A 55,681-nucleotide genomic window follows, 5' to 3' on the forward strand; every position below is an offset into this window, starting at 1 on the left:
GTTTGCGCGCGGTCGATTCGTTGATGACGGCCACCATGCGGCCTTGCTCGACATCGTCGGCATTCAGCACGCGGCCCTGCAGCACGGTGAAATCGAGGATCTTCCAGTATTCCGCATCGGTCAGGCGCATGAACAGCTCGCTCACCTGGTTTTGCTGGTACACCGAGACTGTTTGCGGGAAGCTGGTGGCCGACACCAGTTCGGCATGCTTGAGCGGCTTCAGGTACTGCTCGATGAGCTTGTAGCCAAGCGTGCCGCTGCGCATGCCGGCGCGTTCGGTATGCACCGACCTCACCATGAGCATCTGCACAAAACGGTCGCTTTTGCCTTCCACGCCACTGGGCGCGAAGGTGTTTTGCAGCAGCGCCGTGACCACCATCAGCACCACCAGCGTCAGCACGATGCACAGCAGGTTGATGGCGGTGAACAGCTTGCGGCGCATGAAGACTTTCCATGCCGTCAGCAGATAATTTCTGAACATATGCGCTCCCTATGCGACCAACTGGCCGTCGAACACGCGCACGATGCGGGTCGCCTGCCTGGCCTCCTGCTCGTTGTGGGTGACCATGACGATGGTGGTGCCTTCGCTGTGCAGCTTGAGCAGGATGTCCATGACTTCCTGGCCCATCTTGCTGTCCAGGTTGCCGGTGGGTTCGTCGGCCAGCAGCACCTGCGGCTGGCCGACAATCGCGCGCGCAATGGCGACGCGCTGCTGCTGGCCGCCGGACAGCTGATTCGGGTAGTGGTCCATGCGTGCACCGAGGCCGACTTTTTCCAGCGCCTCGCGCGCCAGACGCTGGCGCTTCTTGCTGGAGAGATTGCGGTACAGCAGCGGCAGCTCGACGTTGTCGATCACGCGCAGGTCGTTAATCAGGTGGAAGCTCTGGAAGATGAAGCCAAAGGTGTTGTTGCGCAGCCGGGCCACATACTTGTCCTTGTACGACGCCACCGGCGTGCCGCCCACGTGGATCGCGCCGCTGCCGGGCTCGTCGAGCAGACCGATCAGGTTCAGCAGCGTGCTCTTGCCGCAGCCGCTGGGACCCATGATGCTGACGAATTCGGATTTCGCCACGTGCAGGTCGATGTCTTTCAAGGCCAGGGTTTCGACCTTGTCGGTCTGGTAGGTTTTGCTGACTTTGTTCAGGCGTATCATGCTGGGCTCCTTGGTTATTGCGCGACGCGGACGCTGTCGCGGTCCTTGTAGCGGCTGGTGTCTGAGATGATGAGTTGATCGCCGGCGCGCGCGCCGGACAGGATTTCGACGGCCTTGCCATCGCTGGCGCCGATGTTGAGCGTGGTCTTGTGCGCAATGCCGTCGCGCACCACGAAGAGGTCTTGCGGACCACGGCCGTTGAAGGCCGGGCCGCTGTCGGCCAGCAGCGTGTGCTGCTTCTGTTCGGTGATGATGTTGACCTCCACCCGCAGCTTGTTGCGCAGGATGGTGTGATGCGGCTCAGCCAGCGTGACCAGCAGCTTGACGGTGCCGTTCTGGATTTCCGGCAGCACGGTCTGCACTTCGCCTTGCAGCCGGGTGTTGCCCTGTTCGACCAGGACTTTCTGGCCGGCGTTGAGCACGCGCGCATGGAAGTCGGACAGCGAGGCCTCAACCTTGTAGTTGTTCAGCTCGGAGACTTTGGCGACCAGCTGGCCGGTATTCACGCTGGCGCCTTCATCGGCCAGCAGCCAGGTCAGCATGCCGGCGAACGGCGCGCGCACCTGGGTTTGCGCCAGCAGCTGCTGCTGTTCCTGCAACTGCTTTTGCAGGATGCTCTTTTGCAGCCGTGCGCCTTCGATATTGCTGTTGGTGACGCGCTTGTTGTCCTCCAGTTGCTCGTGATGCTGGCGCAGCTGGATCTCGTTGCGCTTGACGTTGAGTTCGGCGGTGAGCAGGTCTTCCGCCGACACGCCGCCCGCCTTGCGCAGCGTCTGGAAGCGCCCCAGCCGCACGCGCGTGGCTTCCAGGTCCAGCTGCAGCAGTTCGATGGCGCTGGTGAGCTGCTTGCGTTTCTGGTCCATTTCCAGCGTCAGCGCGAGGATGCGGTTTTCCTGCTGCGCCAGCTGCTCCTTGAGCGAATCGATGGCCAGCTGGATGGTGCGGTTGTCCAGGTCCAGCAGCAGCTCGCCGGCCTGCACTTGCTGGCCCAGCTTGGCGTGCACCTTGGCCACGCGGGTCTGGATCGGGCTGGAGACAAGTTCCTCATGCACCGGTATCACGATGCCGGAAGCATTGATGGTGTTGGCGATACTGCCGCTGCGCACGGTGGCGATGCTGACGTTGCTGGCATCCACGCTGGGGCTGACCGCGCGGTTAATGGCCCAGGCGGTCACACTCAGGGTCGCAAGCAGGGCGGCCATTGCCAGCAAACTCTTGCGCTTGCGGCGGGCGATGATGTCGGGGGCGATGATGGTGTCCATGCCCGTTCTAGTGCAAGCCCCGTGCCAGTGTCGAAAACTATATAAATCAATGGCTTGGCCGGGCATGCGGCTAGCGCCTTTGCCCGCCTCCGCTCACCGTTGCCCGGAAACGGACACCCTAGCGCAGGCGCTTGCTCATACTGGTGTAGTTGAAGTGCTGGCCGTCGATGTGGAACAGATTGGGGATTTCGCCGGTCTGACGGAAGCCTTGGCGTTGGTAGAGCGCAATTGCGGGAGCGTTCACGGACAGCACCTGCAGGTCGATCCATTGCAGGCCCGCGGTCAGCGCCCAGTCTTCCGCGTGCGCGATCAGCTGGCCGCCCAGTCCCCGTTGGCGATGGCCGCGATCAACGCCCATGCCGAGCAGGCATCGGTGGGCCGTATGGCGTTCCGCCAGCGCGCGCAGGTCGATGTGGCCGGCGATGCCGCCCTCTGCCGCACGCGCGATCCAGACCCGCCGCCATCCCGGCTCACCCACTGGAATTTGCATGCCGTTTTTGAACGCCTCCGCCTTCTCGGCCGGAAAGCGCGATTCGGCGCGCGGCAGCGGCTGGAAATAAGCCGTGCCGTTGCGGCCATTGTCCGACAAGTGATCGTTGAGGTAGTCCAGGAAATCCTCAAAGCCTGCCAGTTCGAGTTTTTCTATCTTCATCTTTCGTTGTGGGAATTTTCCAACGATGAATTTATACCAATGTGATAGGGTAATGTCCACAGTTCGTTGATTGTGGAGGTCACATGCGTGTGCTGAAGATGGCAGCTTTACTGCTGGTTCTGCCCACACTGGCCCAGGCGGCCGATGAAAAAGATCAGATCGTGACGGACCGGCCGGACTTTGTCGAATCCAGCAACGTCGTCGGCAAGGGCCGCTTTCAGCTCGAAACCAGCGTTGCGCTGGAACGCGACCAGACCAATGGCATCCGGCAGCGCACCTACTCGACGCCGACCTTGCTGCGCTTCGGCATCAGCGACACCATGGAAGCGCGCATCGAAACCGATGGCCGCATGCGCAGCGTGACCGATGACTTGCAGAGCGGCAGCCGGCAGACGCAGAACGGCTATGCCGATGTCTCGCTGGGCGTGAAATGGCATGTCGCGGATGCGCAAGGCGCGCGGCCGTCCATGGCGGTACTCGGGCATGTGGATCTGGATAGCGGCTCCGGTCCGTTCCGCGCCGCCGGCAAAGGCGGTTCGCTGCGCCTGGCGGCCGAGTGGGAACTCCCCGATGACTTCGGCCTGGGCGTAATGCCGGGCCTGGCCTGGCAGCACAACGACAATGGCGAACGCTACACCAGCGGCATCTTCGGCATCGTGCTGGGCAAGGAATGGAGCGAGCGCTGCCGCACTTTTGTGGAGTACTCGGCGCCACGCATCGCGCGCGGCCGCGATGGCGGCTCGCTCACCACAGTTGATATCGGCGGCTCCTACCTGCTGACCGACATGGTGCAGGTGGATACGGCGCTGTCGCGCGGCTTGAACCGCAACACGCCCGACTGGAGCTGGACCGTCGGGCTGTCGATCAAGTTTTAAGCGGCGCGGCGGCCACTGGCGTGCGAGGCGGCGAGGGCAAGCTGCGGCTTGCGCTGGCCCATGCCGATTGCGCTCACCCCGGTTTGACGGCGCTGGTCCGCCGACAGCTTGAACACACCGACCAGTTCCACCAGATGATGGGCCTGGTCCTGCTGCGCTTCCGCCGCAGCGGCAGCTTCTTCGACCAGCGCGGCGTTCTGCTGCGTTACCGTGTCCATCTCGGTGATGGCGTGGTTGATCTGTTCGATGCCCGCTTCCTGCTCGTGGCTGGCAATGCTGATCTCGCTCATGATGTCGGTCACGGATTTGACGGCGGCCACGATCTTTTCCATGGTGGCGCCAGCGGTGCCGACCAGCTCGGTGCCTACGCCGACCTTGCTGACTGAATCATCGATCAGCGACTTGATCTGCTTGGCTGCTTCGCTGGAACGCTGCGCCAGCGTCCGCACTTCCGACGCCACCACGGCAAAGCCGCGCCCCTGTTCGCCCGCGCGTGCGGCTTCCACCGCCGCATTCAGCGCCAGGATATTGGTCTGGAACGCGATGCCATCGATGACGCTGATGATGTCAACGATCTTTCTGGCCGACGCATTGATCCCATCCATGGTCTGCACCACGTTGGCCACTACCGCGCCGCCTTCCACCGCGATCTGCGATGCCGATTGCGCCAGCGTGTTGGCCTGGCGCGCGTTTTCGGTGTTTTGCTTGACGGTGGCGGTCAGCTCTTCCATCGACGAGGCGGTTTCTTCCAGCGAGCCGGCTTGCTGCTCGGTGCGCGACGACAGGTCCATATTGCCGGAAGCGATTTCTGTTGCAGCGGTGACAATGGAGTCGGCGCCGCTGCGCACCTGGCCGACGATGTCTGCCAGGCTGTCGCGCATGTTTTGAATCGCAAACAGCAGGCTGCGCTTATCGCCGTCGCGCAGTGCGATCGGTACGGACAGGTCGCCGCCGGCAATCTGCTGGGCGATATCCGCCACCTCGCCAGGTTCGCCGCCGAGCTGGCGCAGCAGCTGGCGCGAAATCAGCCAGGCCACGGCTGCGCCGGTGACCAGCGACATCAGGCCCAAGCCCAACGCCAGGCTGCGCGATTGCTTGTAAGTATCTTCAGCCTTGGCGCGCGCGAGTTCCATGGCGGCGCTTTGGTGGGCAATCAGCGTGTCGATCGCGGCCATATAGGCGGTTTGCTGCTCACGCATGGTGCCCAGCATTAACTCGACTGCACCGTCGATATCGTTATTGAGACGCAAACGCAGTACCTGGGCCAACGTCGCTTCGTAGGGTTTGCGCGCGGCCTGCATGGCGCTGAATAGCGCGCGGCCTTTGTCGGATTTAACCAAACTATCCAGTTTGGCCATGGATTCATCGGCATCCTTGAGCTTGGCGGTGATTACTGCAATTTCTTTTTCCGCCCGGGATTCGTCATGAATCAGCAGGGCATTGCGCACCGAGCGGGCAATTTGATTGCTGTGATTCATGACGGCTTGGGCGTGTAATACCTTGGGATAAGTCTCCGTGACGATATCGTCCGTGTTTTCATTGAGTTGATGTTGGCTGTAAATACTCAGGGCAAGCGTAATCGCCAGCATAAGCAATACAGCGCCAAAGCCCAGACCCAGCCGGGCGGCTACCTTCAGATTAGTGAATTTCATCGTGATATTCCGGTGATCGGGAAGATGACTCGCGTTCCGGCGGAACGTTGGCGGGAATAAGGCCAGTGAGGAAATAATGGCCAATCGCGGGTGTTGGGCGATTAGCGATAGTTGATTTAAGGCAATATACACCTATTGTTCTTATATGGCAATTAAAATAAGTTTTAGGACGCCAGGCATTTTGATTATTTAATTAGGGTAGTTATTGGTTCGCTGCGCCCTGCAAGCGCCTGAAACCCCGTGGCACGCTATGGAGTTTGCGGCGTGTAGCCCCTCATGCATGCTAAAAATTGGCATAAATACGCCAAAAATCAGCTTGTGAAGGGCGGCCGACGGGAATGTCGGCCAGGACGGTTTATTCGTCTTCGGGAGTTATCCAGCTGATGCGGCCATGGCCAGCTTCATTCAGGCGGATAATGAATGCATCGGCGATGGTATCTGGCAGGCTGAATTCAAACTGGACGTCGCTGGCATGCTGGACATTAATCAGCACAGCATCGGCGATTTCAATTTCACGGCGTACCAGGCCTTCCATGGCATAAGGTACGGTGCAAATCAAACAACGCTGTTTGATAATGGCGATTTTCTCGGCTTGTAATAATGCCTGGGCGACGCTGTCGGTATAAGCGCGCACCAGTCCGCCAGCGCCCAATTTAACACCGCCAAAATAACGCACGACGGTCGCTAATACCCCTTCCAGATCCTGGTGACGTAAAACATCGAGCATGGGACGGCCTGCAGTGCCGCTAGGCTCACCATCATCCACTGCGGCAGATTGGCCGCCGGCTAATAATGCCCAGCATACGTGAGCCGCACCCGGATGTTGTTGCCATAATTCGGCAACGATTTTCTGCGCGCTGGCGCGATCCGCCATGGGTTGAACGCAGGCGATAAAGCGGCTTTTTTTAATGAGCAGTTCATGGTGAACGGCCGTATATATGGTTTGAGGCATGGGGCGATATGGTGCCAGAAAATACCTGGGAAGACGAGGGCGCAGGCTGGCACGGTATAATCCGGGGCCAGTCTTTACCGAGTATACCGTCATGACCCACCCATCCTCCGCGCCGAAAATTACCGCCCTTGAGGGCGATCCAGCAGAGGATGATGAGCTGATCCGTCAGCTCGGACTGGCGGACAAAGGCATTTCGCTGTCCCGGATGGAGGGCCGCGTTTTCCTGCGCATCACTGGCGAAGTCAGCTACGGTGGCCGCCGCATCGCCTACGATCTGGTGCCGACGCAAGGCGTGCTGGCCAAGCCGTCCAAGTGGCGGAAAATGGATGCCGAGGCGCGCGGCGCATTGCTGCGCGAACGGGCCAGCGACGAGGTCATCGACGCCCTGCACGCGGACACCGCCACCTTCGTCCAGGAGCTGGTTGAGGCCTGCGATGACTGTGATATGGACGCCGAGCCTTTCCTGCAGGCGCTCAGCGATATGCAAATTTCCGAGCCGGCCGGCATGGTGTTCGACCGCATCCGCATGCGTCTGGAGCACGCGGTCGAGCGCGACATGGAGGAGCAGCACGCCGAGCGCACGCGCCAGAGCATCAATCTGGCGGAATATCCCGCCTCGTTTGACGTCGCGCGCCGCATGAAGCGCAAGCTGATTGCCGTGCTGGGGCCGACCAATTCCGGCAAGACCCACCAGGCCATGGAAGCCCTGGGCAAGGCGCCGAGCGGCGTTTACCTGGCGCCGCTGCGCTTGCTGGCGCTGGAGAACTATGAGCGCTTGCAGGAAATGCAACAGCATGGCAAGCCCTTGAAAGTCAGTCTGGTCACGGGCGAGGAGCGCCGGCTCATGCCCGGCGCCACCCACGTCGCCAGCACCGTGGAGATGCTGGATACCCAGACGCCGGTCGATGTGGCGGTGATCGACGAGATCCAGATGTTAGCTGACCGTGATCGCGGCGCCGCCTGGACGGCCGCCGTTTGCGGGGCGCCGGCCAGGGTGGTCTACCTGGTGGGTGCGCCGGAAGCGCGGCGCGCCATCGAGGTGCTGGCTGCGCGCCTGGAGTGCGAACTGGAAGTCCACCTGCTCAAGCGCAAGGGACCGTTGACCGTCGAACCGGCCGCTGTGCGCAAGCTCAGCAGTCTGCGCCGCGGCGACGCGGTGATCTGCTTCTCGCGCCGCGAAGTTCTGATGTGGCGTGATATGGTGACCGAGATGGGCCTGTCGGTGGCCACCGTGTATGGCAATCTGTCGCCCGAGGTGCGGCGCGCGCAGGCCCAGCGTTTCCGTGACGGCGCGGCCGACGTGGTGGTCGGCACGGACGCCATCGCCATGGGCCTGAACATGCCGATCGCGCGCGTGGTGATGACCACCACCGTCAAATACAACGGCTACGAAGAGGAAGAGATCCCAGCCGCGCTGGCGCGCCAGATTGCCGGCCGGGCAGGGCGCTTTGGCGTGCATGAGGAAGGCCTGGTGGCGGGCTACGACAACGAGACGCACAATGTGATGCGCTCGCTGTTGCGCGAAAAGCCGGTGCCGCTGAAAACCACCGGCTTTGCCGTGGCGCCGACGCTGGAGCATCTGCACCGTATTTCCTCGGTCACGCACGAGCATGCGCTGGCCAAGCTGCTCAAGCGCTTTGTGCACAATATCGATGTGCCGGATGGTTTCTTCTATCCGCGCATTACCGAAGACCAGTTCGAGCGCGCGGCCTGGCTGGATACGCTGGAACTGACGGTGGCGGAAAAGTTCGCGCTGTCGCTGGTGCCGATATCATCCAAGGTGCCGTCGCTGCAGCACGCGTGGGAGAACTGGGCCAGGTCGCTGGCGCAGAAGAAGATCACGCCCCTGAAGTCGGGCGAGACGCCGCTGCACTATATGAATTTGCAGGAAGTGGAAGATGCCTGCCGCCTGTACTCGGCATATGCATGGCTGGCCTACCGCCAGCCTGAACATTTCCCGGACACCGAACTGGCGCAGCGCCTGTCGCGCGAGGCGTCGGAGCGCGTGGATGCGATCTTGCAGGATCAGAATTCGGCAGCACGCAAACGCCAGCCGCGCAAATTCCGGCGCTGAAAACAAAAAAGCCATCCGAAGATGGTTTTTTTCTTGAATCTTGGTAGGCCGTGCGGGATTCGAACCTGCGACCAACGGATTAAAAGTCCGCTGCTCTACCAGCTGAGCTAACGACCCAAGGGGCAGAATTATACGATCCCGTTTTGGAAAGTACAAGGGGCCCGATGGGCGTGGGCATGAAAAAAATTCATCAGCGCGCCACTAAACAAGCAACCTCAGCTATCATATCGCCCTGCCATTAAAAGCAGCAATTTGCTGTACATAAGTTGCTTAGCAAGGAATATTAATGAAAGTAGTTGAGGGAATTGCCCAGGGCACGCGCAAGCCGCTGCCGGCGCAATTCGGACTGATTAATCTGTTGAAGGCGGGTGCGGCGCAGTTCATCGTCTGGCACCATCTGGCGTTCTACGGCCCGATGGCGGACCACGCACGCATCATCGCTCCTGCCGTGATCGACTGGCTGAGCAGCAGTGCGCGCATTGCCGTGCAAGTGTTCCTGGTGATCGGCGGCTTCCTCGCGGCCAAATCGCTGGCGCCCGGCGCGGAGGCGGGCTATGCCCAGCCGCTGCGCGCCATCTGGCGCCGCTACGTCAAGCTGGCGCCGCCATTTTTTGTGGCCACGCTGATTGCCGCCGCCGCCTCGCTGCAGGCCGGCGCATGGATGACGCATGACTCCATTTCGGCGCCTGCCACGCTGAGCCAGCTGAGTGCCCATGCCTTGCTGCTGCATGGCGTACTGGGCTATGCCTCGCTGTCGGCCGGCGCCTGGTATGTGGCGATTGACTTCCAGCTGTATGCCGTGCTGGTGATGCTGCTGTGGTTTGCCGGCATCGCCGAAGGCAAGCGCCCCATGAAATGGCTGATGCCGCTGACGGTGGCGGCCGGCATCACGCTGTCGCTGCTGCACTTTAATCTGGATGCGGAATGGGATAACTGGGCGCCGTATTTCTTCGGCAGCTATGGCCTGGGCATGATGGCCTGGTGGGCCAGCGATCCGCGCCGCAAGCCGGGCGCCGCCATGCTGTTGCTGGCCATGGCGCTGTTGCCGGCGCTGATCGGCCTGACGCTGGAATTCCGTAGCCGTATCGCGCTGGCGGCCGTGGTGGCCTGCGTGCTGTTCCTGTTTGGCCGCGTCAAGACCACTTCGGATGGCCGTGCCTGGTCGGCGGTGCATCATATGGGCAAGATTTCGTATTCGGTATTTTTGATTCACTTCCCCGTCTGCCTGCTGGTGAACGCCGCGTTCACGCACTTTGCGCCAGTGGAACCGGCCTGGCAGGGACTGGGCATGCTGACGGCCTGGGCCTCCAGCCTGCTGGCCGGGGAGGCGTTCCACCGCTGGGTCGAAGAGCCGCTGGGCCGCCTCATCCAGCACGTCACCGACCAGCTTGTCGTTCAGGATGTGCATATGCCGGCGCAGGTACGGACCAGCGGTGTGTCGCTGCGATAATTTATAATGCGCCTCTTATACGATTTGAGAGGACGGTCCCATGACCTACGAAGAATATCTGGACGAAGTCACGACGCTGATCTTCGAGAAATATGGCCTGCCCGAGGCCGCCGCCGTCAAGCTGGTGGTGGCCGCGCAGGACAAGGAATTCTTTGTCAAACACGACAAGGATAAACAGTTGCGCAATATCGATCAGGCGCACAAGGACGCCCAGGCCATCTATGCGGCGGCCCACGGCGACAAGCCGAAAGCTCCACGCTAAGTCAGCCCTGCGCGGGCGGTACCGGCACCGCCGCGCAGTCGTCGTTAACACTACACCAGGAAATCCCAGCCGGTCACCGCGATCTGATGCTGGACGATTTCCTGCGAGTGCATGAAGCCGTCTGCGATGGTTTCCAGTGACACACCGTTATTCCACACGCGCTGCCAGGCCGCCAGGCCGGCGGCGTCGCTGTGGCGGCCGAGAATGGCCTGGTAAAGCAGTTCAAGGTCGTGCGCGCTGTCGCCATTGAAGACCGTGCCGTTGCGCTGCTGCCCCTCCTGCGACGTCATGATGCCAAGCGCCACCTGTCCCAGCGTGGCGCCAGCCTGCATGGCGTTGGCCCAGGACTCGATCCCCAGATAATCCGCCTGACGCCCCAGGACGTCCTTGTACAGGCCGGCAACGGCCGTCAGCGCGTCGTCGTGTCCGACCGTCAGCGTGGTGTCGGAAAACTGCAGGCGTTCAACGTTGATGAGCACGGCCTGCTGCTGGGGCTGGCTTTTGGAACTCACGGTCAGATAGGCGTGATGCTGGACCAGCACATAGTCCGTGCTGGCGCCGCTGAACTGGGCGGTATCGGTGTCCAGGCCGCCATGCAGGATGCTGCTGGTGGCGGCCGTGCCCGCATGCAGGGCGCCGCCGCTTTGCGCTGCCGCTGCGGCCGTTGGCGTTGAAAACCGCAGCAGGTCGCTGCCGCCGCCGGCAAACACCGAACTGCTGTTGCTGGCGGCCACCGTGAACTGCTGACTGGCCTGGTCGCCGGTCAGAATCTGGCCGTTGGTGTTGCCGCTCACGTTGGCCGCGCCGATGATGGCGGCGAAATTCACCGTGTTGAGCTGCAGCGTGTTGCCGGTGCCAATGTGGGAGGCGTCGATCACCAGCGCCGTGTGCTGCTGGTCGCTGCTGGCGCCGGTCAGCGTCAGCATGGCGCCGGTCACGCCTGCGCCGCTGCTGGGGACGATGGTCTGCACCAGCAGTGGCGCGCTGCTGGCCAGCTGGTTGAGGAAGGTCACGCCATTGCCGGTCAGGTGGCCCTGATCGCTGGCGGGATGGTCGGGCGTGGCGGCCAGGATCGCCTGGATCAGGTGTTCGGTGGAGCTGCCGGCTGGCGCACTGGCGCCGCCGGTGGCAGTCAGCCCCAGGCCCGGCGCCACTTGCGCCATCAGCAGGTTGCTGGCGCCGCTGGTGACCAGCGGAATATCGGCGACATTGGCGCTGCCCGTGGTGTCGCTGCGCGTCGTGCTGACAATCGGGACGACGATCTGCATGCCGCTGCCGCCGCCCGGCAGGCTGACCGGCTGCTGCGTCACCGGCACGCCGTCGATGGTGGTGGCCGGCTGCGTGGGCGGCGCTTCGATGGTCAGGCTCAGGGTGCCTCCGGCGGGCGAGGCATTGCCGGCCACGTCGAACTGTTTGGCGCTCAGATTGTGCGCGCCGACCGACAGTGCGCTGCTGGTAATGCTCCAGTTGCCGGCGCCGTCGGCGGTAGCGGTGCCCAGCACGGTGGTGCCGTTGCTGTCGTAGAGTTTGACGGTGGCGTTGGCCGCCGCCGTCCCGGTCAGCACCGGCGTGGCGATATTGGTGAGGTTGTCGCCCTGCGTGCCGCTGTCGCTGGCTGGCGCCAGGGTAGGCGCGGATGGCGCCGATGGGGCAGCGGTATCGATGAGCAGCGACAGCCCTGCGCTGGCCGTGGAGACGTTGCCCGCGCGGTCAGTCTGCTGCACGGTCAGCGTGTGGGTGCCGTCGCTGAGCGTGCTGGAGACGATGCTCCAGTGACCAGAGCCATCCGCCGTCGCAGTCCCCAGCACGGTGACGCCGTCCGTATCGTACAGCGTGATGGCGGCATTGGCTTCGGCGGTGCCGGTGATGGTGGGCGTGGCGACATTGGTGATGCCGTCGCCGACGATGCCGCCATCGCTGGCGCTGGCCAGCACCGGTGTGGCCGGCGCGGCGGCGCTGGTGTCGATGACGACGGCCAGACCGGTGCCGGCGGTGGAGACATTGCCGGCGGCGTCGGTCTGCTTGACGGTCAGCGTGTGGTTGCCGGTGCTCAGCGTGCTGCTGGTGATGCTCCAGTTGCCGGCGCCATCGGCGGTGGCCGTGCCCAGCAAGGTGGCGCCATCGGTGTCGTACAGATGGACCACGGCATTGGCTTCACCCACGCCGGTGAAGGTTGGCGTGGTGTTGCTGGTGATGGCGTCGGCGTGCGAGATGCCGGTATCGGTGCCCGCCGTCATGGCCAAGGCAGTGGGTGCGGCTGGCGCGCTGTGGTCGAGCGCATAGGTCTGGCCGGAAATGTAGCCGCCGCTGATGGCGACACTGCCGCCGTTCTGAATGCCGGTGCCGCTGCCGTTCAGGTCCAGCCGCAGGTTGCCGTCGCCGCCCAGCGTGTTGACGGTGACCGTGTAAGTAGCGCCGCTGCCGGTGACCGAGGCGATGGTGCCGCTGGCGTTGCCGGTGGAGGTCAGCGTGAAGTCGCTGGCGTCGACGCCGGTCACGCTCTCGCTGAAGGTGACGGTGTAGCTGACCGTGGTGGCGCTGGCGGCCACGCCCGCGCTGGCGCCGCCTGCGCGCACGATGCTGAGCACGGCGGGCGCGTTTTGTACGAGTATGGTTTGCGCGAGGTAGCTGACGTTGCCGGCCGCGTCGGTGGCCGACAGGTAGATGTGGTAAGTCCCCGCCGACAGCGCCGCGCCGCCGACGTTCAGGCTGGTGCCGGAAATGGCAAAGCTGGCGTTGTCCGCATCGTTGGTGCCGTTGCCGGTCACCAGCGCGTAGCTGACCGTCGTGCTGTCGGTGGCGGACAAGGTGGCCAGCGCAGCGCCGGAGGTGGACGTGATCACTGCGGCCGTGGTGCTGCTCAGCGCGACGCTGGCTGGCGCGGCGGTATCGATGGTCACGGCCAGCGCCGAGGTTGCGGCCGACACATTGCCTGCCGCATCGGTGGCCTTGGTGGTCAGGTTGTGCACGCCCGAGGTCAGCGCCGAGCTGGTGATCGACCAGTTGCCGCCCGTCGCGGTGGCCGTGCCAAGCACCGTGGTGCCGTCGCTGTCGTACAGCGTGACCGTGCTGCCGCTTTCCGCTGTGCCGGTGATGGTGGGCGTGGTGTTGCTGGTGATGTTGTCGGTGCTGGAAATGCCGCTGTCGCTGCCGGCTGCGAGGTCGGGCGTGGATGGCGCTGCTGGCGCGGTATGGTCCAGCGTGTAGGTCTGGCCGGCCGTGTAGCCGCTGCCAATGGCCACGCTGGCGCCGCTCTGGATGCCGGTGCCACTGCTTTTCAGGTCCAGGCGCAGGCTGCCGTCGCCGCCCAGGCTGTTGACGGTGACCGTGTAGGTGCTGCCACTGCCGGTGACGGACGCAATCGTACCGGCTGCATTGCCGCTGGCCGTCAGCACGAAGTCGCTGGCGTCAACACCGGTGACGCTTTCGCTGAACGTGACGGTGTAGGTGGCCGAGCTCGCGCTGGCCGCCACGGTTGTGCTGGCGCCGCCGGCGCGCACAATGCTGCTGACGGTCGGCACGCTGAGCACCGTGACCGTCTGTGCCAGATGGCTGACATTGCCCGCGGCATCGGTGGCCGACAGATAAACGTGGTAGCTGCCCGCAGTCAGCGTCGCACCGCCGACGCTGAGCGTGCCGCCGGTCATGGTGAAACTGCCGTTGTCCGCGTCGTTGGTACCGTTGCCGGTCGCCAGTGCGTAGGTGATGGTATTGCTGTCGCTGGCGGATAGCGTGCCGATGCTGGCGCCACTGGTGGCGCTGGTGCTGACGATGCTGGCGCTGCTCAGCGCCAGTGCGCTGGGCGCGCTGGTATCGATGCTCACCGCCAGGGTTGACGACGCGGCCGACACATTGCCCGCCGCATCGGTGGCTTTGGCGCTCAGGTTGTGCGTGCCGGGCGTGAGCGTGCTGGCGGTGATCGACCAGTTGCCGCCGGTGGCCGTGGCGGTGCCCAGCACCGTGCTGCCGTCGCTGTCGTACAGCGTGACGGTGCTGCCGCTCTCCGCCGTGCCGGTGATGGTGGGCGTGGTGTTGTTGGTGAGGTTGTCGGTATTGGAGCTGCCGCTATCGCTGCCAGCTGCCAGGTCCGGCGTGGACGGCGCCGCCGGTGCGGTGGTGTCGATGGTGTAGGCCTGGCTGGCGACGGTGCCGTCATTGCCGGCCACATCGGTCACCTTGAATTTGAGCGTGCTGCTGCCCGTCAGCGACGTGCTCCAGCTGACAGCGGTGCCCGAGACGCTGCTGCTGATGTTGGTCCAGGTGGCGCCATTGTCCTTCGAGGCGTACAGTATGTCGCCGGCGCCCAGGCCGGTGCTGAGCGTGGCGCTGATGGTCTGGGCGGCGGTTTTGGTGATGAAGTCGCTGCTGCTGGCGCCGGTGTCGGCCGACAGGGACAGGCTGCCGATGGTGATGGTGGGTGCCACCGTGTCGATCTGGTAGGCCTGGCTGGCGATGGCGCCGTCGTTGCCCGCCAGGTCGGTCACCTTGAACTTGAGCGTGCTGCTGCCGGACAGCGAAGTGCTCCAGCTGACGGCCGTACCGGACACACTGCTGCTGATGTCGGTCCAGGTGGCGCCGTTGTCTTTGGAGGCATACAGCACGTCGCCGGCGCCCAGGCCGGCACTGAGCGTGGCGCTGATGTTCTGCGCGGCGGTCTGGGTGATGAAGTCGCTGCTGCTGGTGCCGGTATCGGCCGACAGGCTCAGGCCGCTGACGGTGGTGGTGGGCGCCACCGTGTCCAGTGTGTAGCTGTGGCTGTAGGCGCTGGTGCTGCCAAAACTGTTGGTGACGCGGGCCTGGAAGGTGCCGCTGCCGACCAGCGTGGTGGTGGTCGACCAGCTGCTGGAGCCGCTGGCGTAAGTGGTGGCGTTCTGCCAGCTGGCGCCGCCGTCGAACGACACTTCAACCCGTTCGGTGGCGCCCAGGCTCGCGCTCAGGCTGCCGCTGATGGTCTGGGCGGCGGTCTTGGTGACAAAGTCGCTGGTGCTGGAACCGGTATCGGCGGACAGCGCGGCGCTGCTCACCAGCGTCACTGGCGCCGTCGTGATGTTGGTGATGCGGATGGTGTCGAAGTAGGGCGCGTCCTGTTCCGGGCCGAACGTCACCTTGAAGCCGTAGATGCCGCGAAAATCGGTGTTGGCGGACAGGTCGATCCGGTTGTAGGAGTTGGCCAGCAAGCCGCTGAAGGTCACCGCGCTCCCTACCGTGGCGCCGCTGCTGTTGACCGCCTGCACCGTGATCGCGGGCGCGATGTTGTTACGCAGATAGAATTCGTTGAGGTCGAAGCAGTAGCTGCTGGCATTGGCCTTGAACGTGACGTAGTCGACGTCGTCGGCCTGCACGCGGATTGCGCTGCTGTCGCCTTCGCCGGCAGTGCCATAGCCGTTGGTGCCGAAGCCGATGCCACGGATCGCAAACAGGGCGATATTGCTGCTCGACTGCGCCACCACGTCCCAGCCGCTGCTGCCCACATTCGATGCGCTCAGTACATAGGGTGTGGCATAGCCCGCTGACACCTGGCTGTAGTTGTAATTCTGATTGCCTGCAATCTCGGGCGCGTTAAACGTGGTCTCGGTACTGGCCACCGTCAATGTATGTGCGTACTCGGGCCAGGCCAGCGCGGCGCGCATGCCTTGTCCCACGCCCTGTGCATGATCGAGCGTCCAGTTGCCCGCGCCCAGTACGCTGCTGGCCGCCGCCACGGGCACACCCAGCGCCTGCGACAGTGCCGCAACAAAAGCGGCGCCCTGTGCGCCTTCGGCAACCTGGCAGGCATACAGCATCAGGCTGGCGCCCTGGCGCAGCGCCATGCCGAGCGCAGCCAGCATGGCCTGGACTTCCACATCGTTCAGCGCGGCGCTGTCGAGCGTGCGCGCGCCCAGTTGCAGGCGCGCGGGCGCGCCGTGGCAGACCAAGTGCAGAGCATCGTAATCCTGCGCACCGGCAGCCCAGCGCACCAGCTGGGCCAGTCCGTCCTGTTGGCCGTCAAATTCCACGATGGCCATGCCGGGGCGTGCGCCGGCTGCCAGCACGTGGCGGTCTTCGAGTGCCGTGTCGATCAGCAGCGCCTCCTTGCGGCCGGCGTTGGCGGCCGGCGCCGCAGCGCGCACGCAAGCCGCGCCGTCTCCGCTTCCGCCCAGAAATGGCGTGCGTGAGATGAGGTGGAAGAGGGGAAGGTCGCGGTTGCTCATCTTGATTCCCTTAGTGTGACAATGGGACTGCGGGATTGCGGGCTTGCTGCTAATGCTCAGGGGCGGTTGGGGTACAGGCCGGTGACGGCGATGCACGTGCTCATGCCGATCGCTGGCGACTGGGTCGATACCACTGCCGCAGCTGGCGCAGTAGCCTGCGCCACGACCACGGCGCCACCGCTGATCGTGGGCACCTGGATATCGACCGCAGCGGTGGAGGCGTTGCCGGTGATCTGCACCTGCGCCGGCAGGCGTCCTGCATTGGCGGGTGGCGTGGCCGTCGTGTACGGCCCGTTGAAGCTGACCGGATCAGCCGAGGTCGCGCCATTCATGCCCGCCAGGTAGCCGGTCTGATTGGCGCCCAGCGTCACATTGTTGCCGCTGATATTGCCCGTGCCCTGCACTACCTGCAGCGCAGCCGTCACGGCCAGGTTGCCGCTGCTGCCAGGAATGGTCACTTTGGTGGTGGACGGCGTGGCGGAAAATGTCGCTGTGTGGGTGTGGGCGGGCAGCGGTGTTTGCGCGGTGCTCAGCGTGAGCTGCTGCTGCCCGACGCTTTGCCCCATCGTGATGTTGATAGGCAGCCCCGTGCCTTGGCCCTTGCCGATCGTGGTGCGGCCGCGCAGGTCGGGCAGGCCGAAGGTGTTTTGCTTGTCACCACCGTAGCTGAAACCGATCAGACCGAAGAGTGCCGTGTAGTCGCGGATGTTCAGCGTGCGGCCGTCGGCGGGCATATAGCCGGTCGGGCACCAGTCAAAAGAGAAGGTGCAGACGGTGCCGATATACGGCTCCGCATTGCACGCTTGCGCGGCAAACGGCAGCGCACTGAGCAGCAGGGCAGCGCCAGTGGTTTTGAGTCGAGTCATGCGTCGGGATGGTTTCATGCCAGTCTCCTATATGCATTCGTAAGCCGTCCGGAGCGCAGGGATAAGGCGGGCCGGAGGTAGATAGGCTTTTCATAAGCAAGCAACATTTGTTGCTATTGGTTATCAAAGCCATGTCAAATCCTAGCGCACCGCTATAGGGCAAAATCTCTCCGTTTGTCGCTGAACGCCTGGCTGGGCGCAGTTTGATGACCATAAGTTAGCTAGCGCACATAGACTCGTTGTTATGGCGCTACGGATACCGATAGGCTCCCATGATGGAATCGTGCGGCGTGCTGCATGACTTTTTGCTAACCTGAACCGCGTTTTGGGGAGGGATGACAATGAAGCACACGCGATATGGATGGGGGCCGGTACGTATGGTGCTGGCGCTGGTGAGCGCCGCAGCACTACCGGCGCAGGCCCAATGGCTGGGCGCGGACTACGCCACTTACGGAGCGCCGCTCAGCAGCTTCATGCATAGTTCGATTGTCAATAATTCGCTGATGATCCAGGCGGCGGACCCCGCAGCGCAGAAGAAGTCGGGCCAGCGCGAGCCGGCTCCGGCGACCTTGCGCGCCGATGCACCGCCGACCGTGTCGCGCAACGCGGCCGAGCTCGCGCAGCATTTCCCGCCGCAGCACCGTGCCGTGATGAGCAAGGCATTCAGCGACAGCATGGACGTCTGGTATCAGTTGGAGACCAAGCTGCACTTGCCGCGCAACGATGTCGGCGGCGCTCTGGCTGCTTTCCTGGTCGGGAACTACATGGTGATGACGGGGAAGGAAGTGTCTGATGAAGACTTTGCCGTGGTGGTTGAGCAGCTGCGGCGCCAGCCCTCATTGCGCGCGACGCTGGGCGCGCAAAGTCCGTCCGCGTTGCGCAATCTGTACGAACAAAGCGCAATGACCGGCACCTTCATGGCGCTGGCCTGGAAGTCGCAGCAAACCAAGCCGCAACCGCCGGCCCAGCAAGCCCACCTGCGCGATGCGGCGCGTGAAAATCTGCGGACGGTGGGCCTGGACCCTGACCGTTTGCGCATCGACGCGCGCGGCATCCGCATGAGTGAATAGTCCGCTACTCGCGGCGGCTCGCCACCTTCTTCAACACCTCTTGCTGCAAGACCTGGTCCTGCCGATCACAGCGCGCCCGGAGCAGGGCCAGCTCCAGCTGGTGCTGGTCTGAAAACGGATCGCGGATGGTCTGCTTGTGCCAGTCCTCATCAAGCTGAGCGACGCTGTTGGCCTGCGCTTTGGCAGTAATCTCTTGCTGCAAACTCTCCAGGCATTCGTAAGGATCTAATGCGACACCGAAGTTCTTTTCCATGGACAGGCGCAGTTGGCGCACTTCCTCACGCTGCGTTTTGCGGTCATAGAAATAAGAGCCAATGACGGCCGCCGTGGCCAAGGCGCATAGCAGATAGGCCGGCAGGGCTGCCGTACCTTCCTCGCTTCTCGCGTGCAGAAATGCGATGACAGCACAGACCGCACCCCAGACGCGAAGATAGCCGAACAGGACAGAGCGCCACCGCAAGCCGTTCAATTCAAAAGCTTTGCCGCTCTTGGCCTCGACGTAATAACTGGTCTTTGGAAATAACGGCAGATACCAGAAATGACCAAACATGGTTTTGACCGAGACATTCCCCACTTTGTCCGCCGCGCCGTACGTGCGCTTACCCCAGATGAACAGCATATTTCCCCGTTTCGTGTGTTTTCATTTTGGCGGCGGAGTGTAACAGAGCACATCAGGTCGAATTTGCACACATTGTCACAGGGAAACGTTTTTGGTGTTCGCATGAGCGAATGGTGTGGGCCTGGCGCCTACTGAAGGTATAAGCGGCTTTGGTTACGAGCTGATGCCTGTGTAGTCGTAATTTTCGCTTTGTGATGGCTCGGGAAGAGGGCGGCTTTGCAACTGGAACAGGCGGAAGAAAGTGAAAGGTCGGCTAACACCTAATGTGCCTGAGATGATGGGCAGTGCAAATTTTTTTTCAGGGAAGAGCTTGAGCGTCCAGAGCGTGCCACCGAAGAAGCGGAAGCGCACAGTATTCGATTCCGTCAAATCCAGAGCCGAAAATACGCCCGTTGAGTAGATGTAAAACATGCGCGCCGAGTCGACGACCTCAAGATTTTCGTCCAGAACATAAATGTTGAGTGTGTCTTCAAAAGGCACATCGTCGGTCAGGAATAACAGCACATAATCATTCCAGTTCAGCGCGGCTTCAAACACCGCGCCGCCGAGGATCCTTCCAGTCGGCTTCCCTTCGATGATGAGCTCACTGGTCGGCGCCAGCTCGGACGTCGGCGGAGTGATGACCCGAGTAGAGTAGCCGGGAGCATGTGTCAGCTTCATAAAAGCCCTACCAATAGTTAGCAGTAGCGAACGCCGCAAGCGCTCCACCGACAAACGCCCCCACTGTAACGCAAATTGGCGCGGCCGGCCCGCACGCCAATCCAGCGAGTGCACCGCCGGCAATCCCACCTGCCACGCTGACACCATTTACGGCAAGTTCCTTTTGAAAGGTCGCAGCTTTGTTCGATGAGGTCGCAATCTTATAGGTTGATAGTGCTATCGCCACAAACAGCAAACCCCGCCCCGCATAAGCGGCGCCCGCCATTGCTCGGCTCACGTAAGCATTCGATCTACCTGCTGATGTGACGATGCTGGCATAAACAGCGTTTTGTTTTGTGATCGATAGGCGTGAGAAAAGTGCTTGCTCGCCGTTCAATTGCACGGTTTTGAGAGCGATAAGTTGATTAAGCGAATAGCCTTCTTGCTTCATACTTTCGGCAAACGCTCGCCCCACCGGGGTGCTGCGCGCGCGAATTATTCCCATGATGAGATTTCGCGTTTCCTGAGCTTGACGTGCAGCCGCAGCCCAACTGATCCTGCGAGAGATTGCGTCGGCTCGCAGCTTGTCGGACATATTTTTTATCTCTTGGATATAGAGCAGGCGTGCCCTGGTGTCGATGCTCAGATGCGCGCCCACATTGGTAATCTGCGCCTCCAACGATTTCATCGTGCTGTTAAAAATCGCTTCATCTTTATCTGTTTTGTTCGGTTCCATAGGGCTGTCCTCTTCAAGTTAGGCATGTGATGCAGGGTAAGCCGCACTAAAATCCCGCAGCTTGCGCGACCGCAACTTAGCCGCCTGATTACGAGACACGGAGTTAGAATCCGTGGAACCTGCTTCGGAGACTCTGCTTCTGGGAAGTGCTTGAGGCACCGCCTAGGCGCATTTGCGGCAGGAGGGAATAGAGCTAGGGGAAGGACTGTGTGCCGGTCCATTTCTGGTCGCGGCGTCGGAAGTGTAGCCTCAGCGCGGGTACGGATTTTTCCGAGCGCCGCGACTAGATATTCTGATAAGATTTTTGCACACTCTGCACGGATACTTATTTCTAGATTGGTACTGCTTTCGCTGTATTCAAAGTGAAATGTAGTGATAGACATTTCTGTTCGCGGCCGAGGAGTACTTTTGAATTTCACATCGCTTTATATAACCAAGGGATGAACTTAATGCCATGTCGTCTTTGTGATATCTCGAATAACTTCGGCAAGTCACACGTAATTCCAGAAGCGTTCTTCCGTGGCAGGCACGCGAATGCGGGGCCAAAATACATGGTTGCTGATGGACAGTACCCGAAGAAAGCGCCGGTAGGAGTTTATGATTCCGGGATCTTGTGTCAGGGATGCGAGAAAAAATTTGGGTGGTTGGATGATTATGGTGCAGAGGTTCTTATCAATCGATTTGATGAACTATTCGTCCCTGTTCGAGAGCAGAACAGTATAGTTGCGAGAAGATCGGTGCCGGGCAAGGTTGACCAAGAACGACTTTTGCGTTTTTTTGTTTCTGTTTTATGGCGGGCGTCGATATCGACCAATTCCTATTATCGACGGGTGCGCCTAGGACCGTATGAATCGCTTGCGGCGAAAGCCGTTGATCCCGATGTGGCGCTAGACTCAGCTTTTGCGGTTGCGCTCTCTTGTTGGGGGAGAGAGAAGGATGATGATGCCCACATTCTGTCACGAACGAATATGGACCCATTTGCGGAAAAGTGGGATGGTGTGAATTCTTACAGATTTTACTTTGGTGATGTTGTTGCCTATATCAAAGTGGATAAACGTCCATTCCCCCGAAAGTTGGACGCCATAATCCTTGAGCGTAGTGATTCTGTATTGATGATTGAACGTGAATTTATGTCAAGTAATGACTTGGCAGCTATGCAGGCAACGATGAAGAAGGCGAAAATCCCGACTGGACGCAAGAGTCTATTCGAGAAAAAAACAGGATAAGCATAGTGTATATCTTATCTGATCGAAAGGGCTTTCATAATGCAACCCGATAAAGTATCCACGACTATCTCTTGCGATGAGCTAGGACCGGCTGGAATTCGAGGCGAATTGTTCGTGCTTGATGTGTTTGAAAATGAAGCGAGGCGGGACGAGGATCGGTTACACGATACTTCGATGAGAAAATTTAAGTTGGCCGGGCGGCTAGGTAAGTCTGAAACTGCCACTGAGGATATCAAGTTTGGCTTTGATGTGAATGATGGGGATTCATTTCTTCTGACACCTGAAACTACCCATCTTAGCCGAGTTCGCTGTCCCGATGGTGTATTCGAATTGCGCAAAAACTCACGTGGGGAGCATTCTCTGGTCGCATTTGAATGCGAAGCCGGGAGCATTGCTGACGCTCGTAAAAAATTCATGCTGGCGGTGGTGCCTTTTCTAGACCTCTTGACGTTTAATGTGAATAGCCCATTATTCTTGACGTCTATTAGTATTGAAGACAGTAAGAATAACATTAGAGCGCTTGATTATGTTTCGCCGTATAGGCCCGCGACGCTTAGTCCGCATTTTGGGAGCCTTTTCCCAGAGCTAATGCCTGTCTTCGCCTTATATCGTGAAGCTAAGAATTCTGGCAGCAGCTTTTATAAATTTTTGTGTTATCACAAGTTGCTTGATGGGATATATGGCATCATGCGAGCAAATCTATTTAAGCAAGCAAAGTCCAAGAACATCACACTGACGCAGCAACGAGATGTAGTGCCAGACTCGCCTTATATTGTAGAGTCTTTGAGGCAACATATAGGCCAATCGATTAAGGTATTTCTAGATAGTACTTTAACCCCTCGCTATCGGAATGCCGTTGCGCATTTTGTTACAGACGACGGCGGCATTCTAAACATGAGCCTGCCGGAGCACATTAATAGTTATGCAGAGATTTTGTATGTTACTGAGCTGGCTGTTCGAGTGGCTATCGAAAGCTATCAGTCTATGCTGGCGGAGCTGCACAGCAAAGGTTGAGGTGCCGTAAGGGCGGGCGCGCGATTTATTCGATTTTTCCTCTTTGTCCTAGCTTGTGGCCGTATCGGACGGGGCGCTATAGTCCGGGAGGGCGCAACTGAGAGAATCTCGCTACGACCAGAGAGCGACCAGAACAAAAAAGCCCACGAACCGAAATTCGTGGGCTTTTTTGATGAATCTTGGTAGGCCGTGCGGGATTCGAACCTGCGACCAACGGATTAAAAGTCCGCTGCTCTACCAGCTGAGCTAACGACCCTTAGGTATGAAAACCTAGGCACTTTCGGAATGGTAGGCCGTGCGGGATTCGAACCTGCGACCAACGGATTAAAAGTCCGCTGCTCTACCAGCTGAGCTAACGACCCCCGAAAGAAGCGAGATTATAGGGGGTAATCAGCTCTGCTGTCAAATGCCCGTCAGTAATTATTTGCCGCCCAGGCGTTCTTTGGCCGTGGCGGCCGCAGGCGAGTCCGGGTATTGCTTGATGAGGTCTTGCAGGGTCTTTTTGGCCGCCTTGTCTTTCAGCTCCGTCTGGCAGCTGGCGATGTTGAGCATGGCGTCGGGCGCTTTCGGGCTGTCGGCGTAGTTTTTCAGGACCACCAGCTGGGCGGCAATCGCGGCCTTGCAGTCGCGCTGGGCGTAGTAGGAGTTGCCGAGCCAGTATTGGGCGTTGGAGGCGTAGCTGGAACCTGGGTAGCGCGCGACGAAGTCGCTCAGCGCGCCGCCGGCTGCTTTGTAGTCGCCCGATTTGAACAGCTGCATGGCCGCTTCGTAGTTGCGTTGCTCGCTCGGGTCCACTTGCGAGGTCTTGCCGTCGATGGTGACTTCGCGCGGCTCCAGCTTGCGCAGGCGCGCGTCGAGGTCGACGTAGAAGTCTTTCTGGCGCTTCTGGGCATTGGCCAGTTCGTTGGCCAGCACTTCGATCTGGCCGCGCAGCTGGTTCACCTGCTGCAGCGTGGCTTCGTTCTGGTTGACCAGGTCCAGCGTGCTGGACTTGTCGGATTTGGTGTCGATGCGGGCTTGCAGGTCGGCGCGTATGGATTCGACCTTGGTGCGCAGGTCGAGCAGGGCTTTGCGGGCTTCGTCGTCGTCGAACAGGCCGGCATGGGCTTGCAGCGGCAGCCAGGTCATCGCGGCCAGCAGGGCGGCGCTCAGGCCGGATTTGGAGAATTTCATCATGTCGGGCGCTCTTTCACACAAATCTAAACAATAAAGAAACGGGGCAGGGCGCGGATTAGTCCGCGCGCCGCCCCGTATTATGCCTGTGACCCGGCAAAAAGGTAGTGCTTTTGATTACTTGTAGACGATGTCAGCACGACGGTTTTGTGCCCATGCCTCTTCGTTGTGGCCTTCGGCTTTTGGCTTTTCTTTGCCCAGCGATACGGCTTCGATCTGCGACTCTGGCACGCCCAGGGTGCTCATGGCTTTGCGCACGGCTTCAGCACGTTTCTGGCCCAGCGCCAGGTTGTACTCGGAACCGCCGCGTTCGTCGGTGTTGCCTTGGACCAGGATCGAGCGGGCTTTGTTTTTGACCAGGTAGGCCGAGTGGTTTTCCACTACTGGCTTGCCGTCGGCGCGCACTGCGTAGCTGTCGAAGTCAAAGTAGACGCTGCGGTTAGCCAGCACGCCTTTTGGATCGTCCAGCGGGTCCAGCGATTTGGTTTCCACGGGCGCGACGGTGCGGGTGTCCGCTTGTGGCTGTACGGCTTTTTCGACCGGACGCTCAACCACTTCCACTGGCTTTTTCTCTTCGATCGGGGTCGACGAGCAAGCGGCGAGGATGGCGGCGGTGGTGATGGCAAATGCCAGGCTGCTGAGTTTACGCATATTCATTCTCCTAGTAGTGAATCGAAATTACTGCATGAACGGACCCCAGGTGGGCTCCTTGATGTTGCCCGCCTGAGCGGTCAGGCGTTGTTTTACACGGCCATCCACCGAGACCACTGCCAGCGATTTGCGGCCGCCAGCGCGGGTGGCGTACATGATGTATTTGCCGTTGGGGGCGAAGCTTGGCGACTCGTCGTCGGTGGTGTCGGACAGGCGTTGCTCCTGGCCGCTGGCCAGGTCCAGCACGAACAGCTGGAAGTTGCCGTCGCGGCGCGAGATGTAGGCCAGCGTTTTGCCGTCCGCCGAGATGCGCGGGCTGATGTTGTAGCTGCCGCCGAAGGTGACGCGCTTGGCGTCGCTGCCGTCCGGATTCATGCGGTAGATCTGCGGGCCGCCGCTGCGGTCGCTCGTGAAGTAGATGCTGTCGCCATCGGCCGACCATTGCGGTTCGGTGTCGATGCCGGCGCTGTTGGAGGCGCGGCGCAGGTTGCTGCCGTCGGCGTTGACGGTGTAGACCTGGGTGTGGCCGTCCTTGGACAGCGCCACCGCCAGCTTGTTGCCGTTCGGCGCCCAGGCGGGCGCCGAGTTGCTGCCTTTTTCATTGGCCACCACGGTGCGGGCGCGGGTGATCAGGTTCTGCACGTAGACCACGGGCTTTTTCTGTTCGAACGAGACGTAGGCTACCTTGGTGCCGTCCGGCGACCATGATGGCGAGATGATCGGTTCGTTGGAGCGCAGCGCCAGCTGTTCGTTTTCGCCGTCGGCGTCGGCGACCAGCAGCTGGTAGTTGCGGCCTTCCTGCTTGACGTAGGCGATGCGGGTGGAGAAGGCGCCTTTGATGCCGGTCAGCTTGAAGAACACATCGTCGGCGATCAGGTGGGCCGACAGGCGGGTGAACTGGGCAGTGACGGCCTTGTCCAGATTGGAGATCTTGGCTTGCTGATTGGTGTCCATCAGCTTGTAGCGGACGTCGTAGCGGCCGTCGGCCAGCGCGTCGACCGTGCCGACCACGAGCGCAGCGGCGCCCTTGGATTTCCAGGCGCTGTAGTCGATGTTGTTGACGTCATTGATGACGCCAGCGTCGATGATCTTGAAGGCGCCGCTACGTTCGAGGTCGGCCTTGATGATCTCGGAAATTTTCTGCGGCGACACGCCTTCATTGGCAAAACCGGCTACCGCCACGGGGATCTGGTTGTTGCCGACGCCGGAAATTTCAATCCGCATCTGTGCCTGGGCGCTGCCCATGGTGGCGGCGATGACCAGGCCGGTGTAGAGCATGTTCAGTTTTTTCATGTCAGTGCATATCCTTCATTTTGAAATCAGCATTAATGTCGCGCTCTACCGTACCATCTTTTTTCTTTGGTAGTGGCGACGATGCGTTAATCGCGCTCTCGATCGCCCGGTCGTAGGCGTCCGAGCCGCTGCCTTTGATCTTGCGGATGCCGATGATCTCGCCGCTCGGCAATTGGGTAATGGCGTAGCTGGCGGTCAGGTTGTCGTCAAAGTTGCCGTTCAGGTTGCTCTTGATCTTGGCGACGATGGCGGCCTTGTAACCGCCGTCGGTACGGCCGCCGGTCGACTGGGCTGCGGTGCCGGTCGTGCCTTTGGCGGCGGCGCCGGTGATGCGGCTCATTTCGGCGGCGAAGGCTTTTTCCTTGGCGGCTTTGTCCGCTTTTTCCTTGGCGAGTTTTTCCGCGGCGGCTTTTTTCTTGTCTTTTTCAGCCTGCGCTTTTTCCTTGGCTTCCTGTTCGGCTTTCTCTTTTTCTTTCTCTTCCTTGGCTTGCTGCTCGGCCTTTTTCTTGGCGTCCAGCTTGGCCTGTTTTTCGTCAGCTTCTTTTTTCAGACGTGCCTGTTCCAGCTTCTCAGCTTTCTCTTCTTCCAGCTTTTTCTTCTTGATGCGCTGGAGGGCGATTTCAGGATCTTCTTTCGGCACCGGCGGCGCTTCGACCTTCGGGGCGGGGGGCGGCGGCTTGACGACTTCGGGTTCCGGTTCAGGCTGCGGCGCCGGTTCGGCGGGCGGCGCTGGCGGTGCGGCGTCCTGGACTTTCATGTCCCAGATTTCAGCCTGCACTTCGACCGGTTGATTGTTTTGCCAGCTCACGCCCACCCACAGGAACAGCAACAACACGGCGTGCATCGCCACCGCCAGCGTGATCGAACGCCAGCTGTCGTGTTGTCGCGGAACCTTGTACGGACCGCCTGCGGTTGCGGGTTTCATGTTTTGCATTTACTTGGTGGACAGGCCTACGCGGGTGATGCCCAGTTTCTTCGCTTCCGAGATCAGCTGAATCACGTCGTCGTACTTGCTTTCCTTGTCGCCGGCGATCAGCACCGGATAGTCAGGATGGTCGTTGTGGATGGTGCGCAGCTTGCGTACCAGTGCGTCGCGGTTGGGCGCGGTTTCCGGCGCGTCCTCATCCTTGCCTTTGACGCCGATCGACAGCGCACCGTTCGGCTTGAGCACGATCTGCACGTAGTCGCTTGGCGGCTTGGTGGATTTTTCCGCGCGCGGCAGGTCGACCACGCTCGGGTCGTTGGCCGACGGCATCACCATGAAAATAATCAGCAGCACCAGCATCACGTCGATGTAGGGCACGACATTGATTTCCGATTTGAGCTTGCGGCCACGGCCGCCACGCATGCTGCTGGAGAAAGAAGAAGCCATAGTGATTAACGCGATTGACGCTGCAGAATGTTGGAGAACTCTTCCACAAAGCTCTCAAAACGGATCGCCAGGCGGTCCACGTCGTACGAGAAACGGTTGTAGGCCACGAAGGCGGGAATCGCGGCGAACAGGCCGATGGCGGTGGCGATCAGCGCCTCGGCAATGCCTGGCGCCACGGCGGCCAGCGTGGCCTGCTGCACGTTGGCCAGGCCGCGGAACGCGTTCATGATGCCCCAGACCGTACCCAGCAGGCCGATGTACGGCGACACCGAACCGACCGAGGCCAGGAAGGCCAAGTGCGATTCCAGCGCATCCATTTCGCGCTGGAAGGCGGCGCGCATGGCGCGGCGGGCGCTGTCCAGCACGGCGCCGGCGTCCATGTTTTCACGGCTGGCGGTGAAGGCGGCTTTGGATTTGATGAACTCGCCCATGCCGGCTTCGAAGATGCGTGCCAGCGGGCCGCTGTTGGCGCGGTCCTTGCCGGCGTTCTGGTACAGCGCGTGCAGGTTGCCGCCGGCCCAGAAGGTCTTTTCAAACTCCACCGTCAGGCGGCGTGCCGATTTGATCGCAAACAGTTTGCTGAAGATGTAGGTCCAGCTGGTCAGCGAGATGACGAACAGCAGCGCCATAATCAGCTGCACGATCAGGTGTGCATTGGTGATGAGGGACAGGAAAGACAGGTCTTGAGTGACGTTCATTGTGTTCAGTCGGTTTGGGTGGTAACACGGGCAGGGCGCATTTTGTCGGCAACGACCGCCGGGACGGCGCGCGGACGCAAGGCAGAATCGACGCAGCCAACTTTGACGCGCGCCGTATTCAGCAATTGCTCGCCGCACCACGCTTCCTGATGGAAAACGATGGAGGCGCGGCCGATTTTTTCGATACTAACTGTTAATTTTAATTCATCATCCAGTTTGGCTGGCGCATGATAGTCGGCGCTCACGCTTTTGACGACGAACATGGCGTCATGTTCAGCCAGTAAATCGTGCTGGTTGACGTTGAGCGCGCGCAGCCATTCGGTGCGGGCGCGCTCAAAGAATTTGAGATAGTTTGCGTAATAGACGATACCGCCGGCGTCGGTGTCTTCGTAATAGACCCGTACGTTCCAGATGAAATCAGCTGGCATGTTGTTTTGACTACTAATGTGATTGAGCAACATTCTACGCGATATTGTTGTTTTGGTTGAACTTTATCAACTGGCGCGCAAGGGTGGCCTAACGACAGTAAAGCGATTTACTTGCAAGTTGCCAAGCATTGTAACAATGGCTTACGAAATTAGTTCATGCGTGAAGAGAAACTAAGTTTCGCTTAAGTCAAGCAGTGTTGGCGTTCACCCCGCACTTCGGTCCGTCGCGGGGTCTGACCCGTACGGGTCAGACCCCTCTGTCGGGGCGGGTTAGAGGGCGCGTTTGATGTTGAGCGCGCCGTAGCCCTGGCACGTCGGCATCATGTCGATGCGGTTGATGTTGACATGCGGAGGGAGGGTGGCAATCCAGTAGGCCGTGTTGGCGATGTCTTCGGCCGTCAGCGGGGTGGTGCCTTCGTAGACTTTGGCCGCTGCCGCGTCATCTTTCAGGCGCACATTGGAGAATTCGGTGCCGCCGCACAGGCCCGGCGCCAGGTTGGTGGTGCGTACGCCAGTGCCGGCCAGGTCAGCCCGCAGGTTCTGCGTGAACTGGTTGACGAAGGCTTTGGTGGCGCCGTACACATTGCCGCCCGGGTAGGCGGTGGAGCCGGCAATCGAACCGATGTTGATGATGGTGCCGCTGTTGCGCTCGACCATGCCCGGCAGGATGGCGCGCGTCATGGCCACCAGGCCGCTGACGTTGGTGGCGATCATGGTGTCCCAGTCTTCCAGCGACGAGGTGTGGGCCGGGGTCACGCCCAGCGCCAGGCCGGCATTGTTGACCAGCACGTCGATGGCGCGCCAGTCGGCGGGCAGGCTGTCCAGCGCGGCCTGGATCGAGGTCTTGTCGGTCACGTCCAGCACGATGGGGCGTACCGCATCGCCCAGTTCGGCCGACAATGCCTGCAGGCGGTCTTCACGACGGCCGCTGATCAATACCTTGTGACCGTTGCTGGCGAAAATGCGCGCCATGGCAGCGCCGAAGCCGGCCGTAGCGCCGGTGATGAAGACGATCATGATCTGTCCTTGGGTGAGTGGTCGGTTGGACAAAATTGTAGCCGCAAATCCGCGATCAGGTGGGATTGCTAATAATGCAATCTATATTCTTGCTCAAATCTGGCGCATCAAATACAATTTGGCTTCCATTACGTCTCACGTAACTGGCGAAAAGCTGGAGTGATTTTCAAAAATGCCCCACAATGGTGCGTTTTGGTCAGTCGGCGAAAGGTGGGCATCCACCGGGAAACGTGAGATTTCAATAGCCGTTCGCCTGGGCAGCCCTCGATGGAAAGCACGAAGAGGCTGCCGGTCCGCTATGGCTTCTCTCTTTCGATCCAACTGCCAGTAACGATTACTCACCCGATTGGAGTTTTTTCATGTTCGCAAAAGATCACACCCTCGCCAGCATTGACCCGGAACTGTTCGGCGCCATTCAAAACGAAAACACCCGTCAGCACGATCACATCGAGCTGATCGCTTCGGAAAACTACACCTCGCCAGCCGTAATGGAAGCGCAAGGTTCGCAGCTGACCAATAAATACGCCGAAGGCTACCCAGGCAAGCGCTACTACGGCGGTTGCGAGTACGTTGACGTCGTCGAGCAGCTGGCCATCGACCGCGTAAAAAAACTGTATGGCGCGGAAGCGGCCAACGTGCAGCCTAACTCGGGTTCGCAAGCGAACCAGGGCGTATTCTTCGCCATGCTGAAACCAGGCGACACCATCATGGGCATGTCGCTGGCAGAAGGCGGCCACCTGACCCACGGCATGCCACTGAACATGTCCGGCAAATGGTTCAACGTGATTTCCTACGGCCTGACCGCCGAAGAAGACATCGACTACGCTGCGATGGAAGCACTGGCCAAGGAACACAAGCCTAAGCTGATCATCGCTGGCGCGTCGGCGTTCTCGAAAAAGATCGACTTCGAGCGCTTTGCTGCCGTCGCCAAATCGATCGGCGCCTACTTCATGGTCGACATGGCCCACTACGCTGGCCTGATCGCTGCCGGTCTGTATCCTAACCCGGTGCCGCACGCTGACTTCGTCACCTCGACCACCCACAAATCGCTGCGCGGCCCACGCGGCGGCATCATCCTGATGAAGGCTGAGCACGAGAAAGCCATCAACTCGGCAATCTTCCCTGGCATCCAGGGCGGCCCGCTGATGCACGTGATCGCTGGCAAGGCCGTGGCCTTCCAGGAAGCGCTGCAGCCTGCGTTCAAAGAGTACCAGCAGCAAGTGGTGAAGAATGCCGACGTGCTGGCCAAGACCCTGATCAAGCGCGGCCTGCGCATTGTGTCGGGCGGCACCGAGTCGCACGTGATGCTGGTGGACCTGCGTCCGAAGAACCTGACCGGCAAGGAAGCGGAAGCGATCCTGGGTTCGGCCCACATGACCTGCAACAAGAACGGCATTCCGAACGATCCACAGAAGCCATTCGTGACCTCGGGCATCCGTCTGGGTTCGCCTGCGTTCACCACCCGTGGCTTCAAGGAAGCGGAAGCGGAACAAGTCGGCAACCTGATCGCAGACGTGCTGGATAACCCGCACGACGCGGCCACCATCGAGCGCGTGAAAGCGGCGGTGAAGGTGCTGGCTGACAAGTTCCCTGTCTACGCCAAGTAATTGCAGTACCGTGACGCCGGCAGTGGCCGGCGTCACTAAACCAAAGCGCCCATATGAAATGTCCGTTCTGCCAGCATGAAGATACCCAGGTCCTCGATACGCGTGTATCGGAGGAGGGGGATGCTATCCGCCGGCGCCGGCGCTGCGGCAAATGTGATAAACGATTTACCACGTATGAGCGCATTGAACTGGTGATGCCGTATGTGGTCAAGAAGAACGGCAGCCGTACCGAATTCTCCTCGGTCAAGCTGCGCGGCAGTCTGGAGCTGGCCTTGCGCAAGCGTCCCGTGGCGGCGCCTGCGGTTGATGCGGCCGTTGCCTCGATTGAAGAAAAGCTGCTGACCAGCGGCCAGCGTGAAGTCGATACCGGCTACATCGGCGAGCTGGTGATGCAGGAGCTGAAGCGTCTCGACAACGTCGCCTTCATCCGCTTTGCATCCGTCTACAAAAACTTCGAGGACCTGGCCGAGTTCCAGAACGCGATTGCCGAAGTAGGGCAGGAGCGTAAGCCGTCCCGCAAAAGCTAGCATCCTGCTGGCGCACTTTTGATACACCTCATATTCTCAGCATTAAGCGCTGCTACCTTCTAGCACAGTCTTCCTGACTTGCGGAGGTGTGCCATGCGCGCACGCGGCAATAGCGGCTATACGCTGCTGGAAATCCTGATTGCAGTCGTGGTGCTGGCCCTCGGCATCATCGGCGGCGTGGCCTTGCAGATGGCGTCGTTGCGGGCGCGGCACCAGGCGGTGCTACTGTCGCAGGCGGCACAACTGGCGGCCGCCTTGTCGGAGCGCATGCGGGCGAATCCATCCTCAACCGACGTTTATCTGACCCTCAATTACGATGCCTATGCCGAGCCCATGCCGGTTGTGCCCGCAGCCTTGTGCGATGGCAGCGCATGCAGTCCGTCGCAACTGGCGTTGGCCGATTTGTACGAGGCCAAGCAACTGGTACGGCAAACGCTGCCCGCCGGTCGCGTAGTGATTTGCCGCGATGGTGGCTTGTGGAGCGGTGGCAAGCTGCGCTGGTCTTGCGCGGGTGACGCCGCTGCGCCGATGGTGGTCAAGGTCGGCTGGCGCGGCAAGCATCCCGATGGCACGCCGTTCACCGATGCGGCTGGCGAATATGCGCCAGGCGTGGCGCTGACGGTGGGAGCCATGCCATGAGACGCGCGTGCGGCTGGGGCATGATCGAATTCCTGGTGGCGATCGCGCTAGGCCTGCTGATTACGCTCATGGGCAGCGGCCTGTTGCTGGCGTCCAGCAGCAACTACCGCAATCACAGCGACAATGTCTGGCTGGCGGATGGCGGCCGTTACGCCATGCGTATCATGGCGCAGGCAATACGCCAGGGCGCTTATGTCAACTGGGACAGCGAGCTTGCGCCGGCGGAGCTCGCGCCCGATGCGCCGGCTGCGATTACCGGCCTGGATGCCGCCAGCGTCACCCGCAGCAGCGATGGTATCAGCGCGCCACAGCCTGCGGTAGCCAATGGCAGCGACGTGCTGGCCGTACAGTTTTCCGGTTCAGGCACAGGCGCGAATGGCGATGGTTCCAGCATCAACTGCGCGGGCTTCGGCGTGGCTGGTGGCACGCGTGGCTGGAGCATATTCTACGTTGCGGCGGATGCCGGCGGCGAGCCGGAGTTGCGCTGTAAATACCGCAGCGCGGCTGGCTGGGGCGCAGACGCCATCGTGCGCGGCGTCGATTCCTTTCAAGTGCTGTATGGCGTGGACACCGATACGCCGATGGACGGCGTGCCCAATACCTATCTGAACGCCACCGGAGCGGCGGCGCTGGGCTGGAAGCGCGTTTGCAGCGTCAAGCTGGCGTTGCTGCTGCATGGCGAGCGCAACACGCGCGCGGATACGGCGCCTGCGCGTTTTGACTTGTTCGGTACGGCGTATGCGGATGCACATGGCGAGGACCTCGGGGTTCGCGTTGTGGAGGGCAGTCTGCCGGCGGCGCAGCGTCAGCGTGCGCGGCGGCTGTTCAGCATGACAGTGGCATTGCGCAACCGGGGCGGTTGAATCATGCGCAGGCAGCGAGGCATCGCGTTGTTGGTCAGCCTGGTGTTGCTGGTGATGGTCATGTTGCTTGGGGTGTCGGCAGCGGTGCTCAGCTTGCAGGGCGAGAAGGCTGCGCGCAGCGAGCGTGATCGGGATGTGGCATTTCTGACAGCGGAGGATGCCTTGGGCGATGCGGAGCGTGATATCCAGGACAGCAGCGACCCGGCACGGCGCGAGGCCTTTGCCAATGGCGAGGCATTTTCCAGCCAGTGCGGCAGCGGTGGTGTGGGCCTACGCTTGCGGCCAGCCGGCGCGCAGAAACCAGCCTGGCAGACGGTCGATCTATCCGGCGTGGAGGATGGCGGCGCCTGTAGCGCTACGCACGGCGCTTATACCGGGGCGGCAATGGCGACAGGCGAAGGCTTCCTGCCATTCAAGAAACCACGCTACGTGATTGAACGGATGGAGTGCCACCAGCCAGGCGACGATGCGTCCGCAGGCGCCAAGCCGCATTACTGTTATCGCGTCACGGCGATAGGCTTTGGCGCCAAGCCCGAGGCGGAGGTGGTGCTGCAAAGCGTTTTTATTAAGCCGGAATGAGGAGCGCATCATGAGCGTGATACGGCATTGGTATGCTGCGGCAGTCTTCTTCACTGCCGCAGCGACAACGCAGGCCAGTCCGCCGACGCTGGCGATCGATAGCTTGCCGCTCGCAGCAAGCTGTGGTGCGCCGACACCAGCGAACGGTGCCGCCTTAGTGCTGGCCGGCACGGGCGATCTTTATCAAGCCACGATGACGCGCGATGACTGGGGCGGCCATTTCGCGCGCTACCTGTTTTCGGGCGAAGGCGGAGCCTCGGCACTTGCCTGGGATGCCGGCGCCATACTCACCGGCGCACCGGGCAGGCCGCCTGTGCCTGCGCCTGAGCTGCGGCAGATCTACACCTCGTTTGTCCAGCCGGATGGCGCACTGGTCATGGTGCCGTTCACGTGGTCTACGCTGTCGCTGCAGCAGCAGGCGCTGCTTAATCTTGAAGATGGCCAGGGTGAACAACGCCTGGCCTATTTGCGTGGCGACCGGTCGCTGGAGAGCACGGCATTTCGCCAGCGTAGCAGCGTTCTCGGCGATGCCGTGCACAGCACGCCAGTGTATGCAGGGCCGGTTGAACAGCAGGCGGTTGTCTACCTCGGAGCCAATGACGGCATGCTCCACGCCTTCAAGGCCAGCACCGGCGTGGAGATTTTCGCCTATGTGCCGGATGCACTGTTCGCCCAGCTTTATCATCTGAGTGAGGCCGTCTATGCACATCGGGCTTATGTGGATGGCCCGGCCAGTATCGGCGATGCGCTGATTGGCGGCGAAAAGAAAAGCATCCTGCTTTCCGCCATGGGCGGCGGTGCAAAAGGCGTGTTTGCGCTGGATGTCACTGATCCCGATAACTTTGCGGGCGGCCTGGGCGCGCTATGGGAATTCACCAACCGCGACGATCCGATGATGGGCAACGTCATCGCCATCCCGCAGGTCGCCAGAGTGCGCGTGCGCCGCAATGTGTATCGCTACTTCGCTATCGTTCCCAGTGGCGTCAACAACTATGAGGACGGCGGTGATGGCAAAGGCGCGTTGTTCCTGCTGGCGCTCGACAAGCCACGCACAGAAGGCTGGAAAATCAACAGCAACTACTACCGCATTACGACGCCGATCGCCGACAAGTCGCTGGCCAATGCCTTGAACGCGCCGGTTTTGCTCAACGATAGCGACGGCGCGCTGCGCTATGCCTACGCTGGCGATTTACAGGGCAATGTGTGGCGCTTTGATTTCAGTGGCAACGCGCCGTGGTCCAAGGCGCCGGGCAAGCCGCTGTTCGTTGCGCGCGATGCTGCCGGACATCGGCAGCCGATTACGCAGCGGCCACTGCTGGCGTTCGCCAGTGTGCATGGCTATATGGTGTTGTTCGGCACTGGCCGGTTGATCGAAGCGGCCGACCGTAGCGCTGCCAACGCGGTAACACAGTCTTACTACGCCATTCTCGATAGCCTGCAAACGCCGCCAGACGTCATCACCAGCCGTCACCAGTTGGCGCAGCGTTTTCTCGACGGCAGTGGCGCGCTGCTCAGCATCAGCGGCGCGCGCATGGATGTGGGCAGCAAAGGCTGGTATCTCGATTTCATTGAGACCGCCGAGCGCAGCGTCAACGCCGGGCTGCTGGCGGACGGCGCCGTGCTGTTCAATACAGTGCTGCCGGGTGCCGATATATGCAGTCCAACGCGCAGCCGCAGTTACGCGCTCAGCGCGCTATCCGGACTGCCGGAGGGCGGATTTACCGCAGTCCTGCCCGGCAACGAAGCGCTGGTTGGCCTGCTGCTGCCGTTCTATGCACCGGCGCCGGTATTGCTGCCGCCGGCGGTCACGAGTTCGGCACGCGACGCGCTGGGCCGCATCGTGCAGGAAAATACCTATGCGATGGCGCAGCCTGGCGGAGCGGGGCCGTTGACCGTGGTGGGGCGCATGAAATCCATACGCCGTGCCGGCCGCTTGAGCTGGCGTGAAGTCAGCAACTGGCGCGAACTGCACGAGGCGGCAAAATGAAGCCAGCAGGATTCACGCTGATTGAATTGCTAGCCGCGCTCGTGATTATCGCGGTGCTGTCGGCGCAGGCGGTGCCTGCCTACCAGCAGCACCTCATCCGCACGCGCCGCCACGAAGCGCATGCCGCGTTGCTCAGGCTGATGATGCAGCAAGAGCGTTATCACACACAGCACAATAGCTACATCGCCTTTTCATCGGGCAATGCCGACGCCGAAGCACGCCAGTTCCAATGGTGGAGCGCGAATAGCGCCAGCAGCAGCGCCTACGAAATTGAAGGCAAGGCCTGTGATGGCGAACTGATCGACCATTGCGTCCAGCTGATTGCCACGCCGGGTACCGCGCTGGTTGACGAGCGCTTCCATGACACGGACTGCCGCGCACTGACACTGACCAGCAATGGCCTGCGTCTGGCGGCCGGCCCCGCAGCAGGGTGCTGGCCATGAAGGCCCTATCCCTTCGCCGGGGCGCCGGTGTGACGCTGATCGAGCTGCTGGTGCTGCTGGCTATCGGCATCGTCCTGTTGGGCACTGCCATACCGGCTTTCCATTCTGCCTTGCAGCGATTGCGCTTGCAGGCCGCCGCCAACGATCTGCTGGCCGCCATCGACCTGGCGCGTTCCCAGGCCATCGCCCATGGCGGCAAGGTGGTGATGGCGCCGCTTGGCGCCGGCTGGCAAAGCGGCTGGGCGGTGTTCGTCGATCACAACAACAATCGCCGCCACGATGCCGGCGAGCCGCTGTTTTACCGCCATGACCCGCTGCCCGACACCATCCGCATCGAGTCGAACTTTTCCTCAAGTGCAGCGTCACTGTATGTTGCTTATAATGGCGCTGGGCGTGCTTGCAGCGCCGATAACAGCCTGGCTGCGCGCTGGGGAACGTTGTCGCTGACGCAAGGCGGGCAGGCGCGCAACATCAAGATCAATATGCTGGGCCGGGTCCGTGTTTGCGATCCGGCGCGGGAACAGGGCAACTGCGGTGGCGCAGTGGATTAAGGATAATGTGGACATCAGCAACGATCTGGAGGGCATGACGCAGGCGCTGGCGTGGGCGGCCAAAGGGCTGTACACGACGTCGCCGAATCCGCACATCGGCTGCGTCATCGTGCGCGATGGGCAGATCATCGGCGCCGGCGTCACCCAGCAGGCGGGCAGCGACCACGCAGAAATCCAGGCCTTGAAGGACGCGCAGGCGCGCGGCAATGACGTGCGCGGCGCGACCGCCTATGTCACGCTGGAGCCGTGCAATCACCACGGCCGCACGCCGCCATGCTCGGATGCGCTGGTGCGTGCCGGCCTGGGCCGTGTTGTGGCGGCCATGGAAGACCCGAATCCGCTGGTCGCGGGGCAGGGCATGGCCAAGCTGCAGGCGAACGGCATCGAGACCAGCGTCGGCTTGCTGGCCCATGAGGCGTATGAATTGAACATCGGCTTTTTCTCGCGCATGACGCGCGGGCTGCCATGGGTACGCATGAAAACCGCCGCCAGCCTGGATGGCATGACGGCGCTGCATAACGGCGTCAGCCAGTGGATTACCGGGCCGGAGGCGCGCGCGGACGGCCATCACTGGCGCGCACGCGCGTGTGCAATTCTGACCGGCATCGGTACCGTCAAGGCCGATGATCCTCAGCTCAACGTGCGCGCGGTGGAAACGCCGCGCCAGCCGCGCCGCATCGTGGTGGACAGCAAGCTTGATATTGACCTGTCCGCCAAGATATTGGCAGGAGGCGGCACCTGGATTGCTGCAGCGGTCCGTCATCCCGAAAAGGAAGCGGCGCTGGCGGCAGCCGGTCACGAAGTCATCCTGCTGCCGAACGCGGCCGGCAAGGTGGCTTTGCCGGAGCTCATGCGCGAGCTGGGCCGTCGGCAGATCAACGAACTGCACGTGGAGGCGGGCGGCAAGCTCAACGGTTCGCTGATCCGCGAGGGCTGTGTGGACGAGTTGCTAGTGTATCTGGCGCCCGCGCTGATTGGCGATGCGCAGGGCATGTTTGCACTGCCTACGCTGACCGATCTGTCGCAGAAGAAGCGGTTGAAATTTCACGAGGTTAAGCAGATCGGCGAAGATTTGCGTATCCTTGCTCGATTCACTCATTAGGAAGAATTATGTTTACTGGTATCGTCGCCGCTGTCGGCAAAATTGAATCGGTGAAGCCGCTCGAAGGCGGCTCGTTCGCAGGCGTGCGCCTGGACATCCACGCGGGCGGCCTGCCGCTGGCGGACGTGGGCCTGGGCGACTCGATTGCCATCAACGGCGCCTGCATGACCGTGGTGGAAAAAGACGCCACCCATTTCCGCGTTGACGTCTCGCGTGAAAGCCTGAACAAGACTGTCGGCCTGGACCAGCAGGGCGAAGTCAACCTGGAAAAAGCGTTGACGCTGAATGAGCGCCTGGGTGGCCATCTGGTATCCGGCCACGTGGACGGCCTGGGCGTGGTGCGCAAGTTCGAGCCGGTTGGCGAGTCATGGGAGCTGGTGGTGGAAGCACCGCATGACCTCGCCAAGTTCCTGGCCTACAAGGGCTCGATCGTGGTGAATGGCGTGTCGCTGACCGTCAACCGCGTGAACGACATCGGCACCGGCGCTGAGCTGGTGTGCCAGTTCTCGATCAACCTGATCCCGCACACCATCGCCGTGACCACGCTCAAGCACCTGGCCGTCGGCCATCAGGTCAATCTGGAGATCGACCTGATTGCGCGTTACGTCGAGCGCATGGTGTCGGTGTCCAGCCTGATCGGCGCCAGCAAGGCGTGATGGCAAGGGTGGTGCGCCGACTGCTGCTCACCACCTGCCACCTCCATCAGATTGTCTGCGGCGACGCAGTATCAGCGCGACGATCGCCAGGCCAAGGAATAGCGGCAGCATGACGGTCACATAGATCTTGTAGATCATGAAGTGGTCGCCACTGGCCAGCCCGGCCCAATCCCAGATTCCGTGCAGCAGGATGGGGAACAAAAAGCCCAACAAGACAGTCAGATAGCGGGCGGCGCGGCTGCGCATGCCCGTCGCTGCCGCCACACCGATGCCTATGAAGGCGACGAAGAATGGGTGCATGAATGGCACCATTACGCCGCGCAGCAGGAAGCTCATCGCCAGTATCACACCGGCAGTGTGGGCAAGCCGGTCGCTGCCGAGGTAGGTGATGACGATTTGCCCGAAGTACATGATCTGCTCGCTGAACGCAAACCCGGCGCCAATCAGGCCCGCATAGACTATCCCATCCAACAGTCCGCTGATCTGCGAACGCCGGTAGTACAGCATCCACAACAGAAACGCACCTTTCGACAACTCTTCGGTGACTGGCGTGATCACCAGCGGGCGGAACCAATGGCCGAATGCGATGCCGGCGTGGGTGTCGACGAGTGCCTGCAACCATTCCTGCGACCAGATCGAGAACAATCCGGCCACGGAAGCGCCCCAGGCAAATGCGGACAGCCGCAGGCCAAGCCTGTTGCGTGTGGGCCGGCCCAACCATAGAAATGTGCCAGCCACCGCTAACGTGACCAAGCTGGACAGGGCGACGCCCCATGCCATCCCGACCAGTCCTATGCTGTTCCAGACCCAGTCCATGGCGGCAAGCCACGTCAGGATCACCAAGAGCGACCAGGCCAGCACGGCGGTGGTCACTGGGGAATGCGTCGATGACGAGGAGGATGGGTTGGACAATTAATCCTCCATCCAGGGCAGTTCGCCTGCTGGTCCAAAAATGTAGTTGTTCTGGATGTAGTAGAGGCCGCCTTTTTTGGGGCCGTAAATATAGTAGGGGCCGACGCCTTTGGGATCGTAGCCGACCTGGACATAGTAAATGCCATTGTTACGCGGGCCGTAAATGTACCGGTTCAGGATGAAGAATTCCCCGGACATCTGCGGGCCATAAATGTAGCCGCTTTGAATGTAGTACTGGCCGACATGGGGCTCATCCGACGTCGCGTAGCTGGATGCCGCCGCAGCACACAACGCCACTAATAACACTTTCAACAATCTCCTGCGCATGCAAATTTTCCTTTATTGAGTCTGACATAGGCAGCGGCGCACTCTCATGGTGCAACCGCTTCGGATTAGTATATACCAAAATGGTTGGTAATAGACCGTTTTGGTTTGATGTGGGCGCCTATGCTATCCTCGCGGTCCAGATCGTTGCTGTTCTTTTCTCTATTTATGCCCCGACTCACCAAATCTGAACTCAACGCCGAGATCATCGACCGCGCCGCAGGCCTGTTTGCCCGGCATGGTTTTGAGCACACCTCGCTGCAGCAAATTGCCGACGCCGTGCAATATTCCAAGGCTGGGCTGCTGCACTACTACCCCAACAAACAGGCGATTTACGACAAGGTCATCAGCACCGGGCTTGCGCAGGCACAGGCGCTGCTCGATGGCGTCAAGGACATTGCGATCGGGATCGAGCGTGACCGGGCCGTGGTCGAGGCGTCGGTCCAGCTGACGTTTGACTGGCCCGGGCTGTCGGCGTTCGTCAACCGCTTTGAGTTGGGCGAATCCGGCGCGGATGCGGAATTGGTCAAGATGGGGATGCTGGTCTACGCTGCGCTGGGCATTGATGTGCAAGCGCTGGACCTGGAACGCATGATCCGTGTCAGCAGTGCATTTGCCGGCATGGCGATGACGGCAGTGATAGCCGCGCGCCTCGACGTCAAGCGCGAATGGCGCGCCCACATTGTGGCCACCACCATGGATGCGCTCGGCCATGGCGGCGCCAGGTAATTACCGGGACAGGCTTTTCAGATAAGCCACCAGGGCTGCGCGCTCGGCCTTGCTGCGCACGCTGAAGTCCATATTCTGGCCGGGCAGGAATTTTTCAGGATCGGCCAGCCAGCGGTCCAGCGTGCGCTCATCCCATTGCAGGTTGGCGTCGCGCAGCGCGTGCGAATAGTCATAGCCCGCCACGCTGCCGGCATGGCGGCCAAACACGCCGCGATGGCGCGGGCCGGTTTCGTCGGTGTCGAGCGCATGGCATTCCGAACAACGTTTTTGCCACAGGCGCTGGCCTTTGGCGATCTGTTGGGCGCCTTGCGCCTGGGCGGATCCCGCCAGCAGCAACATCGCCAGGCAGAGTGGTAACGCGGTAGTGAACATGATGAATCCCCTTGTGTTTATTTCTTATACGCAAGTGCTGAGCGCCTGGATTCAAGGATTTTGAGGATGGCTGCGCACGGCAAGCGCGGGCAGTGGTGAAAGTGTTAATAGAAATACCATGCGACTTGTCGAAAAAAGCGGGCTTTTGCGGTAGGGATGGCGTAAATCCTTTAAAATAGCGGGTTAAGAAATACTCTTGCCCAGCCTTGAAGGATTAAAAATGTCAATTTCCAGCACCGAAGAAATCGTCGCCGAATTGCGCGCTGGCCGCATGGTGATCCTGGTCGATGAAGAAGACCGGGAAAACGAAGGCGATCTGGTGCTCGCGGCGGACTTCGTGACGCCGGAAGCGATTAATTTCATGGTCAAATACGCGCGCGGCCTGGTGTGCCTGACGCTGACCGAAGAACGCTGCAACCAGCTCGAGCTGTCGATGATGTCGTCCAAAAACGGCACCGCGTTCGGTACCAACTTCACCGTGTCGATTGAAGCGGCGGAAGGCGTTACTACCGGTATCTCGGCGGCTGACCGCGCCAAGACCATCCAGGTGGCCGTGGCCAAGGATGCGCAGCCGTCGGACATCGTCCAGCCCGGCCACATCTTCCCGCTCAAGGCCCAGAAGGGCGGCGTGCTGATGCGCGCTGGCCATACCGAAGCGGGCTGCGACCTGACCGCCATGGCCGGCCTGACGCCTGCCTCGGTGATCTGCGAAATCATGAAGGACGACGGCACCATGGCGCGCCTGCCGGACCTGCTGGAATTCGCCAAGGAACACAATCTGAAAATCGGCACCATTGCCGACCTGATCCATTACCGCAGCCGCAATGAATCGCTGGTGGAAAAAGTGGGCGAGCGCACGCTGAAGACCAGCCATGGCGACTTCCGCATGATCGCCTACCGCGACAAGCCGAGCGGCTCGGCCCACCTGGCGCTGGTGCATGGCCAGATCGAAAAGGGCAAGGAAACCCTGGTGCGCGTGCACCAGCCGGTGTCGATCCTGGACGTGCTGGAATCGGAAGCCACTACCCACTCATGGAATCTGTCGTCGTCGATGGCAGCGGTCAAGGCGGCGGACAGTGGCGTGATCGTGCTGCTCAATTGCGAAGAGACTGCCGAGCAGTTCTTTGCCCAGTTCGACGCGCTGTGCAAGCCGGAAGCCAAACCGAAAGGCCGCGCGGCCAGCATGGACCTGCGCAGCTATGGCATCGGCGCGCAGATCCTGCGTGAAGTCGGCGTCTGCAAGATGCAGCTGCTGGCCAGCCCGCGCAAGATGCCGTCGATGACCGGCTTTAATCTGGAAGTGACTGGCTACGTGGCCAAACCTAACTAATTCAACCAACATACAGAGGCACATCATGACCGTAGGAAGCTACGAAACCAACCTGAACGGCGAAGACTTGCGCATTGGCGTGGTACAAGCCCGTTTTAACGAAGACATCTGCCACGGCCTGCTGTCTGCTTGCCTGGCTGAGCTGAAGCACCTGGGGGTGGCGGATGAAGACATCCTGCACGTGACCGTACCGGGCGCGCTGGAAGTGCCGCTGGTGCTGCAGAAGATGGCCGAGTCGCAGCAGTTCGACGCGCTGATCGCGCTGGGCGCCGTGATCCGCGGTGAAACTTATCACTTCGAGCTGGTGTCGAACGAGTCGGGCGCGGGCATTACCCGTATCGGCCTGGACTTCGGCATTCCGATTGCCAACGCGATCCTGACCACCGAGAACGATGAGCAGGCGGAAGTGCGTATGGCCGTCAAAGGCGCCGACGCTGCGCGCGTGGCAGTGGAGATGGCCAATCTGACCATCGCCCTGGAAGAGCTGAACCAAGACCTCGGCGACGACGAATAAGAACGAAACACTAGAAGGTAATGATATGACTGAGAAGACTTTGCACGCTAACCCCAGCAAGAACCGCACGCCGCGCCACCGCGCCCGTGAGTTCGCGCTGCAAGGGTTGTACCAGTGGCTGCTGAATAACGAATCCGCCTCCACCGTGGTCAACCACATCCGCGGCGCGCACGGCTTCGACAAGGCCGACGCGGAACACTTCACGGTGCTGCTGAATGGCGCGATCGGTTCGTCGGTCGAGCTGCGCGCAACGTTTGCGCCGCTGGTGGACCGCGGCATTGCCGAGCTGTCGCCGATCGAGCACGCGGTGCTGCTGATCGGTGCCTACGAACTGAAGAACAACCTGGAAATTCCTTACCGTGTCGTCATCAACGAAGCGGTAGAGCTGACCAAGTCCTTCGGCGGCATCGACGGTCACAAATACGTCAACGGCGTGCTGGACAAGCTGGCTGCCCAGCTGCGTCCGGATGAAGTTGCTGCGGACAAGAAGCGCTAAGCTTTCCCGGTATCGTTAAAAGCCACCCACGGTAGCGTGCGGTGGCTTTTTTTATTGGCGGCTTGACGCGGGGTGGGGCAGGTGGACAGAATTGCTTTTCGGATAACTCTGGGGCGGTATCATCGAACTGCAAACACCAAGCTGGCGCCGGCGTGGCTGGCTGGCGCTGATCGCCGGCGCTCACGTGCTGGCTTTTCTGTGCTGGCAGCCGCCTGCGCGGCCGCTGGCGGCTTCTATTACGCCGCAGACGCGAATTACCTACATCCTCACGCCGATCAAGCGGCCACCACCGCCTCCGCCGCAGCGCACGGCGGCAGCGGCGCCAACGCCGCAGAAAACGCGTATCGCCTCGGCAGCGCCGTCACCGGCGCCAGCACCAGCGCCAGCGCCAGCGCCAGCGCCAGCGCCAGCGCAGCCCCAGGCCATCACGCCACCGGCGGAGCGGCAGCCGGAAGCCATCACGCAAACGGCGCCGCCACCGGATCCGTTCGCCTTGCCGGTCAAGCCGGAGCAAAACTTGAAAGAACGCGCGATTGCTGGCGCGCTTGCCGCTGACAAGCAGGCGCGCAAGGACGCGTGGACGCAGCGCGACAGGCGGTATGTCAACGATGAGAGCGCTTTGGCGGCGGCAATCGGCAAAGCCTATCGCGGTGGTACGTTAAAGACAGTGGAAATGGTGGCTGCCGACGGTAGCCGGATCACCAAATGGGTGATGCCCGGAGGGCAGGAGGTGTGCTACTACTCCGAATCCAACAATTTCAGCGGCGGGCGCGATCCCTTCCGCGACACCGGACGCCTCAGCGTCAGAAGCTGCAATTAGCCGGGACGAAAAAAAACCACCTGACCAAGGTGGTTTTTGCTTTGCGGAGCAGACTGGATTACAGACCAGCGATCTGCGTGCCGTTGACCGACTTGTCGGTAGCAGCAACTGCTGCTGGCTTGACGGGTGCGGCGGCCATCACCGGGGTGATGGTTGGCACTTTCTTACCGGCCGACACTTGTTTCAGGCGGCTGTATTCAGCCAGAACGCGCGAACCGTAGCCATCGTCATGCTCGAAAGCAGCGGCGCCCACGTAGCTTTTCAGGCCAGCTTCAACCGAACCGCCACGGGTCACGTAATCCTTCAGGATCAGCGAGCCGACGCGGATGTTGGCCACGGGATTCAGTGCAGCTTGCAGGCCGCCCATTTCCTGGAACTTCTCGTGGTGCACCTTGGACATGACTTGCATCAGGCCTTGCGCGCCCATCGGGCTTTCCGCAAACGGGTTGAAACCCGACTCAATCGCCATCACCGACAGGATCAGCAGCGGATCCAGTTTGATCTCGCGTGCCGTCAGGTAAGCGGTGGACACCAGCATGTTGGCCGCGTCGCCCGCAACGCGGTAGCGCTTGGACAGCCAGGTGGTGACCCATTGCTGCTGCTTCTGGGTGCCCAGCAGGGCTTTTTCTTCCGCCGACAGCGGTTCTGCGTTGGCAGCTGGCGCTGCAGCGGCAGGTGCTTCCATCAGCGCGGTCAGTGGTGGCGCCTGAACGGCGACCACTTCGGCTTCTGGCGTGCGATTCAGGCTGTCGCTGAGGGCCTTGGCCAGGTCTGGACGGACAAACAGGACTGCCATTACTACTAAAGCGGTCACACCCACAATGGTCAGGGTGTGCTGGGCGGTGGTCAACACGCCCTTTGCCGAAATGCGGGTCGAAGACAACCACGCTGGCTGGCTAGCCATGAAACGGGCAGACAGGACTGCACCGGTGTTGCGATTAATCATATAGTTCCCCTGAAATGTCCGTAAAAGCGATACCCCGCCAGCGTCAAACGCAGCTATACAGGTGCTCATGCCGTGCATCAGAAATATTCGTTCGTCGTCGCTGTAGGAAGCACACGAGAACGCCATCATTGCTTGCTTGTTGCTGATCTCTCCAGATGGAGTCAACCAGATGCAATACAACTACTACCGGGGAGGAAGGCAGACGCCTTGTGAAAACACTCCTTAAAATGTCATGTGGAGCCCCGACTCCGTGAATGAATGAGCGCTGACATTGTGTGGTCCGCGTAAGGTCCTGAGACCTGTTCTCTTCAAGTAGGGTGGATTGTATGAGGCGTTTTATATCAAGTCAATACTAACAAACTCGTGTGTTATAACTTTTAAATCTAGCTTTTTGCCATGTGTGCGGCGGAAAACCAATAAAATCAACCACTTGACCTGTATTTTTAAACAGTGCGCTTTAATGTAAGAAAATATTAAAAAACGATGAAATATTCCGATCTACGAGATTTTATTTCTCAACTGCAACGGATGGGCGAACTTAAACCCATTTTGACACCTGTTTCGCCACATTTAGAGATGACCGAGGTTTGCGACCGCACCTTGCGGGCTGGCGGACCTGCCTTGCTGTTCCAGAATCCGACCGGGCACAGCATGCCGGTACTGGGTAATTTGTTCGGTACGCCACGCCGCGTGGCGCTGGGCATGGGCGCGAACGATGTCACCGAATTGCGCAAGATCGGCCATGTGCTGTCGCGCCTCAAGGAGCCGGAGCCGCCCAAGGATTTCAAGGACCTGATGGGCCTGGGCTCGCTGGTCAAAGCCGTGTGGGACATGGCGCCCAAAGAGCTGCGCGGTGCGCCATGCCAGGAAATCGTGTGGGAAGGCGCCGATGTCGATTTGTCGAAATTGCCGATTCAGCACTGCTGGCCCGGCGATGTGGCGCCTTTAATTACCTGGGGTCTGGTGATTACCAAAGGTCCTAATAAGAAGCGCCAGAATCTGGGCATCTATCGCCAGCAGGTGCTGGGGCCGAACAAGGTCATCATGCGCTGGCTGGCGCATCGCGGCGGCGCGCTCGACTTCCGCGAGCACGCCATCCAAAGCAAAGGCAAGCCTTATCCTGTCTGCGTCGCTTTGGGAGCGGACCCCGCTACTATATTAGGTGCGGTGACGCCGGTGCCGGACAGCCTGTCGGAATACCAGTTTGCCGGCCTGCTGCGCGGCAGCCGTACCGAGCTGGTCAAGGCCATCGGCAGCGAGCTGCGTGTGCCGGCCTCGGCGGAGATTGTGCTGGAAGGCCATATCTATCCTGACGAAAATCATCCGTCGGGTTATGAGCATGCGCTGGAAGGGCCGTATGGCGACCACACCGGTTATTACAATGAGCAGGACTGGTTCCCGGTATTTACGATCGACCGCATCACGATGCGCCGCGATCCGATCTATCACTCGACCTACACCGGCAAGCCGCCGGATGAGCCAGCCGTGCTGGGCCTGGCGCTGAACGAGGTTTTCGTGCCGCTGCTGCAAAAGCAGTTCAGCGAGATCACCGACTTCCACCTGCCGGCCGAGGGCTGCAGCTATCGCATGGCGGTGGTCCAGATCAAGAAGCAGTACGCGGGCCACGCCAAGCGCGTGATGTTTGGTGTGTGGAGCTTCCTGCGCCAGTTCATGTACACCAAGTTTATTGTGGTGGTCGATGAGGACGTCAACATCCGCGACTGGAATGAAGTGATCTGGGCCATCACGACGCGCGTCGATCCGACCCGCGACACCACGCTGGTCGATAACACGCCGATTGATTACCTGGACTTCGCCTCGCCGGTCAGCGGTCTGGGCAGCAAGATGGGCATTGACGCCACCAACAAATGGCCGGGTGAAACCAGCCGTGAGTGGGGCACGGTGATCGCCATGTCACCCGAGGTGAAAACACGCGTCGACCAAATTTGGCAGGAATTGGGACTCTAAGATATAATGCGTGCTGGCGGGCCCCTGCGCATTGTGGCATGGTCAACCTGGTCAGGTCGGGAACGAAGCAGCCACAGCCGTTCACCATAAGTGCCGCAGATCAGGCTCGCCTCCTTATTCAAGAAAAAAGCCATGTGTTAGATCACATGGCTTTTTTTTATTCGCTGTCGAGTTCGGCTTCGTACGGCCGCTCGGAGGCGACCATCAGCGGATTTTCCTTCAACAGCGCCGAGTCAGCCTTCAGCTTGATCTGGTTGCGGGCATCGGTGTTGTAGACCGCGTTGCCAATCTTGAGCTGCGCCGGATGGCTGAACTTGAAGGTGACGGTCTTGGCGCTCGGCGCGAACAGGCTCAGCGCCCCTGCCATTTTCTTGATCGCCTGATTCATCTGGCCGATGCTGCCCATGACCTGGGCATAGTTCCACTGCATGCCCTCCGGTACCGGCGTGGTGGCGTCCCAGCCGACGGCGGACTTCTCTTCCTTGGGCAGGCTGGTCATGATCTTGGTGTCGTCGCTCATCCATTTGGGATTCGGCACCAGCGCCATGCGGAAGTCGGCGGACAGGGCCGGCAATTGCTGGCGCTCGCCGCCGTGCACCGCCGTCAAGATGACATCGCCCGGCTTGATGCTCTTGTTGTTCGGCTTGACGGTCACATACAGGCTGATCTTGTCGCGTTCCGCAGCGGGCAGCGCGTAGAACTTGTCGATGCGCAGGTCTTCCACCAGTTTTTTATAGGGCAGCCATTCGCGTTCATCGGCGTGGGCGGCGAAGGACAGCAGCAGCGCGGGAAGCAGGGCGAGTTTTTTCATTTTTTGCATGTTAAAAGAAAAACAAATTGTAGGCGGAAAAGGCAGACTTACCTAATCTAGTCGTGACTTGTTACAATTGCCGCTTTGGCACCCGCGATACGGTAAAATCCCAGCATGTCCTATCAAGTCCTCGCCCGCAAATACCGCCCCCGGAACTTCGAAACGCTCGTCGGTCAGGAGCACGTGGTTCGCGCGCTGACGCATGCTTTGCATAGCGGTCGGCTGCATCACGCCTATCTGTTCACCGGCACCCGTGGAGTCGGCAAGACCACCTTGTCGCGTATTCTGGCCAAGTCGCTCAACTGCGTTGGCCCGGATGGCAATGGCGGCATCACCGCGACGCCATGCGGCGTGTGCGAAGCATGCACCGCCATCGACGCCGGCCGTTTTGTCGATTACATCGAGATGGACGCGGCGTCCAACCGCGGCGTCGACGAGATGGCGCAGTTGCTGGAACAGGCGGTGTACGCGCCAAGCAATGCACGCTTCAAGGTCTATATGATCGACGAGGTGCACATGCTGACCAACCACGCCTTCAACTCGATGCTGAAGACGCTGGAAGAACCGCCGGAGCACGTCAAGTTCATTCTGGCGACCACCGACCCGCAAAAGATTCCGGTGACGGTGCTGTCGCGCTGCCTGCAATTCAACCTGAAGCAGATGCCGCCAGGGCATATCATCGGCCATCTGGAAAATATTCTGGGCCAGGAAGGCATCACCTTTGAGCATCCGGCGCTGCGCCTGCTGGCGACCGGCGCCCATGGCTCGATGCGCGATGCGCTGTCGCTGACCGACCAGGCGATTGCCTACGCCGCTGGCGAGGTAACGCTGGACGCGGTGCAAGGCATGCTGGGCGCGCTCGACCAGTCGTATCTGATCCGTTTGCTGGATGCCTTGGCCGCGCAGGATGGCGCTGACCTGTTGGCGGTGGCCGACGAGATGGCGACCCGCAGCCTGTCGTACAACGGCGCCTTGCAGGATCTGGGCACCTTGCTGCACCGGATCGCGCTGGCGCAGACCGTGCCTACCGCCGTGCCGGAAGATTTGCCGGAGTATGCGGACATCGTGCGCCTTGCCGCCGCGTTTGATGCGGAAGAAGTGCAACTGTATTACCAGATTGCTGTCCATGGCCGCAACGAACTGGGCCTGGCGCCGGATGAATATGCCGGTTTCTCGATGACCTTGTTACGGATGCTGGCCTTTCGCCCCGGCGTAGGCGGGGCTGAAGGACAAGCTGCAACGGCCACACCAGCCGTGTCGCGCCAGGCGGCGATGGCGTCGGCCCGCGCTGCGGCCGGTGCGCCGCCGGCCCGCGCGGCCGCGAATGTACAGGCAAACCATGCCAGCGTGGTGCCACCGTCGGTAGTTGCCGGCGCGGCAGCGATGGCTGCGGCCGCTGCCGCACCGGCGCCTGCAGCACCGGCACCAGCACCAGCCATCTCGCAGCCAGTCGCCGCACCCGCACCGATGTCTGCCGCACCAAGCGCGCCACCGCCTGCAGTATCGGCTGCTGCGATGCCAGCCGTCGCTGCGCCAGCGCCATCGGGCGCACCGATCAGCACCGCGCGCGCAGCCATCAACGCGGCGCTGGAAGCGGCCCGTGCCGCATCCCGTCCTGGTGGGCGCCCGGCGGCCAGCGCACCAGCTGCCACATCAGCCAATGCACCTGCGGGACCGTCCTCGCCTCCCAGCGTAAGCGCCGCTTCGACGGCGCCTGCACCTTCGGCTCCTGCGGCTGCTTATGCGCCACCGTCGCAGCCGACGCAAGCGCCGTCTGCCGCGTACACGCCGCCAGCCGCATCCTTGCAGGCCAAGGCGCCGCAACGCCCGGCGCCGTGGGAAGACATGCCGCCAGCCGCCGACATGGGCGGCACTGCCGTGCTGGAAGCGCCTGCGCGCCAGGCTGTACAGCCACAGCAAGCTGCGGCGGACGACGACCTGCCGCCATGGGTCACCGAATTCTCGGATGACTCCGCCATGCCGGCACAGGGCGCGCCGCATCCGTACGCGCCCGCAGCAGCGGCACCGCAAGCTGCACCGGCCGATGATCCGCACGCCATCGCCATGCCAGTACGCGCAGCGCCGGCGCCCGCGAAAGCGCCGTACGCATACGTCATCACGCCGGTCGCTGAACTGGACTGGGATGGCAACTGGCCCGCCGTCGCTGCTGCACTGCCATTGCGCGGCACGGCCCAGCAGCTGGCCATGCAGTCTGAGCTGGTGAAATGCGGCTTTGAAGGCAATGCCACCGTGTTCACCATCCGCGTGCCGATCGAAACCTGGCGTACGCCGGGCAACCTCGAAAAGCTCACGGCCGCACTGAGCGAACGCTTTGACCGGCCGGTGCGCGTGGACAGCGAACTGGGCGCCGTGTGGTACACCGCCAGCGCCGAAGCGCAGGCCTACCGCGAAGCCTGTCAGCGTGCGGCGGAAGAAACCGTCGCCAACGATCCTTTTGTGAACAGCATGATCCGCGAACTGGATGCCTGGGTGGTCCCAGGCTCCGTCGTGCCGCCGCAAACCAGCGCGGCTGCGGCTGCCTGATCACCTCTTTCAACTTACCGAAACCCGGAGAACTCCACCATGATGAAAAACCAACTGGCCGGCCTGATGAAGCAAGCCCAGGCAATGCAAGACAATATGAAAAAGGCCCAGGACTCGCTGGCCCTGATCGAAGTGGAAGGCCAGTCCGGCGCCGGCCTGGTCAAGGTCGTGATGACCTGCAAGAACGACGTCAAGCGCGTGTCGATCGACCCATCGCTGCTGGCCGACGACAAGGACATGCTGGAAGATCTGGTGGCCGCTGCCTTCAACGACGCCGTGCGCAAAGCCGAAGCCACCGCTGCAGAAAAAATGAGCGGCTTGACCTCCGGCATGAATCTGCCAGCCGGCTTCAAGATGCCTTTCTAAGGAACCATGTCCAAGTCGCTGGAATTTCTGACCGAAGCGCTGCGCCGGCTGCCCGGCGTGGGGCCGAAGTCGGCGCAGCGCATGGCCTTCCATCTCCTGCAGCATGACCGCGAAGGCGCGGACATGCTGTCGCGCGCACTGCATCAGGCGGTCAGCGCCGTGCATCACTGCGCACTCTGCAATACCTTTACCGAAGAAGATGTCTGCGATACCTGCAGCGATGAGGAACGCGACCGCCACCTGCTGTGCGTGGTCGAGACGCCCGCCGACCAGCTCATGATCGAGCAGACCCTCACGTACAAAGGCCTGTACTTTGTACTCATGGGCCGGCTGTCGCCGCTGGATGGGATAGGCCCGCGCGACATTCATCTGGAAAAGCTGGTGGCGCGCGCCACCGATGGCCTGGTCACCGAGGTGGTGCTGGCCACCAATTTCACCAACGAAGGCGAAGCCACCGCGCACTACATCAGCGAAATGCTGAAAGCGCGCGGCTTGCGTGTGAGCCGTCTGGCGCGCGGCGTGCCGGTTGGCGGGGAACTCGAATATGTAGACGCGGGCACCATCGCCCGCGCCATGCTGGATCGAAGGGCGACATGACGACCAAGAACACCGCCGGGCCGTTGGCCGGCATCAAGGTACTGGAACTGGGCACGCTGATCGCGGGCCCTTTTTGTGCGCGCATGCTGGCGGAGTTTGGCGCCGAGGTCATCAAGGTCGAGTCGCCGGACGGTGGCGATCCGATCCGCAAATGGCGGGTGTTGAAAGATGGTACGTCGCTGTGGTGGTCGGTACAGTCGCGCAACAAGAAATCGCTGACGCTGAACATGAAGCATGCGCAGGGCCGCGAGATCGCGCGCAAGCTGGCGCTGGAAGCGGACCTCATCATCGAGAACTACCGCCCTGGCGTGCTGGAAAAATGGGAGCTCGGCTACGAGCAGCTCAAGGCGGTTGATGCGTCAACCATCATGGTGCGCCTGTCAGGCTTTGGCCAGACCGGACCGATGAAGGATTTGCCGGGCTTTGGCGCCATCGGTGAATCGATGGGCGGCTTGCGCTATGTGTCCGGCCACGCGGACCGGCCGCCGGTGCGCGTGGGCGTGTCGATTGGCGATTCGGTCGCCGCGCTGCACGGCGTGATCGGCGCCATGATGGCCTTGCGCCACCGCGACGCAACCGGCGGCAAGCGCAAAGGCGAGGGCCAGATGGTGGACGTGGCCTTGTATGAATCGGTGTTCAACCTGATGGAATCGCTGGTGCCGGAGTTTGACCATGCGGGCGTGGTGCGCGAGCGCACGGGCGGTTCGCTGCCGGGCATCGTGCCGTCCAACACTTACACCACCAGGGATGGCGAAAACATCGTAATTGCCGGCAATGGCGACGCGATCTTCAAGCGGCTGATGCTGGCCATGGGCCGCATCGACATGGCCGGTAATCCTGAGCTGGAGCGCAACGACGGCCGCGTCAGGCACACGCAGATGATCGACGATGCGATTCAGGCCTGGTGCGAGACGCAGGATATCGACAGCGCGCTGACCGTGCTGAAAGCGGCCGATGTCCCGGCCGGCAAAATCTACTCCGTGCGCGACATGATGACGGACCCGCAATTCCTGGCGCGCGACATGTTCGAACAACACCAGTTCGCCGATGGCACGCCGGTCAAGCTGCCCGCGATCTCGCCCAAGCTGTCGGCCACGCCAGGCCACACCAAATGGATAGGCCCAAGCCTGGGCCAGCACAACGACGAAATTCTCCAGTCCCTGGGCTACACCGCGCAAGCCATTGCCGCGATGAAGCAGGATGGCGTGCTGTAGCTGTACCAGAGAGTGGCATCACGTCATCGCCATTGCGCGCTGGCTGGCGAGCAGGCTGGGGATGAGCTCGGGTGGGGAGGGATGGCCCAGGTAGTAGCCTTGGGCCATGTCGCAGCCGTATTGTTCCAGCAGGACCAGCTGGGCGTCGGTTTCCACGCCTTCGGCAACCACTGCCATCTTCAGGCCGTGTGCCATGGCGACAATGGCGCGCGTGATGGCGGCGTTTTCCGCATCCAGCGGTAGGCCGCTGATGAAGCTGCGGTCTATTTTCAGCGCGCGGACGTCAAAGCGCTTGAGGTAGTTCATCGATGAGTAGCCGGTGCCGAAATCGTCGATCGACAAAAATACGCCAATGCCGCGCAACTGTTCCAGCGTGACCATGGTGGCGCGCGCGTCGTCCATGAGCGTGCCTTCGGTGAGTTCGAGTTCCAGCAGCTCGGCCGGCAGGCCGGTGTCGTGCAGGGCGGACAGCACGCTTTGCGTGAGGTTTTCATCCTTGAACTGTTTGGCCGACAGGTTCACCGCCACGCGCACCGGCCGCCTGCCGGGCAGTTGCCAGGTCGTGGCCTGCTGGCAGGCGGTGCGCAATACCCATTCGCCGATCGGTACGATGAGGCCGGTCTCTTCGGCCAGCGGAATGAATTCGGTCGGTGAGATCACGCCGCGCTCGGGATGCTTCCAGCGCACCAGTGCTTCAAAGCCGACGATCTGCGTGCTGGCAACGTCGATCTGCGGCTGGTAGAGCAGGTACAGTTCATCATTCTGCAAGGCCTTGCGCAGGCCGACCTCCAGCTTGACATGGCTCATGATCTGCATGGTCAGCGAGGAGCTGTACAGCTTGGCGTTGTTCTTGCCGCAGTTCTTGGCGTGGTACATGGCTGTGTCTGCATACTTGAGCAGCGAGTTGCAGTCTTCGCCGTCTTCCGGATACAGCGAGATGCCGATGCTGGCGGTGACGAAGATTTCGTGCGCTTCCAGCAGGAAGGGCCGGCGCATGGCTTCTTTGACGCGCTGGGCGACGTTGAGCGCGTTCTCCACCTTGTCCAGGTCGGGGATCAGGATGGTGAATTCGTCGCCGCCCAGGCGGGCCAGGTTGGTGCACACCAGATCGCCGGGCCGCGTGGTGTCGCGCAGGCGATCGGACACGGCCTTGAGCAGATGGTCGCCGACATCATGCCCCAGCGTGTCGTTGATGCGCTTGAACGCATCGAGGTCCATGAACAGCACGGCGAATTTTTTGTTGGCCTTGCGCGAGCGCACCAGTTCAGCCTCCAGCGTTTCCAGAAACGCCTGCCGATTCGGGATGCCGGTCAGCGAGTCGCAATAGGCGAGGCGGCGGATTTGCTCTTCACTGCGCTTGCGCTCGCTAATGTCGCGTACCAGACCCAGTACCTCGTCCGGGCCGGTGGCCACCAGCCGCGCTTCGAAGTGGCGCGCCGGCAGGGGCGCGGGACCGGGCAATGGCAGTTGATAGTCCAGCGAACGGATGTGCTGGGTCTGCAGCACCGAGTGCACCTGCTCCAGCATGTGGCCGGCGATTTCCGGTGGCAGCACCTGGCTAAGATGCCGGCCCACGCACAGGTCGCTGGCGAAGACACTGCTGGCCTCGTGGCCTTGTTCGTAATCGAGATAGTAGCCATCTTTGTTCATGCGAAAGAAGGTGTCGGGAATCGCCGCCAGCACGGCGCGGTGCTGGGCATCGGCAATGCGCAGGCGGCTGATGGCGTCGCTGGCGCGCAGCACGTACAGCACGCGGTGGCCCAGTATTGGCCAGTTGATGGGCTTGGACACAAAGTCGGTGGCGCCCGCCTCGTAGGCGCGCGTCACCGATTCCAGCTCATCGCCGCCCGTGACCATGATGATGGGCACGGTACTGTGGGTTTCCAGCTGGCGGATCTCGCGGCACACGGCAAGGCCGTCCAGACCGGGCATGTCCACATCCAGCAGCACCAGGTCGGGTGACGCGCTTTGATAGCGGGCGATGGCCTGGAGGCCGTCTTCCGCCTCGATGGCGTCCAGGCCGACCTGCGCCAGCATTTCGAGCATCAGCAAACGCATGGTGGGATCATCGTCCGCGACCAGTACCAGGCCGCGCTTGGGGGAGGTTGCCATGATCAGATTTCCTTTTCCAGGAGGGCTCCCAACGCCTGCCGCGCGGCCTGGAAAGAGCGTTCCATATCGGCCAGCAGTGGCGCGGCGCCGGCGGTGGTGTCGTTACGTCCTAGTTGTTCCAGTTCCTTGCTGCGCTGCGCCAGCGCGTCGGCGCCGACATTGGCGGCGCTGGACTTGAGGCTGTGCGCGGCCTTGCGCATCCCTTCCGTATTCTCGGCCGTAATGGCCTGGCGGATAGTGTGCAGATGGGTGGGCGTGTCGTGGAGGAAGGCGTGCAGCACGCGCTCCAGCAGGGCGCCGCCATTGTTGGGGCTGAGCGCGCGGATATTGTCCAGCGCCTGCAGGTTGATGTGTTCGTCCGCCTGCGGTGGCGCTGGCTCGGCAGGCGCGGCCGCGATGCGGGGCAGGTTGATCCAGCGGGACAGCGTCTGCCCCAGCGCCTGCTGGGTGAAAGGCTTGCTCAGGTAGTCATCCATGCCGGCGGCAAGACAGGATTCGCGGTCGCCTTGCAGCGCGTTGGCGGTGATCGCAATGATGGGCAGGTTGCGCGCGCGGCCATGTTGCTGTTCGTGACGGCGGATTTCAGTGGTGGCGGCAAAACCGTCCATCACGGGCATCTGGCAGTCCATGAGGATGACGTCGAAGTCGTCTTCCTGGACGGAGTGCAGTGCCTCTTCGCCATTGCAGGCGCGGCGCACGTCGAGCCCCAGACCTTCCAGCATCGCGCTGGCGACTTCAACGTTGACGGGGTTGTCTTCGGCAAGCAGAACCTTGCGGCCCTTGCGCACGCGTGACGCGTTGCCGGCGCTGAGTGTCGTCAACGGCGGTGCGGCCGCTGCGCTGGCGGCGCGCGTCTCGCGCCCGCGTGCCGAGGTGGTGAGGGCTTCGTACAAATCGCAGTCACGCGCGGGCTTGATGAGCTGGAATGCAGCGCCTGCTGCGCGTAGCTGTACGTTATCGGCAGCGTTGTGTTCAGTGCTGAGCAGGAGTAGCCGCATGGCGCACAATGCCGGCTCGCCGTGGATGGCGGCCGCCAGCGCCAGGCCGCTGGTGCGGGGCAGCTGCATGTCGAGCAGTGCGGCATCATAAGCTTGTCCGCTGGCGGCCGCTTGCAGCAGCTGGGGCAGGGCGTCGGTAGCGCTGGCGTGGGCGCAGTGGATGCGCCACGACGTCAGCTGCCGCTCCAGCGCGCTGCGGCTGGCAGGGTTGTCATCGACTATCAAAGCGCGGATTCCCTGGGTGGCGGTGGACGGGTCGTCGCTGTCAACACGACGTTTGTCAAAATTTACGGCAAACCAAAACACCGAACCTTGAGTTAGCGCATGATCCACGCCAATTTCGCCGCCC

At 61.3% G+C, this 55,681-nt stretch carries 53 protein-coding genes, 3 tRNA genes, 1 other RNA gene and 1 riboswitch (2 of these 58 only partly in view); of the genes, 28 read left to right on the forward strand and 29 right to left on the reverse strand.

Annotated elements, in window-relative coordinates:
- The 4 genes from GTP58_RS24990 to GTP58_RS25005 form a co-directional block, all read right to left on the reverse strand.
- Positions 1 to 481, reverse strand: partial view of an ABC transporter permease gene (locus GTP58_RS24990; RefSeq protein WP_161079782.1) — the beginning only. 758 nt of this gene lie to the left of the window's left edge; 481 of the gene's 1,239 nt are visible here — the first part of the coding sequence; it begins with the start codon at positions 479 to 481; its stop codon lies off the left edge, out of view.
- A 9-nt stretch (positions 482 to 490) separates the two neighbouring features.
- On the reverse strand, positions 491 to 1,153 hold the full coding sequence (locus GTP58_RS24995; protein ID WP_161079783.1) for an ABC transporter ATP-binding protein: 663 nt from the start codon (positions 1,151 to 1,153) through the stop codon (positions 491 to 493).
- Positions 1,154 to 1,167: 14 nt separating this feature from the next.
- Positions 1,168 to 2,415, reverse strand: a complete 1,248-nt coding sequence (locus tag GTP58_RS25000) for an efflux RND transporter periplasmic adaptor subunit (RefSeq protein ID WP_161079784.1) — start codon at positions 2,413 to 2,415, stop codon at positions 1,168 to 1,170.
- 118 nt (positions 2,416 to 2,533) lie between these two features.
- Positions 2,534 to 3,067, reverse strand: coding sequence for a GNAT family N-acetyltransferase (locus GTP58_RS25005; RefSeq protein ID WP_161079785.1), 534 nt, complete (start codon positions 3,065 to 3,067; stop codon positions 2,534 to 2,536).
- 83 nt (positions 3,068 to 3,150) lie between these two features.
- Here GTP58_RS25005 and GTP58_RS25010 point away from each other — a divergent pair, with 83 nt between their 5' ends.
- A complete protein-coding gene (locus GTP58_RS25010) occupies positions 3,151 to 3,942 on the forward strand; it encodes a transporter (protein ID WP_161079786.1) in 792 nt (263 codons plus the stop codon).
- Here the strand turns inward: GTP58_RS25010 and GTP58_RS31750 are convergent.
- The gene (locus GTP58_RS31750; RefSeq protein ID WP_161079787.1) at positions 3,939 to 5,594 is read right to left on the reverse strand and encodes a methyl-accepting chemotaxis protein; all 1,656 of its coding nucleotides are present in this window, start codon (positions 5,592 to 5,594) and stop codon (positions 3,939 to 3,941) included. The two genes, GTP58_RS25010 and GTP58_RS31750, sit on opposite strands and share 4 nt — an antisense overlap.
- A 355-nt stretch (positions 5,595 to 5,949) precedes the next feature.
- Entirely contained in the window at positions 5,950 to 6,546 is a 597-nt protein-coding gene (locus GTP58_RS25020; RefSeq protein WP_161079788.1) for a YigZ family protein, read from the reverse strand.
- A gap of 91 nt (positions 6,547 to 6,637) precedes the next feature.
- Here GTP58_RS25020 and GTP58_RS25025 point away from each other — a divergent pair, with 91 nt between their 5' ends.
- Complete coding sequence (locus tag GTP58_RS25025) at positions 6,638 to 8,620, forward strand: helicase-related protein (protein WP_161079789.1); 1,983 nt, start codon at positions 6,638 to 6,640, stop codon at positions 8,618 to 8,620.
- A gap of 41 nt (positions 8,621 to 8,661) precedes the next feature.
- Here GTP58_RS25025 and GTP58_RS25030 read toward each other — a convergent pair.
- Positions 8,662 to 8,737: transfer RNA gene (locus GTP58_RS25030), tRNA-Lys, on the reverse strand.
- 169 nt (positions 8,738 to 8,906) lie between these two features.
- On the opposite strand from GTP58_RS25030, the gene GTP58_RS25035 reads away from it, so the two are divergent.
- Together GTP58_RS25035 and GTP58_RS25040 are read left to right on the forward strand one after the other, a co-directional pair.
- Positions 8,907 to 10,070 (forward strand): acyltransferase, encoded by a 1,164-nt coding sequence (locus GTP58_RS25035; RefSeq protein ID WP_161079790.1) that lies wholly within the window; start codon positions 8,907 to 8,909, stop codon positions 10,068 to 10,070.
- Between the two features lie 40 nt (positions 10,071 to 10,110).
- Entirely contained in the window at positions 10,111 to 10,332 is a 222-nt protein-coding gene (locus GTP58_RS25040) for a hypothetical protein (protein WP_072790402.1), read from the forward strand.
- A gap of 50 nt (positions 10,333 to 10,382) precedes the next feature.
- Here GTP58_RS25040 and GTP58_RS25045 read toward each other — a convergent pair whose 3' ends face one another.
- Both GTP58_RS25045 and GTP58_RS25050 read right to left on the reverse strand, forming a co-directional pair.
- Positions 10,383 to 16,523, reverse strand: a complete 6,141-nt coding sequence (locus tag GTP58_RS25045; RefSeq protein ID WP_161079791.1) for an Ig-like domain-containing protein — start codon at positions 16,521 to 16,523, stop codon at positions 10,383 to 10,385.
- Between the two features lie 56 nt (positions 16,524 to 16,579).
- Positions 16,580 to 17,407, reverse strand: a complete 828-nt coding sequence (locus tag GTP58_RS25050) for a phage tail protein (RefSeq protein WP_161079792.1) — start codon at positions 17,405 to 17,407, stop codon at positions 16,580 to 16,582.
- Between the two features lie 323 nt (positions 17,408 to 17,730).
- On the opposite strand from GTP58_RS25050, the gene GTP58_RS25055 reads away from it, so the two are divergent.
- The gene (locus tag GTP58_RS25055; protein ID WP_229215746.1) at positions 17,731 to 18,459 is read left to right on the forward strand and encodes a DUF6683 family protein; all 729 of its coding nucleotides are present in this window, start codon (positions 17,731 to 17,733) and stop codon (positions 18,457 to 18,459) included.
- Positions 18,460 to 18,463: 4 nt separating this feature from the next.
- Here GTP58_RS25055 and GTP58_RS25060 read toward each other — a convergent pair whose 3' ends face one another.
- The 3 genes from GTP58_RS25060 to GTP58_RS25070 form a co-directional block, all read right to left on the reverse strand.
- A complete protein-coding gene (locus GTP58_RS25060; protein ID WP_161079793.1) occupies positions 18,464 to 19,078 on the reverse strand; it encodes a hypothetical protein in 615 nt (204 codons plus the stop codon).
- Positions 19,079 to 19,231: 153 nt separating this feature from the next.
- Positions 19,232 to 19,738 carry a hypothetical protein gene (locus GTP58_RS25065; protein WP_161079794.1) on the reverse strand — a complete coding sequence of 169 codons (507 nt, stop codon included), beginning with the start codon at positions 19,736 to 19,738 and terminating at the stop codon, positions 19,232 to 19,234.
- Positions 19,739 to 19,745: 7 nt separating this feature from the next.
- On the reverse strand, positions 19,746 to 20,453 hold the full coding sequence (locus tag GTP58_RS25070; protein ID WP_161079795.1) for a hypothetical protein: 708 nt from the start codon (positions 20,451 to 20,453) through the stop codon (positions 19,746 to 19,748).
- Positions 20,454 to 20,893: 440 nt separating this feature from the next.
- Here GTP58_RS25070 and GTP58_RS25075 point away from each other — a divergent pair, with 440 nt between their 5' ends.
- Positions 20,894 to 21,679, forward strand: coding sequence for a hypothetical protein (locus GTP58_RS25075; protein ID WP_161079796.1), 786 nt, complete (start codon positions 20,894 to 20,896; stop codon positions 21,677 to 21,679).
- Positions 21,680 to 21,853: 174 nt separating this feature from the next.
- Positions 21,854 to 22,693 (forward strand): methylamine utilization protein MauJ, encoded by an 840-nt coding sequence (gene mauJ / locus GTP58_RS25080; RefSeq protein ID WP_161079797.1) that lies wholly within the window; start codon positions 21,854 to 21,856, stop codon positions 22,691 to 22,693.
- Between the two features lie 180 nt (positions 22,694 to 22,873).
- Here the strand turns inward: mauJ and GTP58_RS25085 are convergent.
- The 10 genes from GTP58_RS25085 to GTP58_RS25130 form a co-directional block, all read right to left on the reverse strand.
- Positions 22,874 to 22,949 (reverse strand) — tRNA-Lys (locus GTP58_RS25085).
- Positions 22,950 to 22,979: 30 nt separating this feature from the next.
- A tRNA-Lys gene (locus tag GTP58_RS25090) sits at positions 22,980 to 23,055 on the reverse strand.
- 58 nt (positions 23,056 to 23,113) lie between these two features.
- Positions 23,114 to 23,869, reverse strand: a complete 756-nt coding sequence (gene ybgF, locus GTP58_RS25095) for a tol-pal system protein YbgF (RefSeq protein ID WP_161079798.1) — start codon at positions 23,867 to 23,869, stop codon at positions 23,114 to 23,116.
- A 114-nt stretch (positions 23,870 to 23,983) separates the two neighbouring features.
- A complete protein-coding gene (gene pal / locus GTP58_RS25100) occupies positions 23,984 to 24,517 on the reverse strand; it encodes a peptidoglycan-associated lipoprotein Pal (RefSeq protein WP_072786215.1) in 534 nt (177 codons plus the stop codon).
- Positions 24,518 to 24,544: 27 nt separating this feature from the next.
- Positions 24,545 to 25,810, reverse strand: coding sequence for a Tol-Pal system beta propeller repeat protein TolB (gene tolB / locus GTP58_RS25105; RefSeq protein ID WP_161079799.1), 1,266 nt, complete (start codon positions 25,808 to 25,810; stop codon positions 24,545 to 24,547).
- Between the two features lies 1 nt (position 25,811).
- On the reverse strand, positions 25,812 to 26,735 hold the full coding sequence (tolA, locus tag GTP58_RS25110) for a cell envelope integrity protein TolA (protein WP_161079800.1): 924 nt from the start codon (positions 26,733 to 26,735) through the stop codon (positions 25,812 to 25,814).
- A gap of 9 nt (positions 26,736 to 26,744) precedes the next feature.
- Positions 26,745 to 27,182, reverse strand: a complete 438-nt coding sequence (locus GTP58_RS25115) for an ExbD/TolR family protein (RefSeq protein ID WP_072786218.1) — start codon at positions 27,180 to 27,182, stop codon at positions 26,745 to 26,747.
- Between the two features lie 5 nt (positions 27,183 to 27,187).
- Entirely contained in the window at positions 27,188 to 27,880 is a 693-nt protein-coding gene (gene tolQ, locus GTP58_RS25120; RefSeq protein WP_072786219.1) for a protein TolQ, read from the reverse strand.
- A 5-nt stretch (positions 27,881 to 27,885) separates the two neighbouring features.
- Complete coding sequence (gene ybgC, locus GTP58_RS25125; RefSeq protein WP_072786220.1) at positions 27,886 to 28,308, reverse strand: tol-pal system-associated acyl-CoA thioesterase; 423 nt, start codon at positions 28,306 to 28,308, stop codon at positions 27,886 to 27,888.
- A gap of 270 nt (positions 28,309 to 28,578) precedes the next feature.
- Positions 28,579 to 29,325 carry an SDR family NAD(P)-dependent oxidoreductase gene (locus GTP58_RS25130; protein WP_161079801.1) on the reverse strand — a complete coding sequence of 249 codons (747 nt, stop codon included), beginning with the start codon at positions 29,323 to 29,325 and terminating at the stop codon, positions 28,579 to 28,581.
- A gap of 129 nt (positions 29,326 to 29,454) precedes the next feature.
- Positions 29,455 to 29,591: riboswitch (ZMP/ZTP riboswitch) on the forward strand.
- 93 nt (positions 29,592 to 29,684) lie between these two features.
- Here GTP58_RS25130 and glyA point away from each other — a divergent pair.
- The 10 genes from glyA (at position 29,685) to GTP58_RS25180 (ending at position 38,279) form a co-directional block, all read left to right on the forward strand.
- Positions 29,685 to 30,932, forward strand: coding sequence for a serine hydroxymethyltransferase (gene glyA, locus GTP58_RS25135; protein WP_072786222.1), 1,248 nt, complete (start codon positions 29,685 to 29,687; stop codon positions 30,930 to 30,932).
- Between the two features lie 53 nt (positions 30,933 to 30,985).
- Complete coding sequence (nrdR, locus tag GTP58_RS25140; RefSeq protein ID WP_072786223.1) at positions 30,986 to 31,459, forward strand: transcriptional regulator NrdR; 474 nt, start codon at positions 30,986 to 30,988, stop codon at positions 31,457 to 31,459.
- A 93-nt stretch (positions 31,460 to 31,552) separates the two neighbouring features.
- Positions 31,553 to 32,098, forward strand: coding sequence for a type IV pilus modification protein PilV (pilV, locus tag GTP58_RS25145; protein ID WP_161079802.1), 546 nt, complete (start codon positions 31,553 to 31,555; stop codon positions 32,096 to 32,098).
- The gene (locus GTP58_RS25150; RefSeq protein ID WP_161079803.1) at positions 32,095 to 32,961 is read left to right on the forward strand and encodes a PilW family protein; all 867 of its coding nucleotides are present in this window, start codon (positions 32,095 to 32,097) and stop codon (positions 32,959 to 32,961) included. The genes pilV and GTP58_RS25150 overlap by 4 nt, the downstream gene beginning before the upstream one ends.
- A 3-nt stretch (positions 32,962 to 32,964) precedes the next feature.
- Complete coding sequence (locus tag GTP58_RS25155; protein ID WP_161079804.1) at positions 32,965 to 33,540, forward strand: PilX N-terminal domain-containing pilus assembly protein; 576 nt, start codon at positions 32,965 to 32,967, stop codon at positions 33,538 to 33,540.
- A 10-nt stretch (positions 33,541 to 33,550) separates the two neighbouring features.
- The gene (locus GTP58_RS25160) at positions 33,551 to 35,527 is read left to right on the forward strand and encodes a pilus assembly protein (protein WP_161079805.1); all 1,977 of its coding nucleotides are present in this window, start codon (positions 33,551 to 33,553) and stop codon (positions 35,525 to 35,527) included.
- Positions 35,524 to 35,970 carry a type IV pilin protein gene (locus GTP58_RS25165; protein WP_072786227.1) on the forward strand — a complete coding sequence of 149 codons (447 nt, stop codon included), beginning with the start codon at positions 35,524 to 35,526 and terminating at the stop codon, positions 35,968 to 35,970. Before GTP58_RS25160 ends, GTP58_RS25165 begins: the two co-directional genes overlap by 4 nt.
- A complete protein-coding gene (locus tag GTP58_RS25170) occupies positions 35,967 to 36,521 on the forward strand; it encodes a GspH/FimT family pseudopilin (RefSeq protein WP_161079806.1) in 555 nt (184 codons plus the stop codon). The genes GTP58_RS25165 and GTP58_RS25170 overlap by 4 nt, the downstream gene beginning before the upstream one ends.
- A gap of 7 nt (positions 36,522 to 36,528) precedes the next feature.
- Positions 36,529 to 37,623 (forward strand): bifunctional diaminohydroxyphosphoribosylaminopyrimidine deaminase/5-amino-6-(5-phosphoribosylamino)uracil reductase RibD, encoded by a 1,095-nt coding sequence (ribD, locus tag GTP58_RS25175; RefSeq protein WP_161079807.1) that lies wholly within the window; start codon positions 36,529 to 36,531, stop codon positions 37,621 to 37,623.
- Between the two features lie 8 nt (positions 37,624 to 37,631).
- Entirely contained in the window at positions 37,632 to 38,279 is a 648-nt protein-coding gene (locus GTP58_RS25180) for a riboflavin synthase (protein ID WP_161079808.1), read from the forward strand.
- A gap of 27 nt (positions 38,280 to 38,306) precedes the next feature.
- On the opposite strand, the gene GTP58_RS25185 is transcribed toward GTP58_RS25180, so the two are convergent.
- A complete protein-coding gene (locus GTP58_RS25185) occupies positions 38,307 to 39,191 on the reverse strand; it encodes a PrsW family intramembrane metalloprotease (RefSeq protein ID WP_161079809.1) in 885 nt (294 codons plus the stop codon).
- The gene (locus GTP58_RS25190; RefSeq protein WP_161079810.1) at positions 39,192 to 39,518 is read right to left on the reverse strand and encodes a hypothetical protein; all 327 of its coding nucleotides are present in this window, start codon (positions 39,516 to 39,518) and stop codon (positions 39,192 to 39,194) included.
- Positions 39,519 to 39,683: 165 nt separating this feature from the next.
- Here GTP58_RS25190 and GTP58_RS25195 point away from each other — a divergent pair, with 165 nt between their 5' ends.
- Complete coding sequence (locus GTP58_RS25195; RefSeq protein WP_161079811.1) at positions 39,684 to 40,244, forward strand: TetR/AcrR family transcriptional regulator; 561 nt, start codon at positions 39,684 to 39,686, stop codon at positions 40,242 to 40,244.
- Here GTP58_RS25195 and GTP58_RS25200 read toward each other — a convergent pair whose 3' ends face one another.
- Positions 40,245 to 40,616 carry a cytochrome c family protein gene (locus tag GTP58_RS25200; protein WP_229215747.1) on the reverse strand — a complete coding sequence of 124 codons (372 nt, stop codon included), beginning with the start codon at positions 40,614 to 40,616 and terminating at the stop codon, positions 40,245 to 40,247. It lies immediately after the preceding gene.
- Between the two features lie 220 nt (positions 40,617 to 40,836).
- On the opposite strand from GTP58_RS25200, the gene ribBA reads away from it, so the two are divergent.
- The 4 genes from ribBA to GTP58_RS25220 all read left to right on the forward strand — a co-directional run bounded on the left by ribBA (position 40,837) and on the right by GTP58_RS25220 (position 43,776).
- The gene (gene ribBA / locus GTP58_RS25205; protein WP_161079812.1) at positions 40,837 to 41,946 is read left to right on the forward strand and encodes a bifunctional 3,4-dihydroxy-2-butanone-4-phosphate synthase/GTP cyclohydrolase II; all 1,110 of its coding nucleotides are present in this window, start codon (positions 40,837 to 40,839) and stop codon (positions 41,944 to 41,946) included.
- A 25-nt stretch (positions 41,947 to 41,971) separates the two neighbouring features.
- Positions 41,972 to 42,460 carry a 6,7-dimethyl-8-ribityllumazine synthase gene (gene ribH / locus GTP58_RS25210; protein ID WP_072786231.1) on the forward strand — a complete coding sequence of 163 codons (489 nt, stop codon included), beginning with the start codon at positions 41,972 to 41,974 and terminating at the stop codon, positions 42,458 to 42,460.
- Between the two features lie 25 nt (positions 42,461 to 42,485).
- Complete coding sequence (nusB, locus tag GTP58_RS25215; protein ID WP_072786232.1) at positions 42,486 to 42,956, forward strand: transcription antitermination factor NusB; 471 nt, start codon at positions 42,486 to 42,488, stop codon at positions 42,954 to 42,956.
- A gap of 184 nt (positions 42,957 to 43,140) precedes the next feature.
- The gene (locus GTP58_RS25220; protein WP_161079813.1) at positions 43,141 to 43,776 is read left to right on the forward strand and encodes a hypothetical protein; all 636 of its coding nucleotides are present in this window, start codon (positions 43,141 to 43,143) and stop codon (positions 43,774 to 43,776) included.
- Positions 43,777 to 43,834: 58 nt separating this feature from the next.
- On the opposite strand, the gene GTP58_RS25225 is transcribed toward GTP58_RS25220, so the two are convergent.
- On the reverse strand, positions 43,835 to 44,722 hold the full coding sequence (locus GTP58_RS25225; RefSeq protein ID WP_161079814.1) for a lytic transglycosylase domain-containing protein: 888 nt from the start codon (positions 44,720 to 44,722) through the stop codon (positions 43,835 to 43,837).
- Positions 44,723 to 45,205: 483 nt separating this feature from the next.
- Here GTP58_RS25225 and ubiD point away from each other — a divergent pair, with 483 nt between their 5' ends.
- The gene (gene ubiD / locus GTP58_RS25230; RefSeq protein ID WP_072786234.1) at positions 45,206 to 46,690 is read left to right on the forward strand and encodes a 4-hydroxy-3-polyprenylbenzoate decarboxylase; all 1,485 of its coding nucleotides are present in this window, start codon (positions 45,206 to 45,208) and stop codon (positions 46,688 to 46,690) included.
- 15 nt (positions 46,691 to 46,705) lie between these two features.
- An RNA gene (gene ffs, locus GTP58_RS25235) (signal recognition particle sRNA small type) lies at positions 46,706 to 46,804 on the forward strand.
- Positions 46,805 to 46,847: 43 nt separating this feature from the next.
- On the opposite strand, the gene GTP58_RS25240 is transcribed toward ffs, so the two are convergent.
- The gene (locus GTP58_RS25240; RefSeq protein ID WP_161079815.1) at positions 46,848 to 47,501 is read right to left on the reverse strand and encodes a hypothetical protein; all 654 of its coding nucleotides are present in this window, start codon (positions 47,499 to 47,501) and stop codon (positions 46,848 to 46,850) included.
- Positions 47,502 to 47,615: 114 nt separating this feature from the next.
- Here GTP58_RS25240 and dnaX point away from each other — a divergent pair, with 114 nt between their 5' ends.
- Genes dnaX through GTP58_RS25260 form a run of 4 tightly spaced genes read left to right on the forward strand, consistent with a single transcriptional unit; the run spans position 47,616 to position 52,222 of the window.
- Entirely contained in the window at positions 47,616 to 50,045 is a 2,430-nt protein-coding gene (dnaX, locus tag GTP58_RS25245) for a DNA polymerase III subunit gamma/tau (RefSeq protein ID WP_161079816.1), read from the forward strand.
- A 39-nt stretch (positions 50,046 to 50,084) separates the two neighbouring features.
- Positions 50,085 to 50,411: a YbaB/EbfC family nucleoid-associated protein gene (locus GTP58_RS25250; protein ID WP_072786237.1), complete on the forward strand. Its 327-nt coding sequence runs from the start codon at positions 50,085 to 50,087 to the stop codon at positions 50,409 to 50,411.
- A gap of 6 nt (positions 50,412 to 50,417) precedes the next feature.
- Positions 50,418 to 51,008: a recombination mediator RecR gene (gene recR, locus GTP58_RS25255; RefSeq protein ID WP_072786238.1), complete on the forward strand. Its 591-nt coding sequence runs from the start codon at positions 50,418 to 50,420 to the stop codon at positions 51,006 to 51,008.
- On the forward strand, positions 51,005 to 52,222 hold the full coding sequence (locus tag GTP58_RS25260; RefSeq protein ID WP_161079817.1) for a CaiB/BaiF CoA-transferase family protein: 1,218 nt from the start codon (positions 51,005 to 51,007) through the stop codon (positions 52,220 to 52,222). The genes recR and GTP58_RS25260 overlap by 4 nt, the downstream gene beginning before the upstream one ends.
- Before the next feature lie 18 nt (positions 52,223 to 52,240).
- On the opposite strand, the gene GTP58_RS25265 is transcribed toward GTP58_RS25260, so the two are convergent.
- Entirely contained in the window at positions 52,241 to 54,334 is a 2,094-nt protein-coding gene (locus GTP58_RS25265; RefSeq protein WP_161079818.1) for a bifunctional diguanylate cyclase/phosphodiesterase, read from the reverse strand.
- Between the two features lie 2 nt (positions 54,335 to 54,336).
- Positions 54,337 to 55,681: the final stretch of a response regulator gene (locus GTP58_RS25270; RefSeq protein ID WP_161079819.1), read on the reverse strand. 1,397 nt of this gene lie beyond the right edge of the window; the window shows 1,345 of its 2,742 coding nt (coding positions 1,398-2,742); its start codon lies beyond the right edge, outside the window; the stop codon is at positions 54,337 to 54,339.

The organism is Duganella sp. CY15W (genome assembly GCF_009857555.1).
GTDB classification, from domain to species: Bacteria; Pseudomonadota; Gammaproteobacteria; order Burkholderiales; family Burkholderiaceae_D; genus Rugamonas; species Rugamonas sacchari.

Excerpts from the sequence above, each read along its gene's own strand:
- GTP58_RS24995 (WP_161079783.1), bottom strand. The coding sequence starts at position 1,153 with ATGATACGCCTGAACAAAGTCAGCAAAACCTACCAGACCGACAAGGTC.
- GTP58_RS25000 (WP_161079784.1), bottom strand. The coding sequence starts at position 2,415 with ATGGACACCATCATCGCCCCCGACATCATCGCCCGCCGCAAGCGCAAG.
- GTP58_RS25005 (WP_161079785.1), bottom strand. The coding sequence starts at position 3,067 with ATGAAGATAGAAAAACTCGAACTGGCAGGCTTTGAGGATTTCCTGGAC.
- GTP58_RS25010 (WP_161079786.1), top strand. The coding sequence starts at position 3,151 with ATGCGTGTGCTGAAGATGGCAGCTTTACTGCTGGTTCTGCCCACACTG.
- GTP58_RS31750 (WP_161079787.1), bottom strand. The coding sequence starts at position 5,594 with ATGAAATTCACTAATCTGAAGGTAGCCGCCCGGCTGGGTCTGGGCTTT.
- GTP58_RS25020 (WP_161079788.1), bottom strand. The coding sequence starts at position 6,546 with ATGCCTCAAACCATATATACGGCCGTTCACCATGAACTGCTCATTAAA.
- GTP58_RS25025 (WP_161079789.1), top strand. The coding sequence starts at position 6,638 with ATGACCCACCCATCCTCCGCGCCGAAAATTACCGCCCTTGAGGGCGAT.
- GTP58_RS25035 (WP_161079790.1), top strand. The coding sequence starts at position 8,907 with ATGAAAGTAGTTGAGGGAATTGCCCAGGGCACGCGCAAGCCGCTGCCG.
- GTP58_RS25040 (WP_072790402.1), top strand. The coding sequence starts at position 10,111 with ATGACCTACGAAGAATATCTGGACGAAGTCACGACGCTGATCTTCGAG.
- GTP58_RS25045 (WP_161079791.1), bottom strand. The coding sequence starts at position 16,523 with ATGAGCAACCGCGACCTTCCCCTCTTCCACCTCATCTCACGCACGCCA.
- GTP58_RS25050 (WP_161079792.1), bottom strand. The coding sequence starts at position 17,407 with ATGAAACCATCCCGACGCATGACTCGACTCAAAACCACTGGCGCTGCC.
- GTP58_RS25055 (WP_229215746.1), top strand. The coding sequence starts at position 17,731 with ATGAAGCACACGCGATATGGATGGGGGCCGGTACGTATGGTGCTGGCG.
- GTP58_RS25060 (WP_161079793.1), bottom strand. The coding sequence starts at position 19,078 with ATGCTGTTCATCTGGGGTAAGCGCACGTACGGCGCGGCGGACAAAGTG.
- GTP58_RS25065 (WP_161079794.1), bottom strand. The coding sequence starts at position 19,738 with ATGAAGCTGACACATGCTCCCGGCTACTCTACTCGGGTCATCACTCCG.
- GTP58_RS25070 (WP_161079795.1), bottom strand. The coding sequence starts at position 20,453 with ATGGAACCGAACAAAACAGATAAAGATGAAGCGATTTTTAACAGCACG.
- GTP58_RS25075 (WP_161079796.1), top strand. The coding sequence starts at position 20,894 with ATGAACTTAATGCCATGTCGTCTTTGTGATATCTCGAATAACTTCGGC.
- mauJ (WP_161079797.1), top strand. The coding sequence starts at position 21,854 with ATGAGAAAATTTAAGTTGGCCGGGCGGCTAGGTAAGTCTGAAACTGCC.
- ybgF (WP_161079798.1), bottom strand. The coding sequence starts at position 23,869 with ATGATGAAATTCTCCAAATCCGGCCTGAGCGCCGCCCTGCTGGCCGCG.
- pal (WP_072786215.1), bottom strand. The coding sequence starts at position 24,517 with ATGCGTAAACTCAGCAGCCTGGCATTTGCCATCACCACCGCCGCCATC.
- tolB (WP_161079799.1), bottom strand. The coding sequence starts at position 25,810 with ATGAAAAAACTGAACATGCTCTACACCGGCCTGGTCATCGCCGCCACC.
- tolA (WP_161079800.1), bottom strand. The coding sequence starts at position 26,735 with ATGAAACCCGCAACCGCAGGCGGTCCGTACAAGGTTCCGCGACAACAC.
- GTP58_RS25115 (WP_072786218.1), bottom strand. The coding sequence starts at position 27,182 with ATGGCTTCTTCTTTCTCCAGCAGCATGCGTGGCGGCCGTGGCCGCAAG.
- tolQ (WP_072786219.1), bottom strand. The coding sequence starts at position 27,880 with ATGAACGTCACTCAAGACCTGTCTTTCCTGTCCCTCATCACCAATGCA.
- ybgC (WP_072786220.1), bottom strand. The coding sequence starts at position 28,308 with ATGCCAGCTGATTTCATCTGGAACGTACGGGTCTATTACGAAGACACC.
- GTP58_RS25130 (WP_161079801.1), bottom strand. The coding sequence starts at position 29,325 with ATGATCGTCTTCATCACCGGCGCTACGGCCGGCTTCGGCGCTGCCATG.
- glyA (WP_072786222.1), top strand. The coding sequence starts at position 29,685 with ATGTTCGCAAAAGATCACACCCTCGCCAGCATTGACCCGGAACTGTTC.
- nrdR (WP_072786223.1), top strand. The coding sequence starts at position 30,986 with ATGAAATGTCCGTTCTGCCAGCATGAAGATACCCAGGTCCTCGATACG.
- pilV (WP_161079802.1), top strand. The coding sequence starts at position 31,553 with ATGCGCGCACGCGGCAATAGCGGCTATACGCTGCTGGAAATCCTGATT.
- GTP58_RS25150 (WP_161079803.1), top strand. The coding sequence starts at position 32,095 with ATGAGACGCGCGTGCGGCTGGGGCATGATCGAATTCCTGGTGGCGATC.
- GTP58_RS25155 (WP_161079804.1), top strand. The coding sequence starts at position 32,965 with ATGCGCAGGCAGCGAGGCATCGCGTTGTTGGTCAGCCTGGTGTTGCTG.
- GTP58_RS25160 (WP_161079805.1), top strand. The coding sequence starts at position 33,551 with ATGAGCGTGATACGGCATTGGTATGCTGCGGCAGTCTTCTTCACTGCC.
- GTP58_RS25165 (WP_072786227.1), top strand. The coding sequence starts at position 35,524 with ATGAAGCCAGCAGGATTCACGCTGATTGAATTGCTAGCCGCGCTCGTG.
- GTP58_RS25170 (WP_161079806.1), top strand. The coding sequence starts at position 35,967 with ATGAAGGCCCTATCCCTTCGCCGGGGCGCCGGTGTGACGCTGATCGAG.
- GTP58_RS25180 (WP_161079808.1), top strand. The coding sequence starts at position 37,632 with ATGTTTACTGGTATCGTCGCCGCTGTCGGCAAAATTGAATCGGTGAAG.
- GTP58_RS25190 (WP_161079810.1), bottom strand. The coding sequence starts at position 39,518 with ATGCGCAGGAGATTGTTGAAAGTGTTATTAGTGGCGTTGTGTGCTGCG.
- GTP58_RS25195 (WP_161079811.1), top strand. The coding sequence starts at position 39,684 with ATGCCCCGACTCACCAAATCTGAACTCAACGCCGAGATCATCGACCGC.
- GTP58_RS25200 (WP_229215747.1), bottom strand. The coding sequence starts at position 40,616 with ATGTTCACTACCGCGTTACCACTCTGCCTGGCGATGTTGCTGCTGGCG.
- ribBA (WP_161079812.1), top strand. The coding sequence starts at position 40,837 with ATGTCAATTTCCAGCACCGAAGAAATCGTCGCCGAATTGCGCGCTGGC.
- ribH (WP_072786231.1), top strand. The coding sequence starts at position 41,972 with ATGACCGTAGGAAGCTACGAAACCAACCTGAACGGCGAAGACTTGCGC.
- nusB (WP_072786232.1), top strand. The coding sequence starts at position 42,486 with ATGACTGAGAAGACTTTGCACGCTAACCCCAGCAAGAACCGCACGCCG.
- GTP58_RS25225 (WP_161079814.1), bottom strand. The coding sequence starts at position 44,722 with ATGATTAATCGCAACACCGGTGCAGTCCTGTCTGCCCGTTTCATGGCT.
- ubiD (WP_072786234.1), top strand. The coding sequence starts at position 45,206 with ATGAAATATTCCGATCTACGAGATTTTATTTCTCAACTGCAACGGATG.
- GTP58_RS25240 (WP_161079815.1), bottom strand. The coding sequence starts at position 47,501 with ATGAAAAAACTCGCCCTGCTTCCCGCGCTGCTGCTGTCCTTCGCCGCC.
- dnaX (WP_161079816.1), top strand. The coding sequence starts at position 47,616 with ATGTCCTATCAAGTCCTCGCCCGCAAATACCGCCCCCGGAACTTCGAA.
- GTP58_RS25250 (WP_072786237.1), top strand. The coding sequence starts at position 50,085 with ATGATGAAAAACCAACTGGCCGGCCTGATGAAGCAAGCCCAGGCAATG.
- recR (WP_072786238.1), top strand. The coding sequence starts at position 50,418 with ATGTCCAAGTCGCTGGAATTTCTGACCGAAGCGCTGCGCCGGCTGCCC.
- GTP58_RS25260 (WP_161079817.1), top strand. The coding sequence starts at position 51,005 with ATGACGACCAAGAACACCGCCGGGCCGTTGGCCGGCATCAAGGTACTG.
- GTP58_RS25265 (WP_161079818.1), bottom strand. The coding sequence starts at position 54,334 with ATGGCAACCTCCCCCAAGCGCGGCCTGGTACTGGTCGCGGACGATGAT.